The following is a 43,540-nucleotide window of genomic DNA, read 5'->3' on the forward strand; positions in this document are numbered from 1 at the left end:
TACCTGCTATCTGGAATATAGAAAGAACGATAACATAACGAGAGGAATACCCATCCGATCGCAATATGTATGGCTTAGGACGCAGTGGGGGTTAGATGGTAAATCCCACTATTATTATAGTCTGGACGGAGATAACTTCCTGCCGTTTGGCAAACCTTATCAATTGGTATGGGGAAATTACCGGGGTGACCGCGTAGGTATTTATTGTTTTAATGATAAGGGAGAGACCGGTTTCGTAGATGTGGATTATTTCCATTACCGATAGGAACAAGCCTAGCAGAAATAATTAACAATATAGTAATCAATAACAAAAAAGGGGAAATTATGAATTTACTTAAAAATGCATGGGTGATTCTGATTACCTTTATAGTCAGCTCGTGTCATACGGAAACATTTGACGTTGTTTCTCCTAACGGTGACCTGAAGCTCACAATGGAACTTGCAGAAGAAAATGCCTATGGTGAGATTGGCTTCTCAGTGGATTATGAAGGTAGACGTATTCTTTCCCAATCAAAATTGGGGTTGGAAACAGATGCACAGAAGTTGGCCAGAAACCTGAAATTAAAATCTGTTTCCACTGTGAAACATGTGACCGATGATTACAGAATGATAACGGGCAAACGTAGTCATTGTGTAAACGAAGCTTCCGAGCGCATCTATTCTTTTGAAAATGAAATGGGACAGACATTAGAAGTTACATTCAGGGTCTATAATGATGGTGTTGCTTTGAAGTACGGAATAAATGCCATTACTGATAAAGAGTATATAACTCACGAATATACCGCATATGCTGTTCCGAAAGGTGCCAAAAGATGGATGCAAGAATATGATCTGGGGTACGAAAAGTTCTTTCCCCTATCGACAGATGGAAAACTTGCCGACCGTCCGGAAGTTGATCTCTGGGGTTATCCCGCACTCATAGAACCGCAGGACTCAGTGTTTGTACTGATAACAGAAGCAAATATCAGGCGCGGACATTGCGGTTCTCTTTTGTATAATAGAAATCAACGCGATAGTTATCAGGTTCAACTGGCCGATAAACAACCGATTAGTGATGGTTCATGGGAGTCTCCCTGGCGGTTGCTTATCATAGGAGATTTGTCCGATGTGGTGGAGTCTACATTGGTGACCGATGTCTCCGACCCTTCCAAAGTGGAGGATACGGAATGGATAAACCCCGGTATGGTATCGTGGATATACTGGGCATACAATCACGGTTCCAAAGATTATCAAAGGGTGAAAGAATACATCGACCTGGCTGTCCGCATGAAGTGGCCTTATAACCTGATAGACTGGGAATGGGATGAAATGGAAAATGGAGGTAACCTGCAGGATGCAGTGAAGTATGCTTTGCAACAGGGCATTAAACCGTTGTTATGGTACAATTCGAGCACAAGCTGGCTTGGTCCCGGCCCCTTATATCGACTGAATAGAAAAGAGGACCGGGAGAAAGAATATAAACAGCTGAATGACATGGGAGTTGTAGGCATTAAGGTAGACTTCTTTGCGGGCGATAGTGTTGCCACCATGAACTATTATATGGATTTGTTGGAGGATGCGGTGAAATATAAACTGATACTTAATTTTCATGGTGCCACCATCCCACGCGGCTGGCAACGCACATATCCTCATATGATGTCGGTGGAGGGGGTGTACGGTGCCGAGTGGTATAATAATAATGCAATACTGACCAATCGGGCTGCTGAACATAATGCCACACTGCCTTTCACAAGAAATGTGATAGGACCGATGGATTACACTCCAGGAACTTTTTCCGATTCACAGCATCAGCATATCACATCGCATGGGCATGAGCTTGCGTTACCCGTGATTTTTGAATCGGCTTTGCAGCATATGCCCGACAGACCTTCGGTGTATGATAATTTGCCGGAAGCTGTAAAACATCTTTTGTCTGAGTTACCTACTACTTGGGATGATACGAAACTTTTGGCTGGTTATCCCGGAGTAGAAGTTGTTATAGCACGGCGAAAAGGCGATATATGGTATATTGCGGGTATCAATGGTACCAATGAGCCAAAAACGCTTCGTGCGTCTTTGGAAAACATTCCTACACATGGCAAGAAAATGTCTTTATTCAAAGACGGCACCGATGACAGAAATTTTGCTATTGAAGAAAATATTCCCCTGTCGGATGGACAGACCGATTTAGAAATAGGATGTTTACCACGTGGCGGATTTGTGGTTGTGATACAATAAAGTCTATAATTATAATAGAAAGAATACTACAAAAAATACATTCATTTTATTTTCACCTTGGTTCTGCGAGCCTCATGCCAATCCATAGACAAGAATTTCTACACCTATGATGCTGATGAGTGCAAGCATTTAGTGGAGTAGTTGGAACTTTTGATAAAAAATTATACTAATTCTAATTCAAGAAAGTCACTGGCATTGCTCCTAATGAATAGGTACATAAATGATACATTAAACTACTATTGGTTAAATTAGGCTTCTACTTAGGTGCATTGTATAGCATTGTCGTACTATTATATAATATATGTTTTTCATTAAATAATTTAAGAATTATATGAATGTATGTTTTCTATTGAAGCCAGTTGATAAACATCAATGGCTGTTAAGGGGATTTTCTGTAGTAAGCCTTTTGTGCTTGATGTTTTTTACCGTAAATGCCCGGAATAAGGGTGATGAACGATTTACGATCTTGCAGAATGGAGTTAATTTCCAGACAGAGCAAGGTAAACTGCGAGTTGAATTTGTTTCATCGGACATTGTACGTGTGCAATATACAAAAGAAAAAGAATTTCTGGGTAATGGCACCATCGTATGTGTACCTCGTACGGTGAAAAAAGTACCTTTTCAGGTTATACAGAATGGAAATGATTTGTCTCTATTATCGGACAGTTTGATTGTACAGGTTGATTTGCGAAATTATGCCATTAAGTATAAAGATGTACAAAGCAACCGCTTGCTGCTTGCAGAAAAAGAGATTAATCCGCGTGAAGGTGAACGGATATATACGGAAAATGTTATCTATAATGATGATAGTAAGCAAATTGTAAAAACAGCCGACGGAGAAAAAGAAGTCAAAGAAGTACTTCGTCGTGACACTATCGGATATAGTTGGAAATACCGTAATCATTTTCGATGGTCGGAAAAGGAAGCCATCTATGGGTTAGGGTCACATGTAGAAGATTACTTGAATCTGCGTGGAAAAGAGCTTCATCTATGTCAACACAATTTAAAGGCTATGGTTCCGGTGCTAAACTCTACAGCCGGATATGGCTTGTTATTTGATGCCGGATGTGGTATGTTGTTTAAAGATAAAAATAAAAATAGCTTTATAGAATTAGAGGCTGCCAAGCAGATTGATTACTATTTCATGAAAGGGTGTACATTGGATAAAGTAATAGGACAATATCGTTTATTGACAGGTCAGTGCCCAATGTTGCCCCGCTATATCTTTGGATACATTCAGTCGAAAGAACGGTATAAAAGTTCTCAAGAAATCATTGATGTGGTAACTAAATATCGTCAGTGCCAGGTACCGCTCGATGTTATTGTGCAAGACTGGAACTATTGGCCTAAAGGAAGTTGGGGTTATATGAAGATGGATCGTAACTATTATCCCAGTCCCGCAAATCTGGCAGACTCCATCCATGCTTTGAACGCTAAGCTAATGGTATCAATCTGGCCTAATCCAACAAATAGTCCGCAAACAAAAGACTTTATAACAAAAGGCTTGATGCTTGAACGTTCTGTTTATGATGCTTTCAATCCGTTGGCCCGTAATCTTTACTGGGAATATGTTAATAATGAATTTTTTAAAAATGGGTTCGACGCATGGTGGTGCGACTGTTCGGAACCATTAGATGCTGATTGGCAAAATATGCCTCAAGATTACAGTCAGCATAGCCATGAAGAGCGTTGGAAAGGTAATCTGAAATTATTGAGTGATGTACTGGGAGCTGAACGAAGCTGTCTATTCTCGCTCTATCATTCCAAAGGTATCTATGAAAAACAACGCGAGACAAGTGACCGGAAACGTGTGGTCAACTTGACGCGCTCCTCTTATGCAGGACAACAGCGTTATTCCACAATAACGTGGAATGGTGACACACATGCTTCATGGGCATCGTTTGCTCAACAGATTCCGGCAGGATTAAACTTTATGGCAACTGGATGTCCCTATTGGACGGTAGATATAGGAGCTTTTTTCACCCAAAGGAAATCACAATGGTTTTGGAACGGAAATTATAATCAGGGAGTAGAGGATCCTGGCTACCGTGAATTTTATACCCGAATGTTTCAGTATGGTGCTTTCCTTCCACTTTTCCGTAGCCATGGTACAGATACACCACGAGAGATATGGAACTTCGGAAAACCTGGTGAGCCATTTTATGATAGCCTGCTGAAAACAATCCATTTACGTTATCGTTTACTACCTTATATTTATTCTTTGGCAGGAGAGATTAGCCAAAACAATTATACCATCAGCCGTCTACTCGCATTTGATTTTGCCGATGATTCGAAAGTATGGGATATTAAAGACCAATTTATGTTTGGTCCCGCTTTTTTGGTATGTCCGGTAGTTACTCCAATGTATTATGACAATGGGGCTGCTATTCCTGAAGAAAAAGAAAAGAAGCGAAACGTATATTTGCCGGAAAAGACAACATGGTATGATTTCTACACCGGCAAAGCTTATGAGGGTGGGCAAGTGATTAAAGCCGATGCACCTATAGACCGGATACCCTTATTTGTGCGCCAAGGTTCCATTATCCCCATGGGTCCTGTAATACAACACACTGGAGAATTGCCAGGTAAAGAACTTGAAATAATTGTTTATCCTGGTAAGGATACCGATTTTACTTTATATGAAGATGAAGGCGATAGCTACAATTATGAACAGGGAGCATTCACGACGATTAAGCTAACATGGAATGACAAAAAGAAAGTTCTGACGCTCGGAAAAAGAACAGGTAAATTTGATGCTATGGATAAAATACGCTCAATGCGAATTGTCTTGCACACTCCTAACGAACAGAAATCAAGCAAAAGCAAAGTGATTCGATATTCGGGCGAAGAAGTTAAGTGTAAATTCTAAAGATAAAGAATGTGTCAGATATCAACTGTTATGCTCGATTCTGACACATTCATTTTTTTGAACTCCTTATGTTGAATGATGAGATTTATATTTTCGAGAGAAAGTAGATTCTATTTTTTTCTTTAGAGTCTCAAATTATTATATGATACTATGAGCTATACGTTCTTAAACATCTAATAAACAATAACTTATCTTATTTTTAATCTAAGTAAATTAGATGAGATTTGTTAGCCATACAAAATAATACTTTTTAGTTTTTACTTCCTATATTTGCTATCGTTAAGTAAATGTAAAACCATTAACCAAGGTCTGAAACATGAAAAATACTTCGATGACAACCACTGAATTGATAGCAGAATATTATACCGACTATCATCATTCGGTCTACTTATATATCTACCACAAAATAAATAGTAAAGAGGAATCCAAAGACTTATTACAAGATGTATTTCTTCGTTTGATGGAATATAATCAGATGTTACGCCGTGACACGGTGAAGTACTTCATATTTACCATAGCTCGTAATCTGGTAACCGATTATTTGCGTAGCTACTACAGGAAACAGGAAATGACTTCTTATATGTATGATGTTGCTGAATATAGTAATAATGAAACTGAAAGTGGAATCATAGCTAATGATTTGCTGGCACACGAAATTAGTAAATTAAGAAAGTTGCCACTTCAACGTCAGAAAATTTATACGCTGCATCGTTTTGAAGATCAATCTACAGCAGACATCGCTGCAGATCTAAACCTCTCTCACCGTACAGTCGAGAATCATTTGTTTATCAGCCGTAAAGAAATTCGTGAATATATGCAACAGTGTATCTGAATTTACATAATATCAATATTATAATAGTGTTAATTTCTAAATTTATGAATTATGAAGAATGAATTTCTAAAATTTTCCTCGAAATGGATTTTGTTCTCAACTATGATGGCTTCTGCAATGCTGGCAGGTAGTCCACAGCGTGTACTCGCTGATACCAGCGGAGTACAGATTATGATGCAATCGGGAACAGTGAAAGGCCAAATCACAGATACTAATGGCGAACCGGTAATTGGTGCAAGTATTCAGGTGAAAGGAACTAATACCGGTGTTATTTCTGATATCAATGGAAACTTCGTAGTAAATGCGGCCTCTAATGCTACATTGGTGGTTTCATATATAGGGTATAAGACACAAGAAGTTCATTTAAACGGGAAGGGCAGTGTATCTATAACTTTACAAGAAGATTCGGAACTACTTGATGAAGTTGTAGTAATGGCCTATACTTCTACAGTTAAACGCAAAGTAGTTGCCTCTGTTACAAACGTTGATATGAAACAAATTGAACAGATGAGCGGTTACAAGGATTTGGGAAATGCTCTGCAAGGACGCGTACCAGGTGTAATTGTTACCAATAAGGGTGGAGGACCCGATGCAACACCTTCCATATCTATTCGTGGCGGTGGAGATCCAATGTATGTTATTGATGGGATAGTTCGGGACAAGGGAGCATTCCTGCGTTTGTCATCTCAGGACATCGAATCCATGTCAATAATGAAAGATGCCGCTTCGAGTGCTGTTTATGGAGCTTCAGCAGCAAACGGTATAATCGTTGTGACTACTAAAAAGGGTCGTGAGGGTAAAATGAGAATCGGATATACTTTTGACGGTCAATATAATGTACCTACGTCAATCCGGGAAAAGTATAATTCACTGGAACTTGCCGAGATGCAAAACGCCATCAGTGATTATATGGGATCTGCCAAACTTTATTCAGATGAAGTATTAGCTTTGATTAAAAACGGAACCTCCGCTGATTATCCCAATACAGATTGGTGGGATAAGCTAATAAAGAAAGGTGTATTATCGCAACGCCATACTTTAAACCTCGATGGAGGTTCTAAGGACACTCAATATCGTGTCTCATTCATGGTGTACGATCAAGGAACCCTACAAAAGAAAGTTGTAGGAAAATATAATCCGAAAGATTACAAGACTTATAGTCTGGGAATAAATCTGAACCACCATTTCAGGAATGCAGGTGTGAAGCTGGGAGTCGATTTACGTCCTTATTTAGTTGACAATAAGTCTTTTGGAGGAGACGTTTTTGGAGGAATAATAAGCTTAAGCCCGTTGCAAAAGACTTATAATTCGAATGGAACATACGCTCCAAACAGCCCCATGGCAACCTATGCAGATACCAACGGTGGATATACTAAAGATTTCAATTTCGGTACAGATGCCCGGTTAAATTTAGAATGGGATATAAAATGGATAAAAGGCCTGAAAGGAGTGTTCTGGGGAAATTATGCATTAGGTAGCACAAATAGAAAAGAATGGACAAACAATGTTCCAACTTATAATGAGGACGGTACTACAGTAGAAATAGGCTCGCCTATTTTGAATATGAAAAAAGCATATAACTGGGTATACGAATTCAATGCCGGTCTTCAATACGATCAGAAATTCGCGGAACATAATTTGTCGCTTGGATTATTTTACAATCAACGCGAAAACTATTCGGAAGATATTTCTGCCAAACGTATTAACTATTTCGATAATATAGACCAACTTTTCGCCGGGCCTACCGACGGACAGACTAATGCCGGAGGTGCTTCTGAAGGAGGTCGCTTGGGTTATGTTGGAACTTTGAGCTATGACTATGCCGAAAAATATCTACTTAGCGCCAGTTTTCGTTACGATGGCAACGACGGATTTGCAAAAGGTGACCGTTGGGGATTCTTCCCATCTGTAGCATTGGGGTACATGGTTTCGAACGAGAACTTTATGAATGGTATAAAATCTGCCATCAAGATGGATATGTTTAAATTACGTGGCTCTATCGGGCAAATCGGTGAAACCTCTTCCCGTTTTGATTACCTTTCCAATTGGGGAGTAGACCAGAATGCAACTTACATTGGTGGAGCAATTGTACCGGGAGTTACACCGGCAGCGTTAACCAGTAAAGATTTAAGCTGGTATACAACCACAACGTGGAATATTGGTGTAGATTTCGGTTTCTTTAATAACCATCTTACAGGTAGCGTTGATTATTTCTTCCGTCGTACAAAAGGATATTTAATTAGTCCAGTCGAACGGTTTAGCTCTACTTTAGGAAATCATATAGGCAGAAATGGGAACACCTATATTTATGGTCTTCCAAAGATTAAATCAGATGATGCTTTTCGGCGTGCCGGCGCAGAGTTTTTCCTAAATTGGAAAGATCGTATCGGAAATGTCACTTATAGCGTAGGTGCAAACCTTACTTTCTATGATGAATTATGGGAAAAAAATGAAGCAGAGGATAATGCCGTAGCATTAGGTAATCCCAATAAACGAAAAACTCATGTCACTATTGGACAGGGAGGTCTGGTCTATCTTAATGAAGGCCTGTTCAGAAACTCCGACGAGTTGTTAAACGCAGCGATTCAAGATAGAGGAAACGCTATGATGGCGGGTGATATGCGTTTTGTTGATGTAAACGGTGATGGTGTTATTAATGAAGAAGATATGGTTTACGACAATAAATCCCGTAAATCAATCATGCAGTGGGGAATACCTTTCAGTTTAGAATGGAAAGCATGGTCTGTAGAAGGATTATTTCAAGGATCAGGTCCTCAATACGGCTTAATAAACGCTAGTGTCAGAGGAACCGGGTGGGGCAGAATCTATTATAAAGATCAGTTGGATTTTTATCACCCGGGCAATGTAGATGCAAAATATCCGCGTGCGGATAATAGCTATGGAGCATGGAACGGAGAATTGAACAGAGCTAATTCGGATTTCTGGCGTGTGAACAGAACGTATGCCCGCTTGAAAAATCTAAGCATATCCTACAATTTGAAGCAAGATCTTCTCAAAAAAATCGGATGGGTAGGTACAGCCAGAATTGGCTTAACCGGAACAAATCTGTTCACAATATGTCCGTCAATGAAATATGGTGACCCGGAAACCGGAGCTGTAGAAGACGCAAGTGCTCAGGCATATCCGGTAACAAGAACATACTCATTAGTGATAAATTTAGGATTTTAAAAAAAACAGATATGAAAAATATATATTTGATTTGTATGGTTGCAGTAGCCATAAACATGTTGACTTCATGCGAAGATATACTGGATAAATCTCCTCTTGATTTAAGAACAGAGGAAACTGTTTGGAGTGATCCTAAGCTGGCACAAGCTTACCTGAATAGAATATGGTATATGACTGGACGTAATGACTACGGTAATGAAACCTGGTTTTCGCTCTATGCCGGTCCATTAACCCCCGGTACAGATATTACATCAGACAATTGCTATAGCAATTGGAACAGAGGTGCAGCAGCATCCAAAGATGATTCCAATTGGAATGAAAATACCGATATTGGCCTTTTTGACAATTATATAGATATAAGGCGTTGCAACATTGCCATAGATCATTTAACCGCAGGGTGTGGTTTTGGTGAAGAAATTGAAAGAGATATGTTGGGACAAGCCTATTTCGCCAAAGGATTGAACTATATTACCAGAGCGAAAGCATTTGGCGGATATCCGATTATTGATAAAACACTGACTCCCGATGATGAATTGGATTTACCACGCGCATCCGCTAAAGAGACCTTTGATTATGGAATTGGATTATTGGAAAAAGCTGCTGATTTACTAAATAAGACATCTCCCTCCGGAAGACCTAATAAAGGGGCAGCCTACGCCTTACTTTCGGAGGCTAATATTAATGCGGCCGCATTCATTAAATATGCAATGATAAACAATATACAACCGACTATTGACCTCAAGCCTTATTATGATGCAGCCATAAAGGCAGTAGAAAATCTGGATGCACTTGGCATTTATAAATTAGAAACTGCCGCTGATTGGAAAAAACAGTTTAACGATCTTGCATACGTTGCCGGAAATCCTTCCGAAACTATTTTGGCTCAATTCACACCGCCCGGATTATACCAGCTTAGAAATGACAAGATGGTGGAAATCAACTGCTACTTACCTACGTTTTACGACGATTTACTTACCGATGAGGTTAAAGTTTCTTATAACAATAAACCTTATCTGGGATATACCCTAATTGATGGATGGCAAACCATCGCCCCTAATCCTAAAACGGTAGAAGAGTCGTTTTACATTAAAGATTTAGATGGTAAAGCTCGTCGCTGGCAAGAGTCGCAGTTGTTTGAAAAATATGTTACGGTGACCGATGGAGTATATGCCCTGAACGCGGCAGCTGCTGCCGATGGAGTAACTGATATTTCAGAATTAATGTATGCAAATCGGGATAACCGCTTTTATGGAACAGTCGCTTATGACGGAAGCACTTATTTTGGCAACCAATTTGATGTACGCCGTGGGGGAAATATGCATCCTTTATCTTTCAAGACATTGAATGGCTATGGTGCGATAACCGGATATCTGTTTATCAAACCGGTTCCGCAAACCAAAGCCTGGACTCAGCAAGACTACTCCGGTTTCCACCGTAATTGTTTGCGTTTGTCGAAAGCTTATCTGAATGCAGCAGAGGCTTATATGTTGAAAGAAGATTGGACTAACGCCCGTATATATATCAATAAAACACGTACCAATAACGGACAATTACCTGCTTTACTCAGTGAAAACGGCGACGAATTATGGAAGATATATGTGGATGAGCGCAACGCAGAGTTAATGTTGGAAAATGATCGTTATTATACACTTTTGCGCTATGGTATTCATAAGAAAAACGCGGAAATTATTGACCAGATGAATTTTGGTCTTATGAAGCAACTGGAAATTGCTGCCGATGGAAAATCCTATGAGTATGTTGATTTACTTTTAAACTCATCGACCAATAACTTTGTATTTAACAGATACCGGTATTTGTTTCCAATTGCCAAAAAATATATTGATGCAAATCCCAATTATGCACCCCAAAACCCTAGATACTAATTATTACCAATAAAAATATAGACATGAAAAAGAATATATTCCTTTTGATATTAGGTAGCCTGTTTGTATTTACATCCTGCCTTGAACATGGGTTAGATGATATAGAAAACTCTGATTTGTGCGCTATTTCCTCCATCACCATGGAACATAGATGGATAGCAAAAAACAATAATGGATACGATCAATTATGTCGTCAACAAATGACATTGAGCAAAGGTACTCCCGATGAGAATAATGAAATTCGCTTTAAAATAACTGTTCCGGTGGCCAGTACATCAACGTCGTTCAATGCGTTTAATGCTGAAGTGAGAAATACTGTTTCAATCAGCAATTTATATCTGCTTTCCGTAATTAGTGCGGCAGCAAAGATTGCCCCAGTGGATGGTGCTCCAACCTTAGGGCTTCCGGGATCATTTGAAATAGGTAAAGAATATAAATATCAGGTAACTGCCGCCAATGGGAAAAAAGCTATATTTACAATAGTAATTGAAGATTTTATAAAGTAGCAAATCTTGCTATTGGCCAAGCAAATAATATCTACGGTAATATTTTATTATCGTAGATATTTTTATCCTTTAAATATATACTGTAAATATGAAGAATAGTATTGTAATAGTTATATTGTTATGCCTGTTTAGCTCTACTGTAAAGGGACAATCACTGAGAACCTACAACTTCGATAAAAAAGAAGTAATCCAAAAGATAAAAGAAGAGCAATGGGCCAAGGATGCTTACGAAAACATAAGAATCAAAATAGATGTATACGCAGACCGGCATACAAACGATCCTGAATGGATAATCTCTCGTTTGGCGATGTACTGGAAAGATGGAGAACATTATACTCAGTGTTATTTGAAAAAGCAAAACTGGGATAGAGGAGAAGGAAATGCTCCTGTTCCAACTCTCAGAATGCCCGGAATGCGAACATGGAATAAATATGTAAATGTTCCATTGGAAGATCGGATTCCTTACAATGAAACCGGCGATATGTGGGGGATTACTAAAACAAATCCGGAACTCCCTCCCGTTCTTATTCCTTACAAAGAATCCGGACACATGATCAGATATAATAATATTGACATCTTAGCCTTAGCTGAAGAAGCATCCTTTCTTTATTGGATTACGGGAAAAGAAAAATATGGAAAGTTTGCAGCTGATATATTTTACACCTGGCTAAAGGGTGTTTATTATATGAATCCGATATTAGATCCGGATTGTTCTACCGGAGGACCCGGTGGATGGGAACCCGGCGGTATCTGCGGCTACTATGACTACGAGCAAATACACGATGACATGGCTCCTTATGTTGCGCAAATTTATGATTTCGCGTATGAATATCTAAAAAACAACCCAGATCCACACCTACAGGAAATAGGAAAATCCCTGCAAGAAATAACAAGTATCGTTTTAAAACGCTTCATTGATATTGGATTTGTTCGGGGTGGGCGTAACGGCAATTGGAATGTGAATGGTTGGAACATGATGCTTCGCCCCATACTTGTACTTGAAAGTAACGATGCTTACAAAGATGGCAAAGGACGTGAGTATTATTTGCATTATTTCACCACTGAAACTACAAAGTATCACGAGGCATTACCCGATATATTAAAATCTTACGATCCTGTGACAGGGCTTTGGCCGGAGTCTCCCGGATATGCCCTGGGAACCGTAAGCATGTTACTTGATATCGCTTTAATGCTAAAAAGCAATGGGATAGACATTATTGCAGATAATCCCGTTATGCAAAAAGCCGCTTTGGCCGTATTCCCGTGGATTGACGAACAGTGTAACCTGATTGTTTTTGGCGACAGCCGCGGAGGAAGTGCCAATTTTACGATGTTTGAGAATTTGCTGACCTATTATACCTTAACCAAAGACGAAGACAATATTAAAAAGATTGCCGCCGCCTTGAATATGGGTATCAATTCAGGAAACTACAACCGATCCAAATCAAATTGGACCGGATTATGTACCTACGTTCGTTCCATTCCTCAGGTAGAAAATATAGAAACAGAACGAATGTCTTATTCCGCACATCACCGGATGATAACGATGAAGAACTATAATGGCAACAATAAGATGATGGCCCTGCTTTACGGTGGCAAAAAAGGATATCATCTAAGTGCTAACGGATTAGCAATGCAGTTATACGGATTTGGTTATGCCCTGGCGCCTGATGCAGCGGGATATGAATCCTATTGGAGCGCAGATGTCACCTATCATCAATCGGCTACGGGAAGCAACACAATTATGCCGGGATACACTGAAGGAGAAATCAAGATTAACGCCATGGAGCCTATGGTTGATTCTCTTAGCTATACAAATAGCAAAGAATTAAATCCGTACATCAATTTTGCCGATGTTACTGCTGGCGAGAAGCGGAGAATGGTTGCAACCATTAGAACTTCCGACGAAACAGGCTATTATTTAGATCTTTTCCGCTCAAATTTAGATAACAATGATTACCTGTACCATAATTTAGGCACTTCTTTGTCTTTATATACCAAATCGAATAAAGAATTGAAATTAACAAGTGTCGAAGATTTAGGCGTTACATACAGCAAAGGATACGATTATTTTGCGAATCCCCGTAAAATATCTTATAAAGATGATTTTATGGTTCATTGGAAGAATGATAAGAGTCCGATTTCAATGTGTATGTGGATGTTAGGCGCCGAAAACCGTGAAATATACCAGGTAGACGCACCTTATACCACGTTGAATAAAGCTTTGACTCCAGGTGAAGTTTCCACCCCGCCGTCATTCACACCAACCTTAGTGGTGCGGCAGAACAGCAATGCTTGGACGAAGCCGTTTATCGGAATCTTCGAGCCGGTAAAGAATAATAAAAAATCGGTAGAAAGCGTAACAGCACTCCATACCGAGAATAATTTTATCGGATTAATAGTTGCATCCACAAATGGCAAAAAGGATTACCTCTTACATTCCATTGATAACCAGCCACATCATCTGAAAGGAAATCTTTCATTCAGTGGAAACTTTAGTTTGATACGAGAAAAGGAAGGACAAATCGAAATGCTTTATCTAGGAAACGGCAGTTTATTAAAGAAAGGCAATTATACAATCGAAGCAACGAATAACGCTTACGTTTCTATATATAAGAATAACGGGACCTGGTACTATTCTTCCGATTCTGAAGTAAATGTTGTATTAGCAGGAAAAAAAATTCATCTTTCTGCCGGATATAATCAGGAAATCACTTTTTAAAATTAATAATAAACCATCATGAGAGCCCTTATCTTAACATATATATTAGTATGCGTCACACTAACCTCTTGTACCCCCAACCACGAAAAAATGCTGGAAGGGAAATACGAACCCACCTGGGAATCACTCGCGCAATACGGGCAAGCGCCCGATTGGTTCAGAAACGTAAAGTTTGGCATTTGGGCACACTGGGGACCACAGTGCCAACCCGGGCAGGGCGACTGGTACGCACGTGGAATGTACGATGAAGGAAGCCTGCAATACAAATGGCACGTAGAAAACTATGGTCATCCGTCAGAATTCGGATTCAAAGATGTAATTAACACCTGGAAAGCCGAAAAATGGGACCCCGAGAAACTAATGGCCCTCTATAAAAGAGCAGGCGCCCAATATTTCTTCACACTGGGGAACCATCACGACAACTTCGACCTTTGGGACAGCAAATACCATAAGTGGAATTCTGTAAATATGGGCCCCAAACAAGATATTGTGGGCAAATGGGAAAAAGCGGCACGCACACAGGGAATGTACTTCGGGGTAAGCATTCACTCAGCACACGCATGGACTTGGTATGAAACCGCTCAGCGTTCCGACAAAGAAGGCCCGATGAAAGGCATCCCTTATGACGGGAAACTAACCCAAGCCAACGGTAAAGGCAAATGGTGGGAAGGATACGACCCGCAGGAATTATATGTACAGAGCCACCCACTAAGCGACGGAAGCGAAAAAACCAATCGCATCCACAGCCAGTGGGCATGGAAAAACGGAGCATCCGTACCCACCGAAGAATATTTCCAGAACTTCTTCGACCGCAATGTGGATATGATTAATAAATACAATCCGGATATGATATATTACGATGACACCACAATGCCCCTGTGGCCGGTGAGCGATGTCGGATTGCGTACTGTAGCCCATTTTTACAACAAGAGTCTGAAAGAAAACAAAGGTAAAAACGAGGTGGTAGTATTTGCCAAGGTACTTACCGACGATCAGAAAGAATGCCTCGTTTGGGATGTAGAGCGAGGCGTGCCCGATCAGATACAGGAAAAACCCTGGCAAACATGCACGTGTTTGGGACATTGGCACTACCACAAGCCTACGTATGATAATAATGCATATAAATCCGCCAAAACGGTTATACACATGCTCACAGAAATCATCAGTAAAAATGGTAATATGCTTCTAAGTGTGCCCATGCGGGGAGACGGAACCATCGACGACAAAGAGGAAGCCATACTAAACGGAATAGCCGACTGGATGGATAAGAATAAAGAAGGAGTTTTCGATACCCGCCCGTGGACTGTTTTTGGCGAAGGACCTGTTGCCGAATCACCCAACCCGTTGACGGTGCAAGGCTTTAACGAAGGGAAGAACAAACCTTACACTGCCGAAGACATCCGTTTCGTAACTAAGGGGGATGTTCTGTATGCTCATGTAATGGCATGGCCCGAAAATGATAAAGTAATTATTAAATCATTAGCGGCAGGTAATCCTCTTTATCCACAATCAATCAGAGACGTCAGCCTTTTGGGAACCGATGCCAAAGTATCTTTTAAAAGAACAGCTGAAGGCCTGATTATTAATCTTCCTTCTGAAGTGAAGCCAAATGAAATATCGTTCGTTTTAAAAATCAAATAATCTATGAGTCTACTTTAAAAAGTGCTGAAATGCACTTTTTAAAGTAGACTCATCTATAAACAATTTTATGAATAGGAAAATTTTATTTTGCAACATTCTAACAGTAATGTTGTGTTTATTGTCTGAGCTACCTCTGTATGCGCAAAACAACATTGTTCACGTATACACACCATTTACCATACCAGCCACGGGACCGGGTGGAGTGGCATACCCTTCACATGTGAGAAATGACGCTATATCTACGCGATTTGGTGTGAAGATCGCAGATGTTAGTGTACCCGCTATCCGTTATGACAACACCGTCAATGGAAATCAGGGGCATAATATGGATATTGCTCGCTTTGCCTCAAACACCTTGACGCCTAAAATTGAGATCAATATCATGGGAGGCAACGAAATCAACAGTGTTACCATCCACCCAGTGCGCTTTTATCCACAAAAAGCTATTACGATCAGTGCTGATAGAAGAACGCTCACATTCGAGATGGCGAAGAATCTACCGTATGCCATAGTGGTCATCAACGGTGATGATCCACAAGATGCCTCAACGAGTAATCCGCAACTTACGCTTATAAACGACCCTTTGGAAGATACGACGACGAAGCCCTCGCTTCCTGCATCCAATGTGCTTAATTTTAGAACGTTTTCAGAAAACTACCTGCGGGAAAATCCAATTACGGACTCAGTCGGACAGATTTGCCGTCCTGCCGGCAGTGTTACAGACGCCAGCCTTAATGACGGAAAACTTTTAACATGGAATCACGAAGCCGGCCGATTCGTCTCGTATACAAGCAAAGTAGTTGCGTTCCCCAACCTGAGAGCAAGAGACAAAAACGACCTTTCCGATGCACTACAAGCGGCTTTGGAGAAAATAAAAAATACGCCCGAACTCAATACACTATACATTCCTGCCGGGGTCTACCTATGGTCGGGCCTTAAAATACATAACTGGAACGGAGACGTCAACAACGGCGGAAAGCCACTTTTCGTCTATACCGACGAAAATGCACTCATGATAAACCGTCAAAAAGAGTGTAGAGAGGCTATCGAACCAGCAATTTACATTGCATACTCCAGCTTTATAACAGTTTCAGGTCGCGGTATGCACGATGGACAAGGTTGTCTCTCTTTCTCAACCGACAAAAAAGATGCCAAAAACACTCCGCATCAGGGGGGAGTTGTGGTAAAAAAATCTAATAATATCACATTCAACGACACATACATGCGCGACTCCCAGCAATGGAACTGGGAAACACATGATGTTGTAGACGTTGACCTGAACAATATTAAGGGGCTTTCGCCTTACAATCATGGATGGATAGACGGACTCAATCTTTCGAGCGGTAAGAACGTAACAGTCAATGGCTCCATTACCCTGGGAAATGATGATGCATTTGCTACAGGCCATTATAATCCTTCGAACGAATTTCCGATGCGTACCTATAATGAGAACAAATCCATAAATTTGACGAATACAGATGCGAATCCGGCGGAGATACGCAACACATTCGCAGCGGCAGGTGTCTATAACAAGGAGCGGCTGAACTGGAGTAACTCCGACACAGAGAACATCCGCGTTAGCAATGCCATTGGATGGACACGGCTAGCCCACTGTATACGTGCAGGAATCAATACCAAAACAAGCAATCCTGGGGCCGATACCTGCGGCAGGCTACTAAAAGGTTTCTACTTTGATAATTTTCATGCTATAGTCGGCAGGAATGGTAGCGGAGACATCCGATTCGTGAACTACGACAGTTCTACTTCCTGGCCTTTGTATGAAAAAATCGAAATAAAAAACTGTTCGTTTTGGAAACCCGGAGATAAATGGGCCTTTATCCAAACTATGGTAGATGGCAAGCAAATGATACAAAACTTCATGATGCAAAATCTCTATTTTGTAAAACCGATAGCAAATCCCTCAGCAACATTCTCAGGAATCATAAACCTGACCATAAAGGAACTTTACATAGAAGGACAGCGGATACGAAAGCGTGACTCTTCGGGTCTCACAGATCGCCTGAGCTATGTGACTAATTTTACATGTGATTTCGCTACATCTGATAATTAGACGCCTATAAATCAAGAATATAATTTGTATTATTATTTATAAAAATAATGTTTTATGAAAATGCAATGGTTGATAGCCTTATTGTTTGCTGTAACTGGTGGAATACATGCTCAGATTATTACCTACCCTGTTCCACAGCAATTGTACTATGCACGTCATAACGATGACTATACAGTAAGTGTGCGTCAGGTAGGGGCACAAGATTGGACTGATTTATATGAATACAACGTTAAAGTGGATATGGACACCCGTTCGGACGCTTCTATGGTACAGTTTGATTTTACTGGAAAAATAGAAGTGCAGATACAGAAGAACAATGGTGATGTTCGCTCAATTGACATTCGTCCGTTGTCCAAAGATATAAAACCGATAGTAGATGGGAATTTTGTGCTGTTTACATTAGACAGGCCGCAAAAGCTCTCTATTGAATTCAATGGCGACAGATTGCATAATTTGCACTTGTTTGCTAATGCTATTATTAAAGATGTTCCTGATAAAAGAGACCCCAAAGTGATGTATTTCGAAGCTGGCTATCACGAACCGGACGCGCAAACAAAAGAGTTCCGCATACCTTCCAATACAACTGTTTATCTGGAAGGAGGAGCCGTCTTAAAAGGACGCCTCAATTGTGATAGCACAGAGAATGTCAAAATTCTGGGAAACGGCATGTTGCTCGAAACCTCTAATGGGGTTAGTGCAAATTATGTAAAGAATCTTTTGGTAGATGGCCTGACGGTAGTAAATCCACGTTATAATACATTAAGTAGCGGCGTTTCTGATGGAATCACATTGCGCAATATTAAGTCATTTAGTTATCAGGGATGGGGAGATGGACTTGATTTCTTTTGTTGCAAGCATGTATCTGTAGACAATGTGTTCATGCGCAACTCCGATGATTGTATTGCTGTTTATGGACATAGATGGAACTTTTATGGAGACACAAAGGATATTAAAGTATTCAATTCTACTCTTTGGGCAGACATTGCTCATCCAATAAATATAGGGGGACATGGGGATCCCGATTCCATGACCGGTGAATTGCTTGAAGATATCACTTTTAAGAATATTGATATTTTGGAGCACGATGAAGACGGTATCTTGTATCAAGGTTGCATGACTATAAGTTGTACGGATAAGAATAGAGTACGAAACGTCTTGTTTGAAGACATACGGGTTGAACATATTCAAGAAGGTCGTTTATTTAATCTTCAGGTATGTTTCAATCCAAAGTATAACAAACAACCCGGTAATAGTATTGAAGACGTTACTTTCCGTAATATTACATATTATGGTTCCAGAGAAAATCCTTCGCTTCTTGAAGGACTAAATGAAACTCATCGGGTTCAGAATATTATTTTTGAAAATATTGTAATTAGAGGAAAAAAGGTTTCTTCTTTGCAAGAAATGAATGTAAAAATGAATAATTTTGTAGATAAAGTTATTGTGCGTTGATAAAGTCGGACAAGAATTGCGAAACTAACAATTTTCAGATTAAAGAAAAGAACCATAAATAAAATATTTGATGCTAGCAAACTTTTGTGCTAGATGCCTTATTCTTTTAAAATCATAAAATATGAGATTGATAACAGTCTTTTTATTAGCAGGATATTCACTTCTTTTTGCTTCTACACTCAAACAGAATGACTTCTTGCAAATCAATTCACAAAGCTGTGCGATAAAACGCTCCTCTTGTACTATAGAGAAAGTGCACCCTTTCTTAAATTCTGAGGTTACATTAAAATCTTCATGGATTGAACAACGTGCATCTTTAAACTTGCAATACCTGAAGTCTTTGGAGCCAAATAGATTATTGCATAATTTCAGAGTAAACGCAGGTTTGCCATCCTCCGCAAAACCATTAGAAGGCTGGGAGTCACCCAAGATTGGGCTCAGAGGACACTTTGTGGGGCATTATCTTTCTGCATTGGCTAGTGTGGTCGAAAACCGTCAAGATACCTTGTTATCAAAAAGGCTGAAATACATGGTTGCAGAATTATTTAAATGCCAACAAGCATTAGGGAACGGTTACTTAAGTGCTTTTCCCGAAGCCGACTTCGATAAATTGGAGACTACTTTTGGAGGGGTTTGGGCTCCTTATTACACTTATCATAAGATTATGCAAGGCTTATTGGATGCTTACATTCGTACAGGAAATGAACAAGCTTATCAGATAGTAGTTGGAATGGCTGACTACGTAAAGCGACGCATGGATAAGCTCTCTCCCGACACAATAGAAAAAGTACTATACAGTGTAGGAGCCAATCCATCAAACGAAGCAGGGGCGATGAACGAAGTCCTTTATAAATTGTATGAAGTATCTGGAAATCCGCAGCATTTAGCTTTAGCAAAAATATTTGACCGTGATTGGTTTGCTATTCCTCTCTCCAAAAACAAAGATAACTTGAGTGGTTTGCACGCCAATACCCATTTAGTATTAGTAAATGGTTTCGCTCGCCGTTACTCTCTTACCGGAGAAGAATTATATCGGAATGCCACTTTAAACTTCTGGAATATGTTGATGAAAAGTCATGCCTATGTCAATGGTTCGAGCAGTGGACCTCGTCCAAATGTCGTTACTCTCACATCTCTTTCGGCCGAGCATTGGGGAACGCCTAGGCATCTTAGTAATACAATGACGAAAGAGATTGCAGAATCATGTGTGTCTCATAATACCCAGAAACTTACTTCTACGCTTTTCACTTGGACAGCGGAACCAAAGTATGCTGACGCTTATATGAACACATTTTATAATGCGGCATTAGCTTTGCAAAATGCACATACGGGTGATTGTGTCTATCATTTACCTTTAGGTTCTCCGCGTCACAAAGCTTTTCTCAAAAAGAATGATTTTCGTTGCTGTAATGGTTCAAGCATTGAAGCTTTCTCTTTACTTAATTCCGGGATTTATTATCACGATGATTCCTATTTATGGGTGAATCTTTATGTGCCTTCTGCCGTGCAATGGAAGGAAAAGAATGTAACGATTGAACAGGATGGAAATTTTCCTGATGCATCGACTGTTGATTTTACAGTATCAGTTAAAAAGAAGTCAGACTTTACGCTGAACCTGTTTATTCCTTCATGGGCACAAAAGGTTGATGTATATATCAATGATGAACTACAGAAAGAAACTGTTTCACCGATGTCCTACATCAGCATTCATCGCCAATGGAAGAATCATGATAGACTAAAAATGATTTTCCATTATGATTTTCATTTGAAGACGATGCCTGATGATGAAAATGTGATAGCTTTGTTTTATGGTCCTACTCTCTTGGCTTTTGAAACTACTTCGGAACTTATTTTGAAAGGAAGTCATTCTGATATTCTCAAGAATTTAAGTATCTCTGCCGACCATACCTTTCATTTACGTAATAATGGGAAAGAATATTTGCTACATCCTTTGTATGAGATAGACAATGAATCGTATGGAGTATATGCTACGATTAGAGATGAAATTCTATGACCAAGCTATGGATGCTACCTGTCATGGTATGAATATTCCTTGCCCATTTCACTATTGAAACATTCTTCATGTATTGAGTACTTTTTAGCTTTCAAGCGTATCAATATTATAAAATGATAAAGCTTATGAGACAGATATTCAGATTGTCAGTAGCAGCGTTATTGACATTTGCCGTGGGAGTACAGGCACAAGTGATAACTTATCCTGAAGGATTGGCGACGGGGATGCCGCATAATGATGATTATACGGTTCGTGTCCGTGTACCGGGTAGGGAATGGAAAGACCTGTTTGAGTACAATGTACAGGTAGATATGGACAAAGTGCAGGATGCCTCGATGGTACAATTCGATATGGGCAGCCCGGTAGAGGTAATGGTGAAAAAGAATAATGAAACGGTACGTGAGGTCGCTATTCGTCCGTTGAATAATAAAGTGGCTTATAAACAAATACAAAATACCATTTTTTTCACCCTTGACAAACCTCAATATCTCTCCGTGGAGTTCAACGGCGACCGATTACATAACTTGCATCTCTTTGCCAATCCGTTGGAAACGGAAAAATATGTGCAGGAAGAAAAAGGTGTTATATATTTTGGTCCCGGTGTACATCGCCCCAAAGATTTACCCAACAATCAGATTCGTATTCCAAGCAATACCACCGTTTACTTGGCGCCTGGAGCGGTGGTCCAAGCGAAGCTGCTGGTAGATAAAGCCGAGAATGTACGTATCATCGGACGGGGAATCCTGAATCACCCCATTCGGGGAATTGAAATTACCGACTCTAAGCATGTGTTGGTGGATGGTATTACGGTGGTCAATCCCGACCATTATACCGTTTTTGGCGGTGGCTCTTCGGACATCACAATACGGAATCTGAAATCTTTCAGTTGTAAAGGTTGGAGTGATGGGATTGATATGATGTGTTGCCGCAGAGTGATGGTTGATAATGTCTTTATGCGCAATTCGGATGACTGCATCGCTCTCTATAACCATCGTTGGAACTGGTGGGGTGGTTCGAGTGATATCACAGTTAAGAACTCCGCTCTGTGGGCAGATATTGCACATCCCATTAATATAGGTGGTCATGGCGACCCTGACTCTCCGAATGGAGAAGTGATTGAGAATCTTGTTTTCCGCAATATCGATATATTGGAACAGGATGAGGATGATGTGCCCTATCAAGGCTGTATGGCAGTGGTTTGCGGCGACAAGAATCATGTACGGAATGTACTGTTTGAAGATATTCGTGTAGAAAGTATTCAAGAAGGACGCTTGTTTTGTGTGAAAGTCAATTTTAACCCTAAATATGATAAACAGCCTGGAAACAGTATCGACGGAATAACTTTCCGCAACATCAATTATACAGGTGTGGGCGAGAATCCTCCATTGATACAAGGATTGGATAAGGATAGGAAAGTGAAAAACGTAACCTTAGATAATGTAGTGATTAATGGAAAGCGGATGAAAGATTTGAAAGATTGTATCACGAACGAGTTTATTGAAGGGATAAAGGTGAAGTGAATGCATTAGAAAAACATGAAATATTATGAAAACAAAGTTATTATTACCCATCTTCTTATTCTGTAGTTCCATATGTATGGCACAGAATTTTAATCCGATAATCCCGGATAATATAGCCGACCCATCCATCTCAAAGTTCGGTGATACCTACTATCTATATGGTACAACCGACATCGACCGAGGGCTTGAAGAAATGGGACCTCCTGTAGTGTGGAAATCAAAGGATTTTGTAAACTGGAGCTTTGAGGGAACCATTTTGAAAGAGATTGCTTGGAATAAGCCTTATGTATATACTGACAAAAACGGTATGAAGAAATGTGGTTATTACAGGTATTGGGCTCCGGGGCGAGCTATAAAAAAAGGAAATCTTTATTATCTGTTTCCAACTATTGTTTCACCGGACGGAACATGCCCAGTATATACATTAGTGTCAGAATCTCCCGACGGACCTTTCCGTTTTCAAAATGGGGATGGTTTGTTTTGGGAGAATCTGCCGGATGGGAAGAAAGCCAGTCAACCATTCATTCCAGATATAGATGTTGAACCATTTACCGATGACGATGGAAGAAACTATGTTTACTGGCGGCGTAGAAAAGCTGCTGAGGTGAATAGTGATTTCTCTCAAATTCTTGGAGAAGTTATCACTATGCCAACTAAAAGGACAGCCTATTCTGAAGGACCGACACTTTTTAAAAGAAAAGGTATTTATTATTATATATATACCCAAGGAGGTGGTGAGAATTACCGTAATGCCTACATGATAAGCAAAGAAGGACCTCTGAGCGGCTTCAAGGCTCCCAAAGGGAATGATGTATTCATATCTTCGTCTCTTGAAAATGGAGTATGGGGACCTGGTCATGGTAATGTGTTCTATGATGTCGATTCGGATAGTTATCTTTTTACTTATCTGGAGTTTGGCGAAGGAAGTACTACCCGGCAAGTGTTTGTTGACCGGATGCAGTTTAATCCTGATGGCACTATTAAAACCATTGTACCTGATTTCAAGGGTATAGGATATCTCAAAAATGTCCCGGATAACCGTGTTAATCTGGCACTGAATGCAAAAGTATCGGCGTCAAGTCACAAAGAAGAAAGAGTATCTACCAAGAAGGTAGAAACAGACCAAAACAATCCGAAACCCAATGAAGGATCTGTTGTTGTTGCCTCCCGCACATTTACCTATCTGCCTCAAAATGCGGTTGATGGTTCAAACGGAACCCGTTGGGTGGCATCTGGTGATGATAAAACACCGAATCTGACACTTGACTTTGGGAAAGTAATGAGCCTGAATCGTTGTGAAATGTTCTTTACGCTCCCAGCTTTTGGGCATACGTGGATTCTGGAAAAATCGACTGATGGGAAACAATGGCAGGTATGTGATATACAGAATGAAAAAGCTGTACGCTCACCACATGTGGCTACAGGAATAGGAGATGCCAGATATTTGAAAGTTAAAATAGTAACAGGCAATCCGGGTTTATGGGAAATTAAAGTGTACTAACCAAATTTATATTGAGACATGAATAAATACACTCTGATAATTCTATTATCCTTGCTAGGCAGTGGAGACATATTTGCGCAAAGCGACAGGGCATGGGGCGACTGGCACAGTTGGGGGGAACAAAAAGACGATACTTACCTCAACCCGATTATTCCCTCCGATTATAGCGATATCGACTGCATTCGTGTGGGTGACGACTATTATGCGATATCCTCCACCTTCCAGTTCTCTCCGGGAATGACCTTACTGCATTCCAAAGACCTCGTCAACTGGGAACTTTGCGGAAACATCATCAATGATTTGACTCAGATTGGACCAGAATTGAATTGGGATCGTATGAACCGCTATGGCAAAGGGGTATGGGCAGGAACATTGAGGTATCACAACCAACGGTTCTATCTGTTTTTTGGTACACCCAACGAAGGGTATTTCATGACCTCCGCCGCTCACCCCGAAGGTCCGTGGGAACCACTGACACCACTTCTTGCCGAAGCAGGCTGGGACGATTGTACTGCAATGTGGGACGACAACGGAAAAGCCTACTTTGTCGGCACCCATTTTGCCGACGGATATAAGACCTATCTCTTTAAGATGACTGAAGATGGGAAAAGCATTGACCGGAAATCTGCGGTACTCATCAATTCGGGCAGTGGCAGGGAAGCCAGTAAATTGATTAAGGTGAACGGTTGGTATTATCTGATTTTCAGTGAGCATAAGCCGGGAGTGGGCCGTTACGTCATGGCAAAGCGTTCCAGGAAGTTGACAGGACCCTATAAAGAAGAAAAACAGTTGGCACTGCCCAGTTGTGAGGCTATGGAACCGAATCAGGGAGGTATTATCCTGGGAAAGGACAATAACTGGTATTTTCTTACCCATCATGGAACAGGGGACTGGAGCGGGCGAATTGTCAGTCTCCTACCCGTTACGTGGGTAGATGGCTGGCCCATACCGGGTGAAGTGCTGCCCCAGAACATCGGTGCAATGAAATGGAGTGGAAAGATGCCTTTCAAATATACTGAGAAACTATCTATCAAGCGTAGTGATGACTTCGACGATGAACGGCTTGCCCCGCAGTGGCAGTGGAACTATCAGCCGAGAAAGGAATACTTTTCACTCACCGAACGTCCGGGCTGGTTACGTCTGAAAGCTTACCGCCCCTTAGAGGCCGATAAACTGCTGAAAGCCGGCAATACACTTACGCAGAGGACTTTCAGAAAGCAGGATAATGAGGTCGTGATAAAGATGGATATTTCCAATATGAAAGATGGACAAAAGAACGGGCTTTGCCACTTCTCTTCACAACATTCGGCTATTGGCATAGTAAAAGAAGAGGGTACCTGCTATCTGGAATATAGAAAAAACGATAACATAACGAGAGGAATACCCATCCGGTCGCAATATGTATGGCTTAGGACGCAGTGGGGATTAGATGGTAAATCCCACTATTATTATAGCCTGGACGGGGATAGCTTCCTGTCGTTTGGCGAACCTTATCAATTGGTATGGGGAAATTACCGGGGCGACCGCGTAGGTATTTATTGTTTTAATGATAAGGGAGAGAACGGTTTCGTAGATGTGGATTATTTCCATTACTGATTGTAACCGGAATGTATCATATTTGTTACCGATTCTTAAATTTGCCGCAAAACGTATGAAACGCTATGTCTCTACTTTTGCGGCAAATTAATCAACGAATGACAACAGGTATGAAACACATTGTTAAAGTATTCACGCTCTTATTCTTATTTGTAACAGTCGGCAGCACGGCAAAAGCCGACGAGAAAGTAAACGTAGTGAAACAGGGCACCGTACGCGGCCGCATCATAGATGCCACGAAACAAACCCTCCCGGGTGCCTCTATCTACATCGAGAAACTGCACGCCGGAGTGACGAGCGACGTCAACGGCTTCTACACCTTCCCCAATCTGGAACCGGGGACGTATACCGTAAAAGTAAGTTATGTAGGCTACTCACCCGTAGAACTGAAAATAACCATTCCCGAAGGACGCACCTTGGAGAAAGACGTAGTGATGAACGAAGGAGTGGAACTACAGGAAGTAGTGGTAGGCGGCGCCTTTCAGGGACAACGCCGCGCCGTCAATTCACAAAAGAACAGCCTCGGCATCAAGAATGTAGTGTCTGCCGACCAGGTAGGCAAGTTTCCCGACTCCAACATTGGTGATGCGCTGAAACGCATTTCGGGTATCAACGTACAGTACGACCAAGGTGAAGCCCGCTTCGGACAAGTGCGCGGAACCTCTGCCGACATGAGTTCCGTCACTATCAACGGCAACCGCGTTCCTTCTGCCGAAGGTGATACGCGCAACGTGCAACTGGACCTCATCCCGGCAGATATGATACAGACCATCGAAGTGAACAAGGTAGTCACCCCGGATATGGATGCCGACGCCATCGGCGGTTCCATCAATCTGATTACAAAGAACTCTCCTTATAAACGCTTCATCAGCGCCACTGCCGGAACGGGCTACAACTGGATTAGCGACAAGGCACAACTGAACCTGGGTTTCACTTATGGCGACCGCTTCTTCAACGACAAACTGGGACTCATTCTTTCCGCTTCCTATCAGAACTCCCCCTCCGGCTCGGATGACATCGAATTTGTATGGGACAAGGATGTAGAAACCGGAGAACTCTGCATCACCGACTATCAGGTGCGCCAATACTACGTCACCCGCGAACGTCAGAGTTACTCCGCCGCACTGGACTGGGACATCAACGAGAACCACAAACTGACTTTCAAAGGTATCTTCAACAACCGCAACGACTGGGAAAACCGTTACCGCCTCAACGTGAAAGGTATCAACCTGGAAGAAGACGACAATGGCAACGAATATTGTTCCATCAACAACAAAGGCGCCGTGCGCGTGCAGACCAAAGGCGGCACGCCCGACAACCGCAACGCCCGTCTGGAACGTCAGCGCACGATGGACTTCACCCTCGGCGGCGAGCACCTCTTCGGCAAACTGGATACAAAGTGGAGCGTCAACTACGCCAAAGCCAGCGAAGAACGTCCCAATGAACGCTACATCGACTATCAACTGAAGAAACAGAAGTTCACAATGGATTTGAGCGATGAGCGCAAGCCGTTGCTTACTCCGCAGGAAGGTTCGGCTATGTATCTGAACGACGATTTCAGCCTGAAAGAGGTGACGGAGCAACAGGAAGATATTCAAGAGAAGGACTTCAAGTTCAAGCTCGATTTCAGCTTGCCGCTCACAAAAGGAAAGTTCGGCAATCATCTGCGCTTCGGAACCAAGGTGGTGCATAAGACTAAAGATAAAAAGATTGATTTCTACGAATACACCCCGCTGGATGAAGACGGTTTCGACAAAGCCAGTCTGGCGGCTGCCGTAGACCAGAACCGGGACGGATACATGCCGGGCAAGCAATATAAAGCCGGTAGCTTCATAAGCAAGGAGTATCTGGGAGAACTTGACTTGAACAATGCAAGTCTGTTTGAAAAGAACCAGGTGCAGGAAGAGCTTGCCACCAACTTCAACGCCAAAGAAACCGTTGCGGCAGGTTATCTGCGTTTCGACCAGAAACTGGGTGAGAAGTGGGACTTGATGCTGGGTCTGCGTCTGGAGAATACACATGTGAAATATTCGGGTAGCCAGTATGATGCGGACGAAGACAAGACCACCCGCACAGCCTACGAGTCGGACAGTTATCTGAATGTGCTTCCTTCCGTTCTTGTGAAGTATGATGTAAACGATGACTTCAAGGTGCGTGCCTCGTTCACCAATACAATTGCCCGGCCTAAGTATGCCGCCCTGGCACCGAACATTACGATTAAGCGTAGCGACAACTCCATCTCTTTGGGTAACCCGGGTCTGAAACCTACTATTTCTTATAACTTCGACCTGAGTGGTGAGTATTACTTCAAGAGCATCGGTCTTGTCAGTGCCGGCGTCTTCTACAAGAAAATCAATGATTTCATCGTAGACCAGACTATGCGCAACTACAATTACAACGGAACCACGTATACCAAGTTCAGCCAGCCGCGCAACTCGGGCAACGCCGACCTGCTGGGTGTGGAGGTAGCCTATCAGCGCGATTTCAGTTTCATAGCCCCGGCCTTGAAGTGCATCGGCTTCTACGGAACATACACTTACTCTTACTCCCACGTGGATAACTTCAACTTCGAGGGACGTGAGAATGAAAGCGGCCTGCGTCTGCCGGGTTCTCCGGAACACACGGCCAATGCTTCGCTCTTTTTCGAGAAATCCGGTGTGAGCCTCCGCCTTTCTTACAACTATGCATCGGCATTTATCGACGAGATGGGAGCGGAGAAGTTCTACGACCGCTATTACGACGCCGTGAATTATATGGATGCCAACGCCAGCTATACTTTCGGAAAGAAACTGAAAACAACGTTCTATGCCGAAGCCACCAATTTGCTGAACCAACCCTTGCGCTACTATCAGGGAACGAAGGAACGGACGATGCAGAGCGAACATTACGGCATAAAGGTAAATGCAGGCGTAAAAATCAATTTCTAACAATCAAATCAATATAATAATGAAAAAAGTATTCTTTCTCCTTTTAATTGCCCTTCTTAGCAACTGGGCAACCGCACAGATAACGGATTATTCCATCTTCGACAAGAAATTCAACTTCTACATCGCCAACGACCTGGGCCGTAACGGTTATTACGACCAGAAGCCCATAGCCGAACTGATGGGTACCATGGCCGAAGAAGTCGGTCCCGAATTTGTAGTCGCCACCGGAGACATCCACCATTTTGAAGGCGTGCGCAGCGTGAACGACCCTCTGTGGATGACCAACTACGAACTTATCTACTCCCACCCGGAACTGATGATTGACTGGTTTCCTGTACTTGGCAATCACGAGTATCGTGGTAACACACAGGCAGTATTAGATTACACCAACATCAGTCGCCGCTGGACCATGCCCGCCCGCTACTATACAAAAGCATTTGAGGACAAAGGAATCACTATCCGCATCGTCTGGATAGACACAGCCCCCATGATGGACAAATACCGCAATGACTCCGCCACCTATCCCGACGCTTGCAAACAAGACTTGCAAAAACAACTCGCCTGGATTGATTCAGTGCTGGCCAATGCCAAAGAAGACTGGATTATCGTAGCCGGACACCACCCCATCTACGCCGAAACTCCGAAGGACGACAGCGAACGCCTGGATATGCAGAAGCGACTCGATCCGATACTCCGTAAGCACAAAGTAGACATGTATATCTGCGGGCACATTCATAACTTCCAGCATATCCGCAAGGCGGGAAGCAATATCGATTACGTTGTCAACTCAGCCGGTTCGCTTGCCCGCAAGGTGAAACCGACAGAAGGAACCGTATTCTGCAGTCCTGAACCGGGTTTTTCCATAATATCTGCGGACAAAAAAACGCTAACACTACGAATGATCGATAAAAAAGGGAACATACTGCATACCGTAACACGCAACTCACAGTAAGCTTTTCACAAAAATAAGAGGGTGTTTACTCCTTGCTCATTAACCAGGCAATTGAGTAAACACCCTCTTATTTATCTTTTCCTTTTTACTTCTCCAATGAGAAAATATCAATTGGCAGACTTCTGATAATTCTTATACCAATCTGTATATTCTTTACCATCCGATTCTACCCATTTCTCGAAATCGGGATATTCTTTATCTATCGTCACAGTCTCCGTTACAGAAGTGAAAGTGCCGGGTATCGAAATGGCAAACGGGTGTTTTCCATCCTTATTCACATAGTAAGCATCCGCCTCTTTACCTATCTGATCAGAATTTGCCAAGTTAGTAGCTTTAGACTTTGGCAAATGTACTTCAGTACGATTGTCTTTTCCAGCCCCCTCATAGTTCACAATGATATAAGGATTCAATATTGAGTTTCCAACTTTTAAGGCATCCTTCTTCATGGCGCCAGCAGCAAATGTACGGGTAATCACGAACTTCTGATTTCTCACATCCATAGCATTGGGGAAGAGAATAATAGAATTAGTTTGCGTTTCATCCACAGCACCGGATGGCAGAACCATTTCGCCGCGTTGATCTGTGGCATACTGTACGGCAAACGCATTCCTGTTCGTGGCAGCACCCACCTTTTGTACCGGTTCGTAGGTTTCTTTCACCTCACTCACGTAATTATCTTTATTGAAGGTAATGGAACGATGGTATTCTATGATAACATCATTCAGGTCATAGTCACCTCCCGAAGGCCAGATATCCTCATAGGCAAAAGACATATAATTGTTCTCTGTTTCAGAAACTTCCGGTTCATCTGGATCTATGACAGGACGGTCAGGGTCTTGGATGGCTTCATTAGGATTCGCATCAATACAGAAGAGGAGATCTTCGTAACTGCTGTCTCCACCATCTTCTACGCCATAGACCACAGTACCCCCTTCGGCTGAAAGAGAGATAAAGCGGGCTTTCTGACCTTGATAGTTCTTATTCCACTCTTCATTAGAATAAACGAAACTCTTATCTGTATCAATGAAACCGTCATAGCCTTTACTACCACATTTAAAACCGTCAGCAATAATAAAGTAGCCGATGGTATACCCTGCCGGAAATTTGGTGGAAAGATTACCCTGATCGTCCTGAAAGAGAAGTTGTACCTTCCGGTTCGTTTCCAAAGGAGCATTTCTACTACCATAATTAGTAGCTCCTCCCGGCACTTTATCGTACCAATTCAAATAAGGTACATTACCTTTAATTGAAGCATTCGGGAAGATAACGATTTTCTTCACTTGATCAGGAGCCGCAGGACATTCACCGGTCTTATAATAATAATACCCCACTACATTCTGATACCAACAGGATTCTGTTAAAAAAGTAAAGAACAATTCAGCATCTGCCACTGTTACGATTTGACCTTGTTCATTTTGATAGGCCTTTGCAATAGTAGTATTAACGTGCTCAGTATCTCTCACATAATTTGAATTATTCAATTTATCTGGTTTACTGCTTTTACCTTTCCACAAGGCCTTTTGTACGTTATTGATAAACTTACTACTAATAACCTTATTATACTCAATCAGACCATTGATATCCCCAGGTTTTCCGTAACTATCACTAATCTCCACCAAGGAATACACTTTCTGTGCATTATTGACTGTAACTAACTTCAAATTTGACTTCGCCCGTGTAGCAGCTACCGCCCGCGAAGCAGCGTCCGTCTCGTTCACCGTCACCTTTCCATTCTCCACACTAGCTTCCACACACATGGGAACACCCCAGGTAGGTGAGAAAACATACACCACTTTAGCAGCCGTAGGCAATTCCACATCGCCAACGAAACGTCCTTTTGTATCCGCAAATATCTTATAAACTGGTTCACCCTGGATGACGAACGAGCCTGTTTCATTATAAGAGATTGGATATTCTGTAAAGATTTCTATTAAAGCATTACTCCCAATCTCTCCATAGTTGACCTCGAACGCCACATTAGTAGTTGTGGTAAAATCAAAGTATTCACTTTCCGGCTTTAATACGGTCGGATCCTTACCAGGATCATAAACATCTTTATCCATGCACCCTGTCAGTGCGAGCATAGCGAAACACGCACCCATTCCAAGTAATTGATTAACTCTCATCATTTGGTTTATGTTTGTAAAAAAATAGCAGGTTCTCGTTTTGTCTTACAAAGATACAAAATACAATAAATGTATCCAAATAATCAAGGATAAAGTTGCATTTGTTATGCAAGATATTTATTTTTAGGAAAAGAGATAGTGGAAAGAAGTCAATTTCGAGAATTATTTTCTTTCTATAGATTTAAGTTAAGTGGAAGTATAATATCAGACAAAAAAGAAAGAATCTCAGTAGAAAACGCTACATTTGTCGCATTAAAAATAGAAACGCTATGAAGAACTTATCTCTCTTTCTGTTACTTTGTCTGCTGTTTGCTGCATGTGCCAAAGATGAAGACAAAGAACCTATTCTGGTAACCGATATCGTAATGCCCACACAGACCAGCTTCAATCCTGGTGATAAAGTAACCATCTCAGCACAAGGCTTCCAGCCCGGTGACAACTTCATGTTCGAAATATACTGGCCACTCCCCGACCAGCCCGCAATGAACTACCAAGGATACGCCCTCGGAGTATCACCCGTTATGGTGGAGCAGACCGCCACAAGCATCACTTTCCTGGCGCCCGGACACTACCCTGCTTCAAAAACCAAAATACGCCTGCGCCGTTCCGGTGACATCATGACACTTGGTGAGATTGCTGTTACCAACGGTGAAGCACCCAAAGAGTTCCAGCTCTATGGCATTGTCAATTCCCATTCCAGCACGGGTTATAATAATTGCATCGAGCACGTAAACCTCACAAATGGCACGCCCACAAACATCGTGGGACTGACAGAAGACCAGAAAGATTTCTCCTGCGTAGCAAATGTTCCTGAAACTCAGAACCTCTGCGGAATACAGACGAAAGATGGAGTGCGTAGTGTATTCAGCTACGACCTATCCATGCGTTTCTGGCAAGATATGGGACTCAAAAATATATTGACTCTCTGCAACGGCCAAAGCTCCATAATAGCCGTAAAGCAAATATCTGACAATGAAATGATGCTGGCATCCATCGGATCATGGCCCTATACCCGTGACATTGACCAAACTCTGAATTACCGCTACGAACTGCCCGCCGACATAAAGCCTGAAGCTCTGACACGCTATCCCGGTGTACAGGGTGACAGTTATCTGCTACTCTCGGCTGATAATGGAAACAACAGTTTCACACCCGTCGCGCTGAGCTTGGACCCAAGTAGCAGGAAGGTATATACCGGCGAATCGATACAGGCCACCGCACTCATTCCCTTCTGGACAATAATCTCAGGAAAAGACACCGGAACTACCAAATACGTACGCACCGGCGGATATGCCGTAGTAAGAGCCGATGATGGCCGGACAGATCTGTGTCTTTGGAATCAAGCTACGATGAGTTTGGAGGAACCTTTCGCCACATTCCCCAATTCGGCACGTTCAGTAACCATGCTCGCTAAAGATACGGAGACACTGAAACTTTACGTTCTATTCGATACAAATCGGGGAGGAAGGCTGATCTATGCTTACGATTTGGTGAGCAAAAGTTGGCAAGCCGTTCCCGGCATCGGCTATCCTTATTCGGAAATTGTGATGGCACGGTAAAAGCCATGTTACCCCAAATGGTAACTTTGTTACCCCCGCACTGTAACTCCATTTACATGCCGAGGTAAAGGTCGTTACATGCCGAGGTAAAGAGCGTTACAATAGGCGGTAAAGGCCGTTACATACTGAAGTAAATGCTTTTACATCGCGAGGGAAATAACTTGTAAATGCCATCATTTCTTTCCCCGGAGATCATCCTTAGGTATAGTTGTCTCATTACCATCTCGCGTAGCAATATAGTGGGGCGACATTATTTCTATGCCTTCTTCATTAAACCGATCCTGAATATTCTGGTGCAAATCAGAATAAACCTGTGCCAACTGATTGGCATCTTTAATATATGCATTCACCTGATAGACGGGATAATAATCCTGAAGAGATGTTTCCAGTACAAACGGACGCGGGTCATCCACTACTCCGGGAGTATTCAGCGCCGCTTCAATCAGAAGCTGATGGGTCTTTCGCCATGGAATATCGTATCCGATGCTCACTTCCGAATGAATTATCAGCCCGTAGTCGCGTGCCGACTGGCTGAAATTCACCGTATGCGAAGACATAATAAAAGAGTTAGGAATCGTAACTACCTCATTCTTCGGCGTACGGATACGCGTTACCAACGGTGTCTTCTCAATCACATTTCCCGTTGTATCATTCAGCTTAATACGGTCACCCAACTTAAACGGACGCATATACGTGATAACCAGTCCTGCAATGATATTCCCGATCACCGTACTCGATCCCAGCGAAACAATCAATCCGACAAAGACTGATATTCCCTGAAAGACCCCCGATTTGGAGCCAGGCAGGTAGGGATAAATCATAGCAATCATAAATGCATAAAGCAGGAAGCGCACAATGTGGAACGTCGGCATAGCCCAGTCGGCATAAAAGCCGCCTATCTTCAGCCGTTCCGACTGTATTTCACTGGCAAGATAACGAACCAGTCGCACCAGATACTTCACGGCAAGCCATATCACAAAGATGGTAAACAAGTTGGGAATATACTCCACTATACCCAGGAAAATGCTCTTTATCGGCTCCCAGATATACGAGAACAACTTATAAGCAAGATCTTTGGTTTGAGGGAATATAGCAAAGAGTAATGGCACCGTCAAAATCAACTGAAGCAGCATGACGGCATAGCGCAGCAGACTTGCCAGGAAGACAAGCAGGTTTACCTGCTTCTGTGTGTCCAGTAACTCGTAATCCTGAATAGAAATAGGCTTTAGTTTAGTATCTTTCAGACGTTGAATACGGGCTTTCAGCTTATTGAACAGCCAGATAGTGAGTTTAAACAACAGGAACTGGCCTACAATTACAAGAATAAAATAAAGAATACGCTTACCAAGCTGCCACAGACTATGCTCATCCTTCATCACTTTCAGCTTGTCCACTATCACTTTTCGCTTGGCAGCCGCCAACTGGTCGCGTGAACAGCCTTCCCAAAGCCCATCCTGATCCGTGAAAGAGGAAAGAACTTTATTGCCATACATCAGATCGGTAACAATATCACTGCTGTCTATATAAACCGAATCCGGCTGAAGATTGAATCGTTTGCCCAGTTCCGTAATTGCCGCCGCATTCATTTCGGCGCGCTGTTGGGGAGTGTGACCGCCACGTTTGGCAAACAGATAATATAATGTATCGCCTTCCACAATTACAGGAATACCCGGAGTCATTCTTCTGAGCGAATCAATACGTAACCGCTGTTTGGCCAGCTTCAGAGAGTCCGCTGCATCATACTTCAACTTCATCTGCTCTATCTCCATCCGGAGATTAGCCTCATTCAATCTTGATGTCTCCAGATCCTCTTTTATCTTCAACAGATGCAGTGAATCAGTATCCGGCTTTTGAGCAACCACTGTTCCCAATGTATCTTCATTCAAGATGTCTAAAACCTTTTCTACCAACTGGGCGGATGCACCACTCGCGAACAGCAGTAACAGCCCAAAACACAACGCCCGAATTCCCTTCATATTAAAAGTCCTTAATCAGGTTACTTAAAATTATAAATTGTTTAACGCGCCAAACATACGGAATGTTTTTCACTTATCATAAAAGGAATTAATTATATTTGCACAAAAATCAGTATTCTTATGGATATTCTTTTCCTGATTGGGGGACTTCTCCTCATACTCTTAGGTGCCAATGGACTAACAGACGGAGCCGCATCCATTGCCAAGCGTTTTCATATACCGTCTATCGTTATCGGACTTACCATCGTAGCTTTCGGAACATCTGCTCCGGAGCTGACGGTTAGTGTATCTTCCGCCCTGAAAGGCAGCGCGGACATTGCCATCGGAAATGTGGTAGGTAGTAACATCTTCAATACCTTGATGATTGTGGGTTGCACAGCACTCTTCGCCCCTATCGTCATCTCCCAAAATACGTTACGTAAGGAAATACCTCTCTGCATCCTTTCTTCCATCGTACTGCTGATTTGTGCCAACGATGTATTATTGGATCATAGTGCAGAAAACATTCTCAGCACTACGGATGGTTTGCTATTACTCTGCTTCTTTATCATCTTTTTGGGATACACCTTTGCAATTGCCTTTCAGGGAAAGAAAGAGGGAGAAGCACCCGAAGAAGAAATCAAGCAACTTCCCATGTGGCGGTCTATCTTATATATAATAGGTGGACTGGCAGGACTTATCATCGGCGGTAACTTCTTTGTAGACGGTGCCACAGGTATTGCCCGCAGTCTGGGAGTCAGCGAGTCCGTCATCGGGCTGACGCTTGTGGCAGGCGGTACATCCCTACCCGAACTGGCTACCTCCATCGTAGCTGCTCTCAAAAAGAATCCTGAGATTGCCATCGGTAATGTAATCGGAAGCAATCTTTTCAACATCTTCTTTGTACTGGGATGTAGTGCCTCTATTACACCCCTGCATCTGGCAGGCATCACTAATCTGGATCTGCTGGTACTGGTAGGTTCAAGTATTCTGCTTTGGTTCTTCGGGCTTTTCTTTGCCAAACGAACGATTACCCGCATTGAGGGCAGCATACTGATACTTTGTTATATAGCTTATACTGTTGTACTTATTTATAATGTTTAAAGTGGTATTTTAAAGATTATCATGTATCTTTGCCCCCTCATTAGACATAAAATTATGGCAATAACAATCAAAAAAGTTTCCACAATGAAAGAATTGAAACGGTTCATCCGCTTCAATTACCGGCTATACAAAGGCAATCCTTACTCCGTTCCCGATCTTTACGACGACATGCTCAACACCTTCAACAAAAAGAAGAATGCAGCGTTTGAATTCTGCGAAGCAGAGTATTTTTTAGCTTACAAAGACAATCAGATAGTAGGACGTGTAGCTGCCATTATCAATCATAAAGCCAACCAGACCTGGGATAAAAAGAACGTCCGCTTCGGCTGGATCGATTTCATCGATGACCCCGAAGTTTCCGACGCATTGATCCGCACGGTCGAAGAATGGGGTAAAGAGCGGGGAATGACTCATATACAAGGTCCCTTGGGTTTCACAGACTTCGATGCGGAAGGCATGCTTGTCGAAGGTTTCGATCAACTCAGCACAATGGCCACCATCTATAACTACCCTTACTACCCGCAACACATGGAACGCATGGGCTTTGAAAAAGATGCCGACTGGGTAGAATTTAAAATTTATATTCCGGATGCCATACCGGAAAAACACAAACGTATCTCCGACCTCATTCAACGTAAGTATAATCTCAAAATCAAAAAATATACATCTGCGAAAAAGATTGCCCAAGATTACGGTCAGGCCATCTTTGAACTGATGAACGAAGCTTATAAACCCCTGTTCGGATATTCCGCCCTGTCACAACGGCAGATCGACCAATACGTGAAGATGTACCTTCCTATTGTAGACCTGCGTATGGTGACACTTATCACGGATGCCGACGACCAACTGATTTGCGTAGGTATTTCCATGCCATCCTTGTCCGAAGCTTTGCAAAAAGCACACGGACGGTTATTGCCCTTCGGATGGTATTATCTGCTGAAGGCTCTCTTCATGAAACGCCGTGCCAAAATGTTGGATTTATTGCTCGTTGCAGTGAAGCCGGAGTACCAGAACAAAGGTGTTAACGCATTGTTATTTTCCGATTTAATTCCGGTTTATCAAAAATTAGGTTTTATATTTGCAGAGAGTAACCCTGAGCTGGAGATGAACGGCAAGGTACAAGCCCAATGGGAGTACTTTAAAACAGAACAGCATAAACGGCGCAGGGCGTTCGTGAAAGAGATTAAATAAAAGGGAACAAGAGACAAATTGACAAGGAAACAAAGGGTTGCACTGTATTTGCGCCATTACAAAGACAGACCATTTCCCTCGTCAACTCGTCAACTGAAAACCTTGTCAACTAAATAAGAATTTATGGAAGAAATCAACGGACTGATGCCCGAAGGCAATGTAGAATATACGGAAGACAACATTCGTCATCTTGACGATATGGAGCACATCCGTGTCCGTTCGGGTATGTATATCGGTCGTTTGGGCGACGGTACGCAAAACGACGACGGTATTTATGTATTGCTAAAAGAGGTAATGGACAACAGCATCGATGAATTCAAAATGGGTGCGGGTAAACGGATCGAGATAAGCATTGAGGAGAATCTCCGTGTCAGCGTACGCGACTACGGTCGGGGTATTCCGCAAGGAAAGCTGATCGAGGCAGTAAGCAAACTCAACACCGGTGGTAAGTACGACAGCAAGGCTTTTAAAAAGAGCGTCGGACTGAACGGTGTAGGTATCAAGGCCGTAAATGCACTTAGCAACCGTTTTGAGGTACGCAGTTATCGTGAAGGCAAAGTCCGTATCGCCATTTTCGAAAAAGGTATTCTTCAGAGCGATGTCACAGAAAACAGCGATGAAGAGAGCGGAACTTATATCTTCTTCGAACCAGATGATACCTTATTCCTAAACTATTCTTTCCAAGCTAACTTTGTGGAAATGTTATTGCGCAATTATACGTACCTGAATACAGGCCTTTCCATTATTTACAACGGTCAGCGCATCATTTCACGCCACGGTCTGGAAGATTTGCTGAACGACAACATGACCGCACAGGGGTTATACAACATCATCCACCTAAAAGGGGAAGACATTGAAATAGCCTTCACCCATACCAACCAATACGGAGAAGAATATTATTCCTTCGTCAACGGGCAGCATACGACGCAAGGCGGTACACACCAAAGTGCACTCAAAGAGCATATTGCCCGCACCATCAAGGAATTTTATAACAAAAACCAAGAGTACGCTGATATCCGTAATGGTATCGTTGCCGCCATTGCCATTAACGTGGAAGAACCCCAGTTTGAGGGACAGACAAAAACCAAACTCGGTTCGCCTTCCATGTCTCCGGGCGGTGTGAGCGTAAATAAATATGTAGGAGACTTCATCAAGACGGAAGTGGATAATTTTCTCCACAAAAATCCGTTGGTTGCGGAAGTCATGCTGCAAAAGATACAGGACTCTGAAAAGGAACGCAAAGCGATTGCTGGTGTTACCAAGCTGGCTCGTGAACGTGCCAAGAAGGCCAACCTGCACAACCGTAAGTTGCGCGACTGCCGCTATCACCTCAACGACGGCAAGGGGAAAGATCAGGAGACCGAATCCTGCATTTTCATTACTGAGGGTGACTCAGCAAGTGGTTCTATCACGAAAAGCCGTGACGTAAACACACAAGCAGTATTTAGTTTGCGTGGTAAGCCGTTGAACTCTTACGGGCTGACTAAAAAGGTGGTATATGAAAACGAAGAGTTCAACCTGCTGCAGGCTGCCTTGAATATAGAAGACGGTATCGAGGGATTACGTTACAACAAGGTGATCGCTGCTACCGATGCCGATGTGGATGGCATGCACATCCGCCTGCTACTTATAACCTTCTTCCTGCAATTCTTCCCTGATCTGATAAAGAAGGGCCATGTATATATCCTGCAGACTCCGCTGTTCCGTGTACGTAATAAGAAGAAAACCCTTTACTGTTATACGGAAGAAGAACGTCAGAAAGCAATTGCAGAACTGGGACCGAATCCTGAAATCACCCGATTCAAAGGGCTGGGAGAAATCTCACCCGATGAGTTCAGGCACTTTATCGGCAAAGATATGCGTCTGGAGCAGGTAAGCCTGCGAAAAACTGACTTGGTAAAGGAATTGTTGGAGTTTTATATGGGTAAAAATACCATGGAACGACAAAACTTTATTATTAATAATCTGGTTATAGAAGAAGATTTGGCATCATGAGAAGAGCAATCTTTCCGGGAACATTCGACCCTTTCACTATCGGGCATTCTTCGATAGTGACCCGCGCACTGACTTTTATGGATGAAGTCATCATTGGGATTGGTATTAATGAAAATAAGAACACCTATTTCCCTATCGAGAAACGCGTGGCAATGATACAGAACTTCTACCGGAACGAGCCCCGCATCAAAGTATACTCTTATGATTGCCTGACGATTGATTTTGCACAACAGGTAGATGCACAGTTCATCATCCGCGGCATCCGCACCGTGAAAGACTTTGAATACGAAGAAACCATTGCAGATATCAACCGCAAACTGGCAGGTATTGAAACAATCCTGCTCTTTACCGAACCCGAACTGACATGCATCAGTTCCACAACTGTCCGCGAACTGCTACAATTCGGCAAGGACATCAGCCAGTTTATTCCCGAAGGAATGAAGATTTAGTGATTAGTGAATTTAATGATTAGTAAAAAGAATAATGAAGAAACTCCTTATCTTTATAATATGTATATGTGGTGGCATGGCTTCCATGCAGGCACAAAATACGGGTAATGCGGCAGCAATCCGCAAGTTACAAATGGCAGAATTTGCTATAGCCAACCTGTATGTAGACTCGGTAGACGAAAACAAACTGGTGGAAGAAGCTATTATCCGTATGTTGGCACAGCTTGACCCGCACTCCACATACAACAATGCCGAGGAAGTGAAGAAAATGAACGAGCCTCTGCAAGGTAATTTCGAAGGTATTGGTGTTCAGTTTCAGATGATAGAAGATACTTTACTGATCATACAGCCCGTGAGCAACGGACCGTCCGAAAAAGTAGGTATACTGGCAGGAGACCGTATTGTAGCTGTAAATGACAGTGCCATTGCAGGTGTTAAAATGTCCACAGAAGACATCATGACGCGCTTACGCGGCCCCAAAGATTCGGAAGTTAAACTGACCATCGTCCGCCGCGGAGTAGATGATCCTCTATATTTCACTGTAAAACGGGATAAAATTCCTATTCTCAGTCTGGATGCTTCTTACATGATACAACCCAAGATAGGCTATATCCGCATCAACCGTTTCGGCGCCACTACCGCCGAGGAGTTTACGGCAGCTCTTAAAGAATTACAGAAACAGGGAATGAAAGACTTAATACTCGACCTGCAAGGTAATGGAGGCGGATACCTGAACGCAGCCATCGATCTTGCCAATGAGTTCTTGCAACAGAAAGAATTGATTGTATATACCGAAGGAAGAGCCGCCCAGCGCAGTAACTTCTATGCTAAAGGTACAGGTAACTTCAAAAACGGTCGCCTCGTTGTATTGGTGGACGAATACTCTGCCTCTGCCAGTGAAATCGTTACCGGTGCCATACAGGACTGGGACAGAGGAGTTGTTGTAGGCCGTCGTACATTCGGTAAAGGCTTGGTACAGCGCCCCATCGACCTGCCCGACGGTTCCATGATACGCCTGACTATCGCCCGTTACTATACCCCTTCCGGACGTTGCATTCAAAAACCGTATGACCATACAGCTAATCTGGACAATCCCAGACTTCAAGGCGAGGATACCCAGGAGAAATACAATATGGATCTGATAGAGCGCTTCAACCGTGGAGAGATGATGCATGCTGACAGCATCCATTTCCCCGATTCACTGAAGAATTCTACAAAGAAACTAAAACGTACTGTTTATGGTGGTGGTGGTATTATGCCCGACTATTTCGTACCTATTGACACCACTCAATACACCGATTATCACCGGAATTTGGTTGCCAAAGGCGTTGTTATCAAAGCAACCACGAAATACATCGAAAGCCACCGGAAAGAATTACAGGAACAGTACAAGAAGTTCGATAGCTTCAACAATAAGTTTGAGATAGACGAGCAGATGCTTGCAGACATACGCGCTGCTGCCGATAAAGAGAAGATCGAGTTTAATGAAGAACAATACAATAAATCGCTTCCGCTGATAAAAACACAGTTGAAGGCCCTGATTGCCCGTGACCTCTGGGATATGAACGAATATTTCCAGGTGATAAACACCACGAACAACAGTGTGCAACAGGCACTAAAAGTACTGAACGAAAAGATTTACGAGAAGAAACTACCGCTTTAATTACCGAATAACCACTTATTTAACCAGCGGTTCACATAGATATTTACTACCGCACATCCCGCTCCGATGACTGCACCTGCCAGTACATCGGACGGGTAGTGCACACCCTCATTCATACGGGACATCCCGACAGAACAAGCCCATAAAGCCGAAGGACCTATCACATACCATTTCGGATACTTCACGCAAAGCGAAGTTGCCAATGCAAAGGCTGTTGCCGTATGTCCGGATGGGAAAGAAGGACTGGTCTCATGACTATAAGCATGAACCCGGTCGGGATAACGGTCGAACGGACGTTCACGGTCTATAAGATATTTCAAGCCATAGGTCACCACAAAAGCACCGGCAACACTGGTACCTACATACACAGCATCCTTTAATAATTCACGGTCTTTTTTCACCCATGCAGCCAGTACCATCGCCACAGGAACTCCAACGGCAATATAAGGTTCAGTACGAGAAATTATTTTATTATAATTGCGAATAAACTTACCATCCCAACTGTTCATTTTATGCAAGGTATTGATGTCCCAATTTTGTGCAGAAATACTGAGTACAACTAATGATGCAAAAAATACAAAAAAAATAGTTCTCTTCATGCAGTCTTTCTTATAGTTTGCAGCAAAGATAGGTGATTTTGTTAGAGTATTCACAAAAAAATTCTATCTTTGTTGCCATAATTTTAGTAATTCGTCCTATATTTCATGACAAAAGACACTCTTTGCACACGGCAGGTAGATTGCACTCTATGCCCGAAAATTTCTGATGGGACATTGGTACTTCGCCAACATCCCCAGGGGCAGCATTTCTCAGCGGAGAAGTGCACCCAGAACTGCATGATCTTTATGTTAAAGGGTGAGTTGCTGATTAATAGTAACGAATATCCGGGCACTACGCTCCTAAGCAGACAGTGTGTATTACAAGCCATCGGCTCAAAAATGGAGTTATTGGCACTGACTGAAGTGGAATACATCGCCTATTGGTTCACGGAACTCCCGCTTTTATGCGAAGACCGCTATAAAGAGATCCTGGAACGTTCCGAAGCTCCACTGATTTACACGCCGTTGCTGGCCAACGCAAAACTGGAACGACTGCTAAATGATATCGCCGACTATTTTAAAGAACAACCTTCCGCTTGCGGGAAATATCTCGATATCAAGCGTCAGGAACTGGTTTACATTCTAACCTGTTATTATCCACTACGCCAGATAAGTACTTTTTTCTATCCTATCAGTACTTATACAGAAAGTTTCCATTATTTCATTATGCAAAACTACGATAAAGTGAAGAATGTGGAAGAATTTGCCCATTTAGGAGGATATACCACCACTACCTTTCGTCGTTTGTTTAAAAATATGTATAATGTTCCGGTGTACGAATGGATACTGGACAAGAAGCGTGAAGGTATTCTGAATGATCTGCAATTCACCAAGCAACGTATCTCTGTAATTAGCGCACGCTATGGTTTTGATTCCCTGTCACACTTCGCACATTTCTGTAAGGACTCCTTTGGGGACACCCCCCGTTCACTACGGAAACGCGCTGCCAGTGGAGAGAAAATCACTATTATAAAAGAAAAAAGTGACGACTCAGCAAGGGAACAAGG

General features: G+C 42.3%; 27 protein-coding genes. 24 read left to right on the forward strand and 3 right to left on the reverse strand.

Going from position 1 to position 43,540, the window contains the following annotated elements; all coding sequences use genetic code 11:
* From BWI44_RS08425 to BWI44_RS08505, 17 genes are all read left to right on the forward strand, one after another.
* Window positions 1-265 (forward strand): beta-xylosidase family glycoside hydrolase (locus BWI44_RS08425; RefSeq protein ID WP_502688830.1); only part of this gene is annotated, 265 nt, incomplete at its 5' end.
* Between the two features lie 59 nt (window positions 266-324).
* A complete protein-coding gene (locus BWI44_RS08430; protein ID WP_195209581.1) occupies window positions 325-2,217 on the forward strand; it encodes a glycoside hydrolase family 97 protein in 1,893 nt (630 codons plus the stop codon).
* Window positions 2,218-2,632: 415 nt separating this feature from the next.
* Window positions 2,633-5,086 carry a glycoside hydrolase family 31 protein gene (locus tag BWI44_RS08435; RefSeq protein WP_195209582.1) on the forward strand — a complete coding sequence of 818 codons (2,454 nt, stop codon included), beginning with the start codon at window positions 2,633-2,635 and terminating at the stop codon, window positions 5,084-5,086.
* Between the two features lie 316 nt (window positions 5,087-5,402).
* Window positions 5,403-5,918 carry a sigma-70 family RNA polymerase sigma factor gene (locus BWI44_RS08440; protein WP_138292239.1) on the forward strand — a complete coding sequence of 172 codons (516 nt, stop codon included), beginning with the start codon at window positions 5,403-5,405 and terminating at the stop codon, window positions 5,916-5,918.
* Window positions 5,919-5,969: 51 nt separating this feature from the next.
* On the forward strand, window positions 5,970-9,107 hold the full coding sequence (locus tag BWI44_RS08445; RefSeq protein WP_195209583.1) for a SusC/RagA family TonB-linked outer membrane protein: 3,138 nt from the start codon (window positions 5,970-5,972) through the stop codon (window positions 9,105-9,107).
* An 11-nt stretch (window positions 9,108-9,118) separates the two neighbouring features.
* Window positions 9,119-10,990, forward strand: a complete 1,872-nt coding sequence (locus BWI44_RS08450; protein WP_138292241.1) for a RagB/SusD family nutrient uptake outer membrane protein — start codon at window positions 9,119-9,121, stop codon at window positions 10,988-10,990.
* 23 nt (window positions 10,991-11,013) lie between these two features.
* Complete coding sequence (locus tag BWI44_RS08455) at window positions 11,014-11,496, forward strand: DUF5018-related domain-containing protein (RefSeq protein WP_195209584.1); 483 nt, start codon at window positions 11,014-11,016, stop codon at window positions 11,494-11,496.
* Window positions 11,497-11,584: 88 nt separating this feature from the next.
* Window positions 11,585-14,218: an endo-acting ulvan lysase-like protein gene (locus BWI44_RS08460; protein WP_195209585.1), complete on the forward strand. Its 2,634-nt coding sequence runs from the start codon at window positions 11,585-11,587 to the stop codon at window positions 14,216-14,218.
* An 18-nt stretch (window positions 14,219-14,236) separates the two neighbouring features.
* The gene (locus BWI44_RS08465; RefSeq protein WP_195209586.1) at window positions 14,237-15,859 is read left to right on the forward strand and encodes an alpha-L-fucosidase; all 1,623 of its coding nucleotides are present in this window, start codon (window positions 14,237-14,239) and stop codon (window positions 15,857-15,859) included.
* A 106-nt stretch (window positions 15,860-15,965) separates the two neighbouring features.
* Window positions 15,966-17,930, forward strand: a complete 1,965-nt coding sequence (locus BWI44_RS08470; RefSeq protein ID WP_229036218.1) for a glycoside hydrolase family protein — start codon at window positions 15,966-15,968, stop codon at window positions 17,928-17,930.
* A 54-nt stretch (window positions 17,931-17,984) separates the two neighbouring features.
* Entirely contained in the window at window positions 17,985-19,382 is a 1,398-nt protein-coding gene (locus tag BWI44_RS08475) for a glycosyl hydrolase family 28 protein (RefSeq protein WP_138292246.1), read from the forward strand.
* A gap of 121 nt (window positions 19,383-19,503) precedes the next feature.
* The gene (locus BWI44_RS08480) at window positions 19,504-21,396 is read left to right on the forward strand and encodes a beta-L-arabinofuranosidase domain-containing protein (RefSeq protein ID WP_195209588.1); all 1,893 of its coding nucleotides are present in this window, start codon (window positions 19,504-19,506) and stop codon (window positions 21,394-21,396) included.
* Between the two features lie 125 nt (window positions 21,397-21,521).
* Window positions 21,522-22,916: a glycosyl hydrolase family 28 protein gene (locus BWI44_RS08485; protein ID WP_195209589.1), complete on the forward strand. Its 1,395-nt coding sequence runs from the start codon at window positions 21,522-21,524 to the stop codon at window positions 22,914-22,916.
* Window positions 22,917-22,941: 25 nt separating this feature from the next.
* On the forward strand, window positions 22,942-24,417 hold the full coding sequence (locus tag BWI44_RS08490) for a family 43 glycosylhydrolase (protein ID WP_195209590.1): 1,476 nt from the start codon (window positions 22,942-22,944) through the stop codon (window positions 24,415-24,417).
* Between the two features lie 18 nt (window positions 24,418-24,435).
* Window positions 24,436-26,013, forward strand: a complete 1,578-nt coding sequence (locus tag BWI44_RS08495) for a glycoside hydrolase family 43 protein (RefSeq protein WP_286812957.1) — start codon at window positions 24,436-24,438, stop codon at window positions 26,011-26,013.
* 110 nt (window positions 26,014-26,123) lie between these two features.
* On the forward strand, window positions 26,124-28,940 hold the full coding sequence (locus tag BWI44_RS08500) for a TonB-dependent receptor (RefSeq protein WP_195209591.1): 2,817 nt from the start codon (window positions 26,124-26,126) through the stop codon (window positions 28,938-28,940).
* Window positions 28,941-28,959: 19 nt separating this feature from the next.
* On the forward strand, window positions 28,960-29,892 hold the full coding sequence (locus BWI44_RS08505) for a metallophosphoesterase (RefSeq protein ID WP_195209592.1): 933 nt from the start codon (window positions 28,960-28,962) through the stop codon (window positions 29,890-29,892).
* 107 nt (window positions 29,893-29,999) lie between these two features.
* Here BWI44_RS08505 and BWI44_RS08510 read toward each other — a convergent pair whose 3' ends face one another.
* Window positions 30,000-32,021: an LruC domain-containing protein gene (locus tag BWI44_RS08510; RefSeq protein WP_195209593.1), complete on the reverse strand. Its 2,022-nt coding sequence runs from the start codon at window positions 32,019-32,021 to the stop codon at window positions 30,000-30,002.
* Between the two features lie 266 nt (window positions 32,022-32,287).
* On the opposite strand from BWI44_RS08510, the gene BWI44_RS08515 reads away from it, so the two are divergent.
* Entirely contained in the window at window positions 32,288-33,577 is a 1,290-nt protein-coding gene (locus BWI44_RS08515; protein WP_195209594.1) for a WD40-like domain containing protein, read from the forward strand.
* 173 nt (window positions 33,578-33,750) lie between these two features.
* Here BWI44_RS08515 and BWI44_RS08520 read toward each other — a convergent pair whose 3' ends face one another.
* The gene (locus BWI44_RS08520) at window positions 33,751-35,553 is read right to left on the reverse strand and encodes a mechanosensitive ion channel family protein (protein WP_118216319.1); all 1,803 of its coding nucleotides are present in this window, start codon (window positions 35,551-35,553) and stop codon (window positions 33,751-33,753) included.
* A gap of 120 nt (window positions 35,554-35,673) precedes the next feature.
* Here BWI44_RS08520 and BWI44_RS08525 point away from each other — a divergent pair, with 120 nt between their 5' ends.
* The 5 genes from BWI44_RS08525 (at window position 35,674) to BWI44_RS08545 (ending at window position 41,934) form a co-directional block, all read left to right on the forward strand.
* Window positions 35,674-36,636: a calcium/sodium antiporter gene (locus BWI44_RS08525; protein ID WP_195209595.1), complete on the forward strand. Its 963-nt coding sequence runs from the start codon at window positions 35,674-35,676 to the stop codon at window positions 36,634-36,636.
* A gap of 54 nt (window positions 36,637-36,690) precedes the next feature.
* Window positions 36,691-37,827 (forward strand): hypothetical protein, encoded by a 1,137-nt coding sequence (locus tag BWI44_RS08530; protein ID WP_044533270.1) that lies wholly within the window; start codon window positions 36,691-36,693, stop codon window positions 37,825-37,827.
* A 123-nt stretch (window positions 37,828-37,950) separates the two neighbouring features.
* Entirely contained in the window at window positions 37,951-39,822 is a 1,872-nt protein-coding gene (locus BWI44_RS08535) for a DNA topoisomerase IV subunit B (protein ID WP_195209596.1), read from the forward strand.
* Window positions 39,819-40,271, forward strand: a complete 453-nt coding sequence (gene coaD, locus BWI44_RS08540) for a pantetheine-phosphate adenylyltransferase (RefSeq protein ID WP_044533272.1) — start codon at window positions 39,819-39,821, stop codon at window positions 40,269-40,271. Before BWI44_RS08535 ends, coaD begins: the two co-directional genes overlap by 4 nt.
* A gap of 34 nt (window positions 40,272-40,305) precedes the next feature.
* The gene (locus BWI44_RS08545; protein ID WP_007660892.1) at window positions 40,306-41,934 is read left to right on the forward strand and encodes a S41 family peptidase; all 1,629 of its coding nucleotides are present in this window, start codon (window positions 40,306-40,308) and stop codon (window positions 41,932-41,934) included.
* Here the strand turns inward: BWI44_RS08545 and BWI44_RS08550 are convergent.
* Complete coding sequence (locus tag BWI44_RS08550; RefSeq protein ID WP_195209597.1) at window positions 41,931-42,533, reverse strand: phosphatase PAP2 family protein; 603 nt, start codon at window positions 42,531-42,533, stop codon at window positions 41,931-41,933. The genes BWI44_RS08545 and BWI44_RS08550 overlap by 4 nt on opposite strands.
* Window positions 42,534-42,638: 105 nt before the next feature.
* On the opposite strand from BWI44_RS08550, the gene BWI44_RS08555 reads away from it, so the two are divergent.
* The coding region (locus BWI44_RS08555; protein WP_286812958.1) for a helix-turn-helix domain-containing protein at window positions 42,639-43,540 on the forward strand (902 nt) is incomplete at its 3' end.

It is taken from the genome of Bacteroides sp. Phil13 (genome assembly GCF_001940965.1).
GTDB lineage: Bacteria > Bacteroidota > Bacteroidia > Bacteroidales > Bacteroidaceae > Bacteroides > Bacteroides intestinalis.

Excerpts from the sequence above, each read along its gene's own strand:
- BWI44_RS08430 (WP_195209581.1), top strand. The coding sequence starts at position 325 with ATGAATTTACTTAAAAATGCATGGGTGATTCTGATTACCTTTATAGTC.
- BWI44_RS08435 (WP_195209582.1), top strand. The coding sequence starts at position 2,633 with ATGTTTTTTACCGTAAATGCCCGGAATAAGGGTGATGAACGATTTACG.
- BWI44_RS08440 (WP_138292239.1), top strand. The coding sequence starts at position 5,403 with ATGAAAAATACTTCGATGACAACCACTGAATTGATAGCAGAATATTAT.
- BWI44_RS08445 (WP_195209583.1), top strand. The coding sequence starts at position 5,970 with ATGAAGAATGAATTTCTAAAATTTTCCTCGAAATGGATTTTGTTCTCA.
- BWI44_RS08450 (WP_138292241.1), top strand. The coding sequence starts at position 9,119 with ATGAAAAATATATATTTGATTTGTATGGTTGCAGTAGCCATAAACATG.
- BWI44_RS08455 (WP_195209584.1), top strand. The coding sequence starts at position 11,014 with ATGAAAAAGAATATATTCCTTTTGATATTAGGTAGCCTGTTTGTATTT.
- BWI44_RS08460 (WP_195209585.1), top strand. The coding sequence starts at position 11,585 with ATGAAGAATAGTATTGTAATAGTTATATTGTTATGCCTGTTTAGCTCT.
- BWI44_RS08465 (WP_195209586.1), top strand. The coding sequence starts at position 14,237 with ATGAGAGCCCTTATCTTAACATATATATTAGTATGCGTCACACTAACC.
- BWI44_RS08470 (WP_229036218.1), top strand. The coding sequence starts at position 15,966 with ATGTTGTGTTTATTGTCTGAGCTACCTCTGTATGCGCAAAACAACATT.
- BWI44_RS08475 (WP_138292246.1), top strand. The coding sequence starts at position 17,985 with ATGAAAATGCAATGGTTGATAGCCTTATTGTTTGCTGTAACTGGTGGA.
- BWI44_RS08480 (WP_195209588.1), top strand. The coding sequence starts at position 19,504 with ATGAGATTGATAACAGTCTTTTTATTAGCAGGATATTCACTTCTTTTT.
- BWI44_RS08485 (WP_195209589.1), top strand. The coding sequence starts at position 21,522 with ATGAGACAGATATTCAGATTGTCAGTAGCAGCGTTATTGACATTTGCC.
- BWI44_RS08490 (WP_195209590.1), top strand. The coding sequence starts at position 22,942 with ATGAAAACAAAGTTATTATTACCCATCTTCTTATTCTGTAGTTCCATA.
- BWI44_RS08495 (WP_286812957.1), top strand. The coding sequence starts at position 24,436 with ATGAATAAATACACTCTGATAATTCTATTATCCTTGCTAGGCAGTGGA.
- BWI44_RS08500 (WP_195209591.1), top strand. The coding sequence starts at position 26,124 with ATGAAACACATTGTTAAAGTATTCACGCTCTTATTCTTATTTGTAACA.
- BWI44_RS08505 (WP_195209592.1), top strand. The coding sequence starts at position 28,960 with ATGAAAAAAGTATTCTTTCTCCTTTTAATTGCCCTTCTTAGCAACTGG.
- BWI44_RS08510 (WP_195209593.1), bottom strand. The coding sequence starts at position 32,021 with ATGATGAGAGTTAATCAATTACTTGGAATGGGTGCGTGTTTCGCTATG.
- BWI44_RS08515 (WP_195209594.1), top strand. The coding sequence starts at position 32,288 with ATGAAGAACTTATCTCTCTTTCTGTTACTTTGTCTGCTGTTTGCTGCA.
- BWI44_RS08520 (WP_118216319.1), bottom strand. The coding sequence starts at position 35,553 with ATGAAGGGAATTCGGGCGTTGTGTTTTGGGCTGTTACTGCTGTTCGCG.
- BWI44_RS08525 (WP_195209595.1), top strand. The coding sequence starts at position 35,674 with ATGGATATTCTTTTCCTGATTGGGGGACTTCTCCTCATACTCTTAGGT.
- BWI44_RS08530 (WP_044533270.1), top strand. The coding sequence starts at position 36,691 with ATGGCAATAACAATCAAAAAAGTTTCCACAATGAAAGAATTGAAACGG.
- BWI44_RS08535 (WP_195209596.1), top strand. The coding sequence starts at position 37,951 with ATGGAAGAAATCAACGGACTGATGCCCGAAGGCAATGTAGAATATACG.
- coaD (WP_044533272.1), top strand. The coding sequence starts at position 39,819 with ATGAGAAGAGCAATCTTTCCGGGAACATTCGACCCTTTCACTATCGGG.
- BWI44_RS08545 (WP_007660892.1), top strand. The coding sequence starts at position 40,306 with ATGAAGAAACTCCTTATCTTTATAATATGTATATGTGGTGGCATGGCT.
- BWI44_RS08550 (WP_195209597.1), bottom strand. The coding sequence starts at position 42,533 with ATGAAGAGAACTATTTTTTTTGTATTTTTTGCATCATTAGTTGTACTC.